Origin of the sequence: Mesorhizobium sp. M7A.F.Ce.TU.012.03.2.1 (genome assembly GCF_004006095.1) — a bacterium.
In the GTDB taxonomy this organism is placed as follows: domain Bacteria; phylum Pseudomonadota; class Alphaproteobacteria; order Rhizobiales; family Rhizobiaceae; genus Mesorhizobium.
Genome location: NZ_CP034779.1, coordinates 1,862,877 through 1,920,547 on the forward strand (window position 1 = coordinate 1,862,877; position 57,671 = coordinate 1,920,547).

General features: G+C 59.3%; 49 protein-coding genes and 4 pseudogenes (2 of these 53 cut by a window edge). 32 read left to right on the plus strand and 21 right to left on the minus strand.

What is annotated here, in order from left to right; all coding sequences use genetic code 11:
* From kduI to EJ079_RS09050, 3 genes are all read left to right on the plus strand, one after another.
* Positions 1–13, plus strand: partial view of a 5-dehydro-4-deoxy-D-glucuronate isomerase gene (gene kduI / locus EJ079_RS09040; RefSeq protein WP_127395856.1) — the end only. The gene continues 839 nt to the left of window position 1, outside the view; 13 of the gene's 852 nt are visible here — the last part of the coding sequence; the start codon falls outside the window, past its left edge; its stop codon occupies positions 11–13.
* A complete protein-coding gene (gene kduD, locus EJ079_RS09045; protein ID WP_127808814.1) occupies positions 10–768 on the plus strand; it encodes a 2-dehydro-3-deoxy-D-gluconate 5-dehydrogenase KduD in 759 nt (252 codons plus the stop codon). The genes kduI and kduD overlap by 4 nt, the downstream gene beginning before the upstream one ends.
* A gap of 67 nt (positions 769–835) precedes the next feature.
* Entirely contained in the window at positions 836–1,174 is a 339-nt protein-coding gene (locus EJ079_RS09050) for a cupin domain-containing protein (RefSeq protein ID WP_127808815.1), read from the plus strand.
* Positions 1,175–1,363: 189 nt separating this feature from the next.
* Here the strand turns inward: EJ079_RS09050 and EJ079_RS09055 are convergent, their stop codons facing one another.
* Both EJ079_RS09055 and EJ079_RS09060 read right to left on the minus strand, forming a co-directional pair.
* Positions 1,364–2,785: a coniferyl aldehyde dehydrogenase gene (locus EJ079_RS09055; RefSeq protein WP_127808816.1), complete on the minus strand. Its 1,422-nt coding sequence runs from the start codon at positions 2,783–2,785 to the stop codon at positions 1,364–1,366.
* Between the two features lie 88 nt (positions 2,786–2,873).
* A complete protein-coding gene (locus tag EJ079_RS09060) occupies positions 2,874–3,785 on the minus strand; it encodes a LysR family transcriptional regulator (RefSeq protein ID WP_127808817.1) in 912 nt (303 codons plus the stop codon).
* Positions 3,786–3,885: 100 nt separating this feature from the next.
* Between EJ079_RS09060 and EJ079_RS09065 the strand changes: the two genes are divergently transcribed.
* The 3 genes from EJ079_RS09065 (at position 3,886) to recQ (ending at position 7,448) form a co-directional block, all read left to right on the plus strand.
* Positions 3,886–4,623, plus strand: coding sequence for an SDR family oxidoreductase (locus EJ079_RS09065; protein ID WP_127808818.1), 738 nt, complete (start codon positions 3,886–3,888; stop codon positions 4,621–4,623).
* Between the two features lie 222 nt (positions 4,624–4,845).
* Positions 4,846–5,607: a sulfotransferase gene (locus EJ079_RS09070; protein WP_127808819.1), complete on the plus strand. Its 762-nt coding sequence runs from the start codon at positions 4,846–4,848 to the stop codon at positions 5,605–5,607.
* Complete coding sequence (gene recQ / locus EJ079_RS09075; protein WP_127808820.1) at positions 5,607–7,448, plus strand: DNA helicase RecQ; 1,842 nt, start codon at positions 5,607–5,609, stop codon at positions 7,446–7,448. Before EJ079_RS09070 ends, recQ begins: the two co-directional genes overlap by 1 nt.
* Before the next feature lie 263 nt (positions 7,449–7,711).
* Here the strand turns inward: recQ and EJ079_RS09080 are convergent, their stop codons facing one another.
* Positions 7,712–8,608, minus strand: a complete 897-nt coding sequence (locus EJ079_RS09080; protein ID WP_127808821.1) for a LysR family transcriptional regulator — start codon at positions 8,606–8,608, stop codon at positions 7,712–7,714.
* Positions 8,609–8,883: 275 nt separating this feature from the next.
* Here EJ079_RS09080 and EJ079_RS09085 point away from each other — a divergent pair, with 275 nt between their 5' ends.
* The 5 genes from EJ079_RS09085 to EJ079_RS09110 all read left to right on the plus strand — a co-directional run bounded on the left by EJ079_RS09085 (position 8,884) and on the right by EJ079_RS09110 (position 13,623).
* Entirely contained in the window at positions 8,884–9,618 is a 735-nt protein-coding gene (locus tag EJ079_RS09085) for an SDR family oxidoreductase (protein WP_127808822.1), read from the plus strand.
* Between the two features lie 74 nt (positions 9,619–9,692).
* Positions 9,693–10,292, plus strand: a complete 600-nt coding sequence (locus EJ079_RS09090) for an NADPH-dependent F420 reductase (RefSeq protein WP_127808823.1) — start codon at positions 9,693–9,695, stop codon at positions 10,290–10,292.
* Between the two features lie 259 nt (positions 10,293–10,551).
* Complete coding sequence (locus EJ079_RS09100) at positions 10,552–11,154, plus strand: hypothetical protein (RefSeq protein ID WP_127808824.1); 603 nt, start codon at positions 10,552–10,554, stop codon at positions 11,152–11,154.
* A gap of 745 nt (positions 11,155–11,899) precedes the next feature.
* The gene (locus tag EJ079_RS09105) at positions 11,900–12,922 is read left to right on the plus strand and encodes a DUF1403 family protein (RefSeq protein WP_127811304.1); all 1,023 of its coding nucleotides are present in this window, start codon (positions 11,900–11,902) and stop codon (positions 12,920–12,922) included.
* Between the two features lie 5 nt (positions 12,923–12,927).
* Positions 12,928–13,623 (plus strand): SMC-Scp complex subunit ScpB, encoded by a 696-nt coding sequence (locus EJ079_RS09110; protein WP_127808825.1) that lies wholly within the window; start codon positions 12,928–12,930, stop codon positions 13,621–13,623.
* A gap of 167 nt (positions 13,624–13,790) precedes the next feature.
* On the opposite strand, the gene EJ079_RS09115 is transcribed toward EJ079_RS09110, so the two are convergent.
* From EJ079_RS09115 to EJ079_RS09125, 3 genes are read right to left on the minus strand one after another with little or no spacing between them, the layout of a single operon-like run.
* A complete protein-coding gene (locus EJ079_RS09115; RefSeq protein WP_127808826.1) occupies positions 13,791–14,249 on the minus strand; it encodes a Mov34/MPN/PAD-1 family protein in 459 nt (152 codons plus the stop codon).
* Positions 14,224–15,954, minus strand: a complete 1,731-nt coding sequence (locus EJ079_RS09120) for a ThiF family adenylyltransferase (RefSeq protein WP_127808827.1) — start codon at positions 15,952–15,954, stop codon at positions 14,224–14,226. Before EJ079_RS09120 ends, EJ079_RS09115 begins: the two co-directional genes overlap by 26 nt.
* A complete protein-coding gene (locus tag EJ079_RS09125) occupies positions 15,951–17,171 on the minus strand; it encodes a nucleotidyltransferase (RefSeq protein ID WP_164873753.1) in 1,221 nt (406 codons plus the stop codon). Before EJ079_RS09125 ends, EJ079_RS09120 begins: the two co-directional genes overlap by 4 nt.
* Before the next feature lie 107 nt (positions 17,172–17,278).
* Here EJ079_RS09125 and EJ079_RS09130 point away from each other — a divergent pair, with 107 nt between their 5' ends.
* Complete coding sequence (locus EJ079_RS09130; RefSeq protein WP_127808828.1) at positions 17,279–18,412, plus strand: SAVED domain-containing protein; 1,134 nt, start codon at positions 17,279–17,281, stop codon at positions 18,410–18,412.
* A 163-nt stretch (positions 18,413–18,575) separates the two neighbouring features.
* Here EJ079_RS09130 and EJ079_RS09135 read toward each other — a convergent pair whose 3' ends face one another.
* The 5 genes from EJ079_RS09135 to EJ079_RS09155 all read right to left on the minus strand — a co-directional run bounded on the left by EJ079_RS09135 (position 18,576) and on the right by EJ079_RS09155 (position 22,485).
* Positions 18,576–19,484, minus strand: coding sequence for a restriction endonuclease (locus tag EJ079_RS09135; RefSeq protein ID WP_127808829.1), 909 nt, complete (start codon positions 19,482–19,484; stop codon positions 18,576–18,578).
* 89 nt (positions 19,485–19,573) lie between these two features.
* A complete protein-coding gene (locus EJ079_RS09140; RefSeq protein WP_245481837.1) occupies positions 19,574–19,885 on the minus strand; it encodes a hypothetical protein in 312 nt (103 codons plus the stop codon).
* A gap of 155 nt (positions 19,886–20,040) precedes the next feature.
* Entirely contained in the window at positions 20,041–21,243 is a 1,203-nt protein-coding gene (locus tag EJ079_RS09145; RefSeq protein ID WP_127808831.1) for a nucleotidyltransferase, read from the minus strand.
* Positions 21,240–22,256: a CBASS cGAMP-activated phospholipase gene (locus EJ079_RS09150; RefSeq protein WP_127808832.1), complete on the minus strand. Its 1,017-nt coding sequence runs from the start codon at positions 22,254–22,256 to the stop codon at positions 21,240–21,242. Before EJ079_RS09150 ends, EJ079_RS09145 begins: the two co-directional genes overlap by 4 nt.
* Positions 22,257–22,260: 4 nt before the next feature.
* Positions 22,261–22,485, minus strand: a complete 225-nt coding sequence (locus EJ079_RS09155; protein ID WP_127811306.1) for a DUF2188 domain-containing protein — start codon at positions 22,483–22,485, stop codon at positions 22,261–22,263.
* A gap of 129 nt (positions 22,486–22,614) precedes the next feature.
* Here EJ079_RS09155 and EJ079_RS09160 point away from each other — a divergent pair, with 129 nt between their 5' ends.
* Together EJ079_RS09160 and EJ079_RS09165 are read left to right on the plus strand one after the other, a co-directional pair.
* The gene (locus EJ079_RS09160) at positions 22,615–22,929 is read left to right on the plus strand and encodes a helix-turn-helix transcriptional regulator (RefSeq protein ID WP_127808833.1); all 315 of its coding nucleotides are present in this window, start codon (positions 22,615–22,617) and stop codon (positions 22,927–22,929) included.
* A gap of 8 nt (positions 22,930–22,937) precedes the next feature.
* Complete coding sequence (locus EJ079_RS09165) at positions 22,938–23,819, plus strand: ImmA/IrrE family metallo-endopeptidase (RefSeq protein ID WP_127808834.1); 882 nt, start codon at positions 22,938–22,940, stop codon at positions 23,817–23,819.
* Positions 23,820–23,870: 51 nt separating this feature from the next.
* On the opposite strand, the gene EJ079_RS09170 is transcribed toward EJ079_RS09165, so the two are convergent.
* Together EJ079_RS09170 and EJ079_RS09175 are read right to left on the minus strand one after the other, a co-directional pair.
* Positions 23,871–24,464: a caspase family protein gene (locus EJ079_RS09170; protein ID WP_127808835.1), complete on the minus strand. Its 594-nt coding sequence runs from the start codon at positions 24,462–24,464 to the stop codon at positions 23,871–23,873.
* Positions 24,465–24,516: 52 nt separating this feature from the next.
* Positions 24,517–27,900: a DEAD/DEAH box helicase family protein gene (locus EJ079_RS09175; RefSeq protein WP_127808836.1), complete on the minus strand. Its 3,384-nt coding sequence runs from the start codon at positions 27,898–27,900 to the stop codon at positions 24,517–24,519.
* A 689-nt stretch (positions 27,901–28,589) separates the two neighbouring features.
* Here EJ079_RS09175 and EJ079_RS09180 point away from each other — a divergent pair.
* Both EJ079_RS09180 and EJ079_RS09185 read left to right on the plus strand, forming a co-directional pair.
* Positions 28,590–30,329: a DNA methyltransferase gene (locus EJ079_RS09180; RefSeq protein ID WP_245481838.1), complete on the plus strand. Its 1,740-nt coding sequence runs from the start codon at positions 28,590–28,592 to the stop codon at positions 30,327–30,329.
* Between the two features lie 643 nt (positions 30,330–30,972).
* Positions 30,973–31,542, plus strand: a complete 570-nt coding sequence (locus EJ079_RS09185) for a hypothetical protein (protein WP_127808838.1) — start codon at positions 30,973–30,975, stop codon at positions 31,540–31,542.
* Positions 31,543–31,872: 330 nt separating this feature from the next.
* Here the strand turns inward: EJ079_RS09185 and EJ079_RS09190 are convergent, their stop codons facing one another.
* Positions 31,873–35,169, minus strand: coding sequence for a metallophosphoesterase (locus tag EJ079_RS09190; protein WP_127808839.1), 3,297 nt, complete (start codon positions 35,167–35,169; stop codon positions 31,873–31,875).
* A 1,445-nt stretch (positions 35,170–36,614) separates the two neighbouring features.
* Between EJ079_RS09190 and glyA the strand changes: the two genes are divergently transcribed.
* The 10 genes and pseudogenes from glyA to EJ079_RS09240 all read left to right on the plus strand — a co-directional run bounded on the left by glyA (position 36,615) and on the right by EJ079_RS09240 (position 46,528).
* A complete protein-coding gene (gene glyA, locus EJ079_RS09195) occupies positions 36,615–37,793 on the plus strand; it encodes a serine hydroxymethyltransferase (RefSeq protein WP_281040149.1) in 1,179 nt (392 codons plus the stop codon).
* Positions 37,794–37,902: 109 nt separating this feature from the next.
* Complete coding sequence (locus EJ079_RS09200) at positions 37,903–38,523, plus strand: response regulator transcription factor (protein WP_245481839.1); 621 nt, start codon at positions 37,903–37,905, stop codon at positions 38,521–38,523.
* 467 nt (positions 38,524–38,990) lie between these two features.
* The gene (locus EJ079_RS09205) at positions 38,991–40,181 is read left to right on the plus strand and encodes an aminotransferase class V-fold PLP-dependent enzyme (RefSeq protein WP_127808842.1); all 1,191 of its coding nucleotides are present in this window, start codon (positions 38,991–38,993) and stop codon (positions 40,179–40,181) included.
* Between the two features lie 23 nt (positions 40,182–40,204).
* Positions 40,205–41,170: a CoA ester lyase gene (locus EJ079_RS09210; RefSeq protein ID WP_127808843.1), complete on the plus strand. Its 966-nt coding sequence runs from the start codon at positions 40,205–40,207 to the stop codon at positions 41,168–41,170.
* A 13-nt stretch (positions 41,171–41,183) separates the two neighbouring features.
* The gene (locus EJ079_RS09215) at positions 41,184–42,368 is read left to right on the plus strand and encodes a malate--CoA ligase subunit beta (RefSeq protein WP_127808844.1); all 1,185 of its coding nucleotides are present in this window, start codon (positions 41,184–41,186) and stop codon (positions 42,366–42,368) included.
* A gap of 12 nt (positions 42,369–42,380) precedes the next feature.
* Positions 42,381–43,280: a succinate--CoA ligase subunit alpha gene (gene sucD / locus EJ079_RS09220; RefSeq protein ID WP_127808845.1), complete on the plus strand. Its 900-nt coding sequence runs from the start codon at positions 42,381–42,383 to the stop codon at positions 43,278–43,280.
* Positions 43,281–43,347: 67 nt separating this feature from the next.
* A pseudogene (locus tag EJ079_RS09225) lies at positions 43,348–43,972 on the plus strand (NAD(P)-dependent oxidoreductase); the annotation flags it as partial.
* Positions 43,973–44,021: 49 nt separating this feature from the next.
* A pseudogene (locus EJ079_RS09230) lies at positions 44,022–44,132 on the plus strand (IS481 family transposase); the annotation flags it as partial.
* A 447-nt stretch (positions 44,133–44,579) separates the two neighbouring features.
* Entirely contained in the window at positions 44,580–45,620 is a 1,041-nt protein-coding gene (locus EJ079_RS09235) for an L-histidine N(alpha)-methyltransferase (RefSeq protein WP_127808846.1), read from the plus strand.
* A 122-nt stretch (positions 45,621–45,742) separates the two neighbouring features.
* Complete coding sequence (locus EJ079_RS09240) at positions 45,743–46,528, plus strand: aspartate/glutamate racemase family protein (RefSeq protein ID WP_127808847.1); 786 nt, start codon at positions 45,743–45,745, stop codon at positions 46,526–46,528.
* Between the two features lie 87 nt (positions 46,529–46,615).
* Here EJ079_RS09240 and EJ079_RS09245 read toward each other — a convergent pair whose 3' ends face one another.
* Positions 46,616–47,845, minus strand: coding sequence for an acetyl-CoA carboxylase biotin carboxylase subunit family protein (locus tag EJ079_RS09245; RefSeq protein WP_127808848.1), 1,230 nt, complete (start codon positions 47,843–47,845; stop codon positions 46,616–46,618).
* 187 nt (positions 47,846–48,032) lie between these two features.
* On the opposite strand from EJ079_RS09245, the gene EJ079_RS33725 reads away from it, so the two are divergent.
* From EJ079_RS33725 to EJ079_RS09255, 3 genes and pseudogenes are all read left to right on the plus strand, one after another.
* Entirely contained in the window at positions 48,033–48,356 is a 324-nt protein-coding gene (locus EJ079_RS33725) for a hypothetical protein (protein ID WP_245481840.1), read from the plus strand.
* Entirely contained in the window at positions 48,335–49,075 is a 741-nt protein-coding gene (locus EJ079_RS09250) for a hypothetical protein (protein WP_245481841.1), read from the plus strand. Before EJ079_RS33725 ends, EJ079_RS09250 begins: the two co-directional genes overlap by 22 nt.
* Positions 49,076–49,163: 88 nt before the next feature.
* Positions 49,164–49,803: pseudogene (locus tag EJ079_RS09255) on the plus strand (arginine deiminase-related protein); the annotation flags it as partial.
* 359 nt (positions 49,804–50,162) lie between these two features.
* On the opposite strand, the gene EJ079_RS09260 reads toward EJ079_RS09255, so the two are convergent.
* From EJ079_RS09260 to EJ079_RS09280, 5 genes and pseudogenes are all read right to left on the minus strand, one after another.
* Positions 50,163–50,654 carry an Lrp/AsnC family transcriptional regulator gene (locus EJ079_RS09260; protein WP_127811307.1) on the minus strand — a complete coding sequence of 164 codons (492 nt, stop codon included), beginning with the start codon at positions 50,652–50,654 and terminating at the stop codon, positions 50,163–50,165.
* A 180-nt stretch (positions 50,655–50,834) separates the two neighbouring features.
* A complete protein-coding gene (locus EJ079_RS09265; RefSeq protein WP_127808849.1) occupies positions 50,835–51,893 on the minus strand; it encodes an ornithine cyclodeaminase in 1,059 nt (352 codons plus the stop codon).
* Positions 51,890–52,051 (minus strand): annotated as a pseudogene (locus EJ079_RS09270) (arginase); the annotation flags it as partial. The gene EJ079_RS09265 and the pseudogene EJ079_RS09270, both read right to left, overlap by 4 nt.
* Positions 52,052–52,081: 30 nt before the next feature.
* Positions 52,082–53,161, minus strand: a complete 1,080-nt coding sequence (locus EJ079_RS09275) for a GlxA family transcriptional regulator (RefSeq protein ID WP_245481842.1) — start codon at positions 53,159–53,161, stop codon at positions 52,082–52,084.
* Positions 53,162–53,193: 32 nt separating this feature from the next.
* Positions 53,194–54,507: a glutamine synthetase family protein gene (locus EJ079_RS09280; protein WP_127808850.1), complete on the minus strand. Its 1,314-nt coding sequence runs from the start codon at positions 54,505–54,507 to the stop codon at positions 53,194–53,196.
* A 351-nt stretch (positions 54,508–54,858) separates the two neighbouring features.
* On the opposite strand from EJ079_RS09280, the gene EJ079_RS09285 reads away from it, so the two are divergent.
* The 3 genes from EJ079_RS09285 (at position 54,859) to EJ079_RS09295 (ending at position 57,307) form a co-directional block, all read left to right on the plus strand.
* The gene (locus EJ079_RS09285; protein ID WP_127808851.1) at positions 54,859–55,629 is read left to right on the plus strand and encodes an N-formylglutamate amidohydrolase; all 771 of its coding nucleotides are present in this window, start codon (positions 54,859–54,861) and stop codon (positions 55,627–55,629) included.
* Positions 55,619–56,308 (plus strand): isochorismatase family cysteine hydrolase, encoded by a 690-nt coding sequence (locus tag EJ079_RS09290; RefSeq protein WP_245481843.1) that lies wholly within the window; start codon positions 55,619–55,621, stop codon positions 56,306–56,308. Before EJ079_RS09285 ends, EJ079_RS09290 begins: the two co-directional genes overlap by 11 nt.
* A gap of 111 nt (positions 56,309–56,419) precedes the next feature.
* Positions 56,420–57,307, plus strand: coding sequence for a MurR/RpiR family transcriptional regulator (locus tag EJ079_RS09295; protein ID WP_127808852.1), 888 nt, complete (start codon positions 56,420–56,422; stop codon positions 57,305–57,307).
* 25 nt (positions 57,308–57,332) lie between these two features.
* Here the strand turns inward: EJ079_RS09295 and EJ079_RS09300 are convergent, their stop codons facing one another.
* Positions 57,333–57,671 carry the end of a MurR/RpiR family transcriptional regulator gene (locus EJ079_RS09300; protein WP_127808853.1) on the minus strand. Its footprint extends 576 nt past the window's final position, so only the last 339 of its 915 coding nucleotides appear in the window; its start codon lies beyond the right edge, outside the window; the stop codon is at positions 57,333–57,335.

Below are 57,671 nucleotides of genomic sequence, written 5' to 3' on the forward strand. Positions count from 1 at the left end.
CGATCTGCGGTGAGCGACCCCTTCAGCCTTGCCGGAAAACGTATTCTGGTCACCGGCGCCAACACCGGCATCGGCCAGGGCATCGCCGTATCGATCGCACGCGCCAGGGGCGCGGTGGTCGGCGTCGGCCGCTCGTCGATGGACGATACGGCAGACAAGGTCGCCGCAGTCGGCGGGCAATTCGAGGCGGTGAGCGCCGACCTGGCCGACATTTCGGCCGCCGGCTCCTTGCTCGACCGCATCTGGGACGAAAGCGGCGTGCTCGACGGGCTGGTCAACAATGCCGGCATCATCCGCCGCGCCGATGCCGTCGATCTCAGCGAGGCCGATTGGGACGACGTCATGGATGTCAATCTGAAGACGGTTTTTTTGCTCTGCCAAAGCTTTGCCAGGCGTGTCTTGGCCGCTGAACGGAAAGGCAAGATCGTCAACATTGCCTCGGTGCTGAGTTTCCAAGGTGGCATTCGCGTCGCGTCCTACACCGCCTCGAAGCATGGCGTGCTCGGCATCACGCGTTTGCTCGCCTGCGAATGGGCGCAGAAAGGCATCAACGTCAACGCCATCGCGCCAGGCTATATCGAAACCAACAACACGCAGGCGTTGCGCGCCGATCTCGACCGCAGCGCCGCCATCTTGGCGCGTATCCCGGCCGGCCGCTGGGGCGAAGCGGGCGACATTGGCGACGCCGCCGTCTTCCTGCTGGCGCCGGCGTCCAACTACATGCATGGCGCGGTGGTGCCGGTGGATGGCGGCTGGCTGGCGCGCTAGGTTTTGACGCAATTCCGGACGGAAGACCGGTTCACACTTTTCCTGGAATTGCTCTGAGGAGACAACGATGACGAAGCCGAAGATTTTCGCGCATGCCGGCGAGGGCGCCTGGACGACGACGCCGGACGGCAACAGGCGCCGCATTCTCCTGCACACCGACGAGTTGATGCTGGTCGAATTCGGCTTCGACAAGGGTGGCGTCGGCGCCCTGCATTCGCACCCGCATGTCCAGGCAAGCTATGTCGCCGAAGGCCGCTTCGAGGTGACCATCGACGGTAGGACCGAAACCATCGAGACCGGCGGCAGCTTCATTGTGCCGTCCGGTCTGGTGCACGGCGTCAAGGCGCTGGAAGCAGGGCGGCTGGTCGACAGCTTCACGCCGCACCGGGCCGATTTCCTCGGCTAGCCAAGGGTAAGAGATCGAGCGGGAATGACCCGCACCCCGAAAGAGGCGCGGGTCTGTTGCCTGGGCGCTTGTGGCGCCGCGGTACTCAAGACATCACCGCAGGATGAGGACCCTGCCGCACCGTGGTGAAGATAGTCTTAATGCGCCGGCGCTGCATGGCACGACGAACCGGAGGCTGCGCTCGCTCGATCAGGTGATGTGACGCAGGAGGCTGAAGAGCCGCTCGAACGTCTTGCCGTAGGGCGGGCGCAACAAGGCTCCGGCGCTTAGCCGCGACTGTGTGAAAACCGGCTTCTCCTTGCTGAACGTCCGGAATCCCCACTCGCCGTGATAGGCGCCCATGCCGCTGGCGCCGACCCCGCCGAAAGGCTGGTTTTCCTGTACCAGATGCAGCATGCAGTCGTTGATGGTGACGCCGCCGGCAATAGTCTCGTGCAGGATGCGTTGACGATTGCCGCTGTCGCGGCCGAACCAGTAGAGCGCCAGCGGTCGGGCTGCCCCGTTCACATGCGCGATCGCTTCGTCGATCCCGGTGTATTCTACGATGGGCAGCACCGGCCCAAAAATCTCCTCGCGCATCAGCCGCAGGTTTGCGCCGGCGTTGCGGACCAGGGTCGGCAGCAGCTTCCGGCTTTTGCCACCCAGCTCTTCGCCGGCCGGGTTGATTTCGGTGACATCGGCGCCGGCGTCACGCGCTTCAGTGATCATGTCGCGCAGGCGCTGGTGGTGCCGGTCGCTGATGATGGCGGTATAATCGGGGTTGTCGCGCAAGGTCGGGTAGAGCTTCGCGATCGCCGTTGCGAGCTTGACAGCGACCGTGCCTGCCTGTCCCTTCGGCACCAGCAGATAATCCGGCGCGATGCAGGTCTGCCCGGCATTCAAGAGCTTGCCATAGGCAATGCTGGATACCGCCGCATCGAGATCGCAGGACGGATCGAAGATTGCCGGCGACTTGCCGCCGAGTTCGAGCGTGACCGGGGTCAGGTTGGCGGCCGCGGCGATGGCGACCTGGCGTCCGACCGCGGTCGAGCCGGTGAACAGCAAATGATCGAAAGGCATCGACACGAAGGCCTTTCCCATCTCGGCATCGCCGGTGATGACGCTGAGCTCATCGGGTGCGAAATGCTCGGCAACGAGTTTGGCCAGCAGCACTGAGAATGCCGGCGTCAATTCGGAAGGTTTTATAAGCACGCGATTGCCGGCCGCGAGTGCCGCCGTGACCGGCGCGACAGCGAGCTGGAAAGGATAATTCCAGGGCGACACGATGCCGACGACGCCGAGCGGCTGCGGGACGAGGCGATTTCGGCCGGGCAGGAACGGCATGGTGGTGACAACGCGGCGTTCGCGCATCCAGCCCCTGAGATGCGAAAGCGCGTGGCGGATGCCGGCACGCACCACGAACAGTTCCGCAAGACGCGTCTCGTGTGCCGAACGGCCACCGAAGTCGGTGTCGATGGCGGTGCAGATGTCGGCTTCATGCCGCTCGGTCAGCGCCAACAGGCGTTTCAGGCGATCCTTGCGGATGCCAAAGTTGGGGAAAGGCTGCGCCTCGAAGGCGGCGCGCTGCAGGTGGAACCGCTCGCCGAGAACATCCTGTCTGGTCTGCAGCATCGCATCCTCCCTGGCTAGCGGAGCCGAGCTTACATTGCTGGGTGAAGGAATCCAGCGAGGTAAAGGTGTCGTTAGGGAAGGATAGCCTCTACCTCTTGTCAGAGGCACGATGCCCTGTCCGGATGAAGGCCTCCAAGGCGGGACGATTGTTGCCCGTCCGCCAGGCCAGCGCGACCTCGTAGGGAATCGGCGAACCGGCTCCAGCCAAATCCCGAAACACCACGCCTTCGCGACCTGCCTCGCCGAACAGGCCCGGCACCAAGGCAACTCCAAGGCCCGCTGCCACAAGACCGACGATGGTCTCCATCTGAACCGCGCGCTGGGCAACCCGTGGCGTAAAGCCGGCTTGCGCACAGGATTGCAGGATCGTTGAATGAAGGCCGGGGCCTTCATTGGGCGGAAAGAGAATCCAGGGTTCATTTGCGAGTGCGGCAAAAGCGATCGGATCGTCCGGTGCCAGAGCCAGTTTGTGGCGCGCCGGAATGGCCGCGACCAGACGGTCCCTGACCACGGTTTGCACTGTGATGCGTTGCACGGCGCTGGGCGGGAGCGGGAGAGCGGCGATCCCGATGTCGATGCGGTCGTCGAGAAGTGCAGCAACCTGCCGGGCTGTCGGAGCTTCCTCGAGCTCCAGCACAACTCCCGGGTGACTTTCCCGGAATGCGGCGATCAGAGTCGGCAGCAGCTGCCGCACGGCACTGGCGACGAAGCCGATGCGCAGCGACCCAATCTCGCCGGCGCCCGCGCGTCGCGTCAGAGCCATGGCGCGTTCGGCCTGGATGATCGTCCTTTGCGCTTCTTCCCGCAGTACTTCACCGGCCACGGTCAGGCTGTCGATTCGATTGGTGCGCTCGAAAAGCTTAACACCAAGCTCTTCCTCCATCAGCCGGATCGCGGCAGTCAATGGCGGCTGCGCCATGTTCAGCCGCTCTGCGGCTCGCCGGAAGCTCATGGCTTCGGCAACGGCGAGGAATTGCTGGAATTGGCGCAAGCTCAACATGCGATATATCTATCATATCATAAGGGCACATAAACAGTATTCGACGTATCGCTTTCTCATAACCATCTGAAGGGCATCGTTCAACGCATGGGAGTTTCAGATGTCGAAGGATAAAAGAGTCGCAGTCGTAACCGGCGGAGCCAGCGGCATCGGGTTCGGCATAGCGCAAGCGATGCAGCAGGCGGGTTATGCTGCCGTTCTCATTGGCCGTGACGAGGATCGCCTCCGCAAGGCCGCGAAAAGGCTCGGTCCGCACGCCTCATGGCGGCGGGCGGATGTGGGAAAACGTCACGAGATTCAAGCGGCGCTGGCTCCCCTCGACCGGGTCGACGTCCTCGTGAACGCAGCCGGATTCACCCGAAGCATCAGCCTCTCGACTCCGATCGGGGACGCCGAGGCCGATTGGGATGCCCTCATCGAGGCCAACCTCAAAGGCAGCTTCCTGATGACTCACGCAGTGGCGCCCTTGCTCGCGAGCCCTGGGGGGCGCGTCATCAACATCGGTTCGATTGGCGCGCAGACCGGCGGCAGCCGGCCAGGCAGCCTTGCTTATGCAGCCGCGAAATCCGGCCTGCACGGCCTAACCTACGCGCTGGCACGCGAACTGGCACCGCGCGCCATTACGGCAAACGTCATTGCTCCGGGGTTCATCGCCGACACGGGATTCACCGGTGCCTGGCCGCAGGATCGCGTCGCGGCGATCGTCGCCGAGACGCCGATGGCGCGGCCGGGAACACCGGCCGATATCGCGGGAGCGGTGCTATGGCTCGCCTCGGAGGCAGGCTCCTTCGTCACCGGCGCGGTCATTCCAGTCAATGGCGGGTGGCGAATAGGCTGACCGTTGTTGGTGTCGTGCCGACGAGCGACCCTGTTGTGATCCGATGGCCGCTGGGCTAAGCCAAAGTACCCCTACGGAGAGTCGTCTTGACCGGTTTCCACATCCTCTCCAGTCCACGAAATTCCAGTCCGGTGTCTGCCTGATGCTGATATCGGCGACGAGTATCTTGTCCATGGACCCCAGGCGGCGCGTTTCGTGCCGGGCGGCCCAGCGGAATTGCGGATGAAGGGCGCCCACAGGCTTGAGGCTGCGTTTGGAGCGGCTGCGCGAAGGGTTGTGCGGGAGTTTCTGCGGTTCGTGCCGCTGTCTCTGAAACAGCGCATGCAAAAACGCACATACGCACGCGCGGCGCCCGCCAACAGAATTTTCATTTCGGGTTGCGCGCGCAGCGGCACGACGCTGACACAGCGGCTGATGAGGTGTTTCGAGGACATTTTCGTCCATCCGCCCGAAGCGCGATACACAATGCTGGACATGTTGGACCGGCCGGAATCGAACCTCGTCGTCAAGCGCGATGCGCGCGGTTTTGCGCATCTGGCGAAGCTCCCTCCCTCCATCGGCTTGATCTATTGCGTGCGCCATCCGTTCGACACGCTGACAAGTTCGCATCCGCAAACACGCAACGAGCGTCGGTTCCACGTCACGCCGCATCGCTGGCTGGCCGAATACGACGCGCTGACCCGGCTGAAGAATGCACAACCGCACCGGCAGATACTCTTTGTCCGCTACGAAGACATGATCGGCGTGCCCGATGCGCAGCAGGACAAAATCGCGCAGTCGTTCGGACTGACACCGCGCATTCGTTTCAGCGAGGATCCGGACAATCCGATCCGGTTGGCTTCGTTGAGAAAATGGGAAAGGAATGAAGAGTTCAGGACTTATCTCGGCGGCCTGCCCCCGGCATTTCTCGTCCGCGTCCAGCGTTTCTGCGCCGAGTTCGGCTATGACATGCCAATGAGCACGCCGACCGTGGACGCGCGGTGATGCAGGCAGCGGCGGCCCTCGCGACAGACGAGCGAGATCCCAAGCGGCGCGTGCTGAAGGACGTGTTCGGCTTCGATGATTTCCGCCCCGGCCAGGCCGATGTCATGGATGCGCTGCTGGCCGGGCGGCATGTCCTGGCCGTCATGCCGACGGGTGCGGGCAAATCGCTCTGCTACCAGGTCCCGGCACTTGTCCTGGGCGGGCTCACCATTGTCGTTTCGCCGTTGGTGGCGCTGATGCAGGATCAGGTCGCCGCCTTGCGGCTTGCCGGCGTGGCTGCCGATACGATCAATTCCTCGATCGACCGCGATGCCAATATCGCCGCATGGCGTCGCGTCGCCTCGGGCCAGACGCGCCTGCTCTATCTCGCGCCGGAGCGGCTGATGACCGAGCGGATGCTCGAGGCGCTGGCCAGGCTCGATGTCAGCCTGATCGCCGTCGACGAGGCGCATTGCATCTCGCAATGGGGGCCGGCGTTCCGGCGCGAATACGAGGACCTGTCGCGGCTGCGCGGCATCTTCCCCAACGTGCCGATCATCGCGCTGACGGCAACGGCGGACGAAGGCACGCGCACCGATATCGAAGCCCGGCTGTTTGCCGAGCGCGTCGAGACCCTGGTGCTGGGCTTCGACCGGCCGAACATCAAGCTTGCCATCGAGGCCAAGCAGGACAGCAAGCGGCAATTGCTGCGCTTCGTCGAGCGCCATCCCGGCCGTAGCGGCATCGTCTACTGCCTGTCGCGCAAGAAGACGGAGGAGATGGCGGCCTTCCTCGAGAAGAACGGCGTCACCGCGCTCGCCTATCATGCCGGCATGAGCAAGGAGGCGCGTGACGCCAACCAGAACAGCTTCATGACCCTTTCAGGCGTCGTCATGGTGGCGACCATCGCTTTCGGCATGGGCATCGACAAGCCTGACGTCGCCTATGTCTTCCACACCGACATGCCGGGCAGCCTGGAGGCCTATTACCAGGAGATCGGCCGCGCCGGCCGCGATGGGCGGGACGCCGAGGCGCATATGCTGTTCGGCCTTGGCGATATCCGCATGCGCCGGATGTTCATCGACGACGAGGATGCGCCGCCCGAGCACAAGAGGCGCTCGCATGGCCGGCTCGACACGCTAATCGGCTATTGCGAGACGGCGCAGTGCCGCCGCCAGGTGCTGCTCGGCTATTTCGGCGAGGACGCGCAGCCTTGCGGCAATTGCGACACCTGCCTCGACCAGGCGCCGCGCGCCGATGGCGGAGCGGAGGCGCGGATAATCCTGGCAGCCATCGCCCAGAGTGGCGAACGCTTCGGTGCCGGCCATGTCATCGACATCCTGCTCGGCCATGAAACCGAAAAAGTGCTGGCCAGGAACCACCAGAGGCTCACGAGTTTCGGCAGCGGTCTGGCGCACAAGAAGGATTTCTGGCTGTCGCTGATCCGGCAGCTCGTCGCAGGCGGGTTCCTGATGGCGGATCCGGCCGGTCATGGCGGCCTCGCCATCGCCGAAAAAGGCCATGCGCTTGGCCGTGGCGAGATGCCGTTCCATTATCGCGTCGAGGTGCGCAGCCGCGCCTTGCGCGGCAAGACGCGCTCCGGGCAGGATTTCGGGCAATCGGATTTGGACACCGGGCTGCTGGCCGCGCTGAAGACCTTGCGACTGCGGCTCGCCAAGGAGCGCCAGGTGCCGGCCTATGTGGTGTTTTCCGATCGCACCCTGATCGACATGGCCGAGCGCCGCCCGCACGACCTCGACGCCTTCGCTGAAGTGAATGGGGTTGGGGCGGCAAAGCTGAAGGAGTTCGGCCAGGTTTTTCTCGCCGCAATCGCCGCGCACCAATCCGGTGGCTCGGCCTGAGGTCAGATCAGCGACTGGTCACCTGCCCTGAAGCGGAGGGATCTTCGGAGGAGGCATCCGTTCCGAGCCCTCCTGTTCCGTCGCCGCCGCCCATTCCTCCGCCGCCCATGCCCCCGCCGAGACCGATCAGTTCAATGTTCTCTGGCCGGCCAGTCGACAGATCAGGTTTAGACCGAGGCGTTCATCGACTTCATGGCTGAGCATCTGCAACCGCAATAGGTGCCGCTGTCCGGTTATTCACCGCAGCGTCGACCCGCTGGGCGTCAGTCGCGCGATATGGATAGTCCCGTGAGAAGCGGAGCGTAGGCGGCGAGCCTGCGGGATACGAACTCCGTGAAGAGCCGCACCCGCTTCGTCTTGCGTGTTTCCCCCTGTGTGAGAAGCCAGAGCGTTCCGTACATGTGCAGGTCGGTGCCCGGTACCCTCACCAGCAGGGGGTCGGCATCTCCGACGAAGCACGGCAGTGTCGTGATCCCGAGACCTTGCCGTACGGCAACGATCTGCGCCTCGGCGTCCGTGGTCCTGAATGGAACCCCTGTGGTGCGAACTTCACCCGCGCCGGCCCACTCTGGAATTCCATGAACGCTTATGACGATCCACCGGATGGGATCAGGTGCGCCCGCACGCCACGCGGCCAGGCGATCGCGGGACATGTAGACGCCGCCGAACACCTCCGCTCCCTTCAGGCCGTGAAGATTGAGCGGCAGGGTTTTGCGGTCGTAGACGACGCGGATCGCCACGTCGGCCTCTCGGTTGGTCAGATTTGCCAGCTCGCCGGACGACAGGATTTCCATCTCGATGTCTGGATGCAGACGCGCGAAGTCGGCGAAGTCCGGCATGAGCAGGTGTGTCGCGAGGGGCGGTGCCAGGGTCACCCGCAGAAGCCCGCGCACGCTCTGATCGCGCCCGAAGACGCGCGTCTCCAATTGGTGAGACGACGCTTCCATCTGGTTCGCGAGCCCGAGGACCTCCTCGCCCGCAGCCGTCAGCCGGTAGCCCGAAGGCAGCTTTTCGAACATTTGCGCCCCGAGGCGTTCCTCAAGCTGTGCGATGCGTCGCAGCACGGTCGAGTGATTCACCCCGAGCTGCGCGCCGGCAGCCCGCACCGAGCCTCCGCGTGCGACGGCTAGAAAGTAGCGAATGTCATCCCAGTCGATCATGGTGCAATCCGGCACCGCGCGGTGCGCCTTCCAAAGCCCGTATCTAGCACATCCTACAGCAGTAGGAGCGGGACATCATGGCTTATGTCGACAGGGCGGCGCAATTCCGAATGGCGGACACGGATCGTCGCGGCTGGCGTCAGTCCTGAAAGCGGATCGATTTTGCACCACCGATGTGCGCGCTTCCGCACTCACCACCTGACCCCGACGGGCCCATCTAGAGGTCCTCGGGGCGTACCCGAACGATCAAAGACAGAACCTGGAAGGATTGAGTCATGGGAAAACTGGACGGTAAGGTTGCGGTTATTACGGGTGGCGCCACCGGCATCGGCCGCGCCGCAGCGAAGCGCTTCATCGAGGAGGGTGCCTTCGTCTTCATCTTCGGCCGCCGGCAGGAAGCGCTAGACGCCGCTGTGGCCGAGCTCGGGCCCAATGCCCGCGCGGTGAAGGGCTCGGTCTCGGATGAGGCCGACCTCGATCGGCTCTATGCGGCGGTGAAGGCCGAGCGCGGAACCCTCGACATCATCTTCGCCAACGCCGGGGTGGGAAGCCTGCTTCCGCTCGGCAAGCTCACCGCCGAGCACATTGACGAAACCTTCAACACCAATGTGAAGGGTACGATCTTCACGGTCCAGAAGGCGCTGCCGCTGATGGGCGAGGGCGGTTCGATTATCCTGACCGGATCGAGCGCCGGCACCACGGGCGCGCCCGCATTCAGCGTCTATAGCGCGAGCAAGGCGGCCGTGCGCAACCTCGCGCGGACTTGGGCGGAAGACTTGAAAGGCACCGGCATCCGGGTAAACGTGCTGTCGCCCGGGCCGACGGCGACCGAACTCGCGAAGGCAGCGATAGGCGAGGAGGGCTTGAAGGTCTTCGCCTCGATGAATCCGCTTCAGCGGATGGCCGATCCAGCGGAGATCGGGGCGGCGGCTGCGTTTCTCGCGTCGCCCGACAGCAGCTTCATGACCGCCAGCGAGGTCGCCGTCGACGGGGGCTTGGCGCAAATCTGACCCGCCACGCCCCGCCGTTCATTCCATTCGATATCCCGAGCCCGCAGGGCCTGGTAAACTGAAGGAGAATATACATGAGCTATGCAATTATTGGCTTCGGCAAGATCGGCCAAGCTCTTGCCAAGGCGTTTGCCCGCAACGGCATCGAAGTGTCCGTGGCAACCACGCGCGACCCGGAAAGCTTTGCATCAGCCGCGGCCGCAATCGGACCCACGATCATCCCGAAAACGCTGGCGGACGCGGTCAAGGCGGACATCATCTTTTTGGCTGTCCGCTTTGAATCGCACCCAGATGTCGCGAAGGCGCTGTCAAGCTGGGAAGGCAAGACGATCATCGACGCGACGAACGTGTTTCCAGTCCCCGAAGAGCTGGACGGTCTGCCGTCCACCGCCTTCGTCGCGAAGGCGTTCACCGGCGCCAAGCTCGTCAAAGGTTTCAATCACCTGATTGCGGCCACTTTGGCTGCCGATCCGATCGTCGAGGGCGGCCACCGGGTCGTCTTTCTGTCGAGCGACGACGAGGACGCGATCGCTCCCGTGGCGGCCTTGGCCAAACAACTCGGGTTCGCACCGGTCAAGCTGGGGAAACTCAACGAGGGCGGCGCACTGGTGCACGCACGCGGCCGCACTTGGGGCCAGCTGATCTTCCAGGATCTGTTCAAGAAGGAGCAATAACGGATTTACCGTGCGCTGTCAGAGTGGCCGGTGTTCGACGCCGGCCACATCGTCAGCATCGAGCCGAGCGCGCAAAGCGACGCGCTTGAAAGCGGCTTACATCTGCCTAGGATCCTTCGGCTGACATGTGCCTGCCACCCATGAATCGTAGTTGCAAAAGCTGATGTCCCAGCCGGCATCGCGTTTTTTGGAAGTTGCCTCACGACCGCTGTGCGGATACGGGGCTGGAGAAGAAATCAAAGTGGATGTGTTGACCTAAATGAGCGCTGAACAGGGGCTAGAGGTTCTCCGGCAATACTGTGTACGCCTTGAGGCCATTTTCATGCTCTATGTCGATGCGGTGCGAGGTTTCAAGAATACCGCAGAGGCATTGCAGGAAGCTGTCGCCAACCCGGCACTTGCCACAACGCTGGACAGTTGGAATTGGTACGGGCTGGACCCGCCGGGTGTAGGCGCACGTTACGTTGGGGTGATCAAAATCAGGGAAACATTGGCTCGTAATGCGGCCAACGGCCCTAACAAAATTGCCATGGCCCGTTCTTCGATTCTAACTGCTTACGCCGCCTGGGAACATGAGACTCGGCCCGCATTGGCTGCGGAACTAGGCATTGATACCAATCGGATAACAAGTCCCACCTTCGGTGATCTGAATAAATACCGCCAGGCCGTTGCTCACGTAAGCGGTCGGCTTGACCGCGCAACGGAAGTGCTCAACCTAGTCGCGGTCGGCGACAATGTGGATCTAGACGAGGTAGCCCTTACTACGCTGTTTGATGCCCTAGTCTTAGAAGTTAATAGGCTTGCGGAAGCGCATTGCGGGCTTCAGCTTGGCCACCTATTCGTTAAAAGAACAACGCATTAGCCTGGATATTGGAGCGTCGCCATTAGATCGCCAGATAAAATAGCTTATCTTTCGGCAGGTTAGAATGCGATCGTAAGAATGGCGGAGAGGGAGGGATTCCCTTTCACCTCTATGATACTGAAAATACTAGTCTTTTCGCGCTTTTTGTTACACAGTTTGTTACACAGCTACAACTACGATTTATAACCGCTCTAAGCTCGCAGCTTTTGGGCTCGCCTGCCCAATCCATCCGATCTGTCGAAACCGATGGCTTGTAGGACACTCCCGCGTGTGTACGTTGGGGCTTGGGTCAGAAGGTGACCCACAGCAAAGACGGGAGCGCCGCAGCGCAAAAGATCTCATCGGTCAAGGAACAGATAGTGAAGTAGCCTGTGACAATCGGCGCCAGCATCACCTCCAAAGCCGACCAGGAAAAACCCGCAAAAAACGTCGCCCTCAGATACCCCGTCGGCAATGAATATGGGACCGAAGTTGCGCGGCAGATCGGGCGTTAGATGCCTTCATGATATCTGAACCTGAGCAGGCTCCTACGCCGCGAGCCGGCACATTTCCGAACGGAGTTTCGTCCGGCTGCGCAAAAAGGTGCCCTGTCGAGACTTACTTGTTGGCCAAATGGCTTAGCAGGGACGAACTCGTGAAGAGATTGATAATGCAACATTATCGTTCATTTCAACTCAGCGACAGGCGCGGCGTTTTCTGCTCAATTCGGTTGCCAAAAGCGCCGTCATGATTCATCGTGTTTTCGATGATTCTGCGGCCCAAACCCTCTCCGCGCCACCACCCCACGCTTGCCGGCGCCCCGACAGCCGCGCCAATGGCAACGGTGCCGGCCTGGTTGCGCCGGGTCATCCCGGGCACGCAAAGCCTTGCGGGAAAAGATATTGACGATGTGGCGCTCACCGCCGGCGCCACCATCGGCGCGCTCGATGCGGTGGTGCGCCGGCAGGAGCAGTGGGCCGGCGCCTGGCGGCAGCGCCTGGCGCTTTCGGCGGCCGCTGTCACTGCAAAGCAGGCCGGCCGCGTCGAGGATGAAAGCGCGCTGCGCGACACCGTGCTGCTCGCACGACCGGGCGATTTTTTGTCCGTCGGCCCCGCCGGGTCGATGCTGCTTGCCTGGCGCCGGCTGGCCGGCACGCCTGCCGAGAAACTGCTGACCGAGGCGAGCATCGGCGCGGTGCTGGATGACCTCGGTCTCCGCCGCGACGACGACGCAGTCGGCGACCTGGCAGATGATCTTCGACAGCTTTCCGCGAGCATCGGAATAATCGGCATGCTGACCGGCGCGTTCACGGCCGCCGAAAGGTATGGCTTCGCTCGAGCCTTCGGATGTTGGCTCGCCGACGCCCTGCTGGCGCAGCGGCTGGGCTGGACTCATGCGGTGCCGCTGCTGGGCGGGGAAACGGCCTTGGGCACAAGCGTTCGCCCGCGTCGATCGGCAGTTAGCTCTGTGGCGACAAGCATTGAGACAAATCCTGAACGTGCCAAAAGCCTTCTGGCCGCGCAGGCGCGCGCCGCAGTGCGCGCCATCGATCTTTCCGCCGAGCTTGAGCGCCGCGCGGACAGGCTGCTTGCCGTTGCCCCGAAACTCAGGGCCAAGGCGGCGGATGCTGTTGTCGAAAAGCTCTTGTCGGACGACGCGATCGTTGCCTCGGAAAACATCGCTGGCATGAGCGACCGCGGATTGCGGCGCCTGTTCGACCGGCTGGTCGAGCTGGGCGCCGTCCGAGAGCTGTCCGGCCGCCCCTCTTTCCGCATCTACGGGCTGTGAAGACGATGGCGGAAGCGACGCGCAGACGAGGGAAGGGGCGGCTAGATGACGGTCGATTAGGCGACCGCCTGTTTGATCTGGAGCTTGATCATCTGCCACCGGAGGCGCGCTGGCGCGAATGGATGCATCGGGTTGAGGCAACCATTTTTGCCGCGAGCGAGCCGGTCGGCCGCGAGACGCTGGCGAAGATCGTCGGTAAGAGTTGCAGCATCGACCTCTTGATCGACGACATCCGCGAGGAGCTGCGCGGCCGGCCTTATGACCTGGTTGCCGTCGCTGGCGGCTGGAAGCATCTGACGCGGCCGGCCTATGCCGACGCCATCCGCGCCGCGGTCGGCGGTAATGAGGGCGCGGTTGACCTCACGCAGTCAGAGGTGCTGGTGCTGATGTGCATCGCCTACTTCCAGCCGATCACGCGGGGAGAATTGTCGTCGTTTTTCGGCAAGGAGATCAGTCGCGATCTCATGGGTCACCTGCGCGGCGCGAAGCTGATTGCGTCTGGTCCGCGCAGCCCGACGCCCGGCGCGCCCTACACCTACGTCACTACCAAAGAGTTCCTGCTGGAGTTCGGGCTGGACACGCTGCGCGACCTGCCGGATTTTGAGGCGCTTGAGGACGCCGGCCTGCTGTCTAAGGAAAAGCTACTGGCTGGAGATATTTCTGTTGCACAGAGAAGCGAAGACGACCCTGCGTCAGCGTGAGTCACGTTGCCGGTGACCGCTTTGTGCCACATGTCGGTCGCAGAGATTGCTTTGCAGCTACTTGAAAGCTGACATCACCGGTGAGCAGGCGCTGCAGGAAATGCTTGCACCGAGACCTCTCTTTTGTGCCCTGCACCGACGCTGCTTTGTGCCCGATATTTCCCCTTTCACATTGTAAGCGCAACGTGGACTGGAGCGCCCTGTCGGACAAACATGTAGGCTGCAACTTCGAGCAAGAGAAAACAACGCAGCCTGACGATGACCAGTGCGGAGAAGTCGATGTCCCGCTCGCCATCGACCAGACCCTGCATGGACGTTATGTCCTCCCGACTCGGCCGGACCGGAAAGCTCGGATGGGAGTGCCACTCGCCCAGATAGTTGAAACGTCTGAAGTCGGATCCCGTTCTTCGAAAGAACCTGTCGAGAGCCTCTGCATGATGATCGGGACTGCGGACGAAGTGAGCGGCGGTTCCGCTCGTCTCATCGACCGAGAAGTCGACAATCCGAAAGTGGTCAGGCGCGACTTGCTCGCCCATGAGGATGCCTCCGATCTCGCGCCTTCCGACCCGTCTTAGACATTTGCGAAAATGCGCCCGCTGGTCACTTCGGAGACTGATCGTGACCATCGAACACCGAAGGCAAGAGTTCGCGAAGCAATGCAAGGCTCTCCGCGACCGACGCTGAATCCTGATCAACCTTCCACGGTTCGGAGCTACTAAGTTGTATGGGCCATGTCTCGAACGGCTCGGAGAAGATCCAGGCCTTTCGCAGGCCGACCGCATAGGCCGGCGAGGGAAATGCGCTGTTGTCGGGCCGAATGAGTAGGTCCGTCGCCAAGCGCGCTAGATGTCCCGCGATGATGGCGACCTCGGCATCGTCCGCTACGAGAGCTGCTGCGCCGTCGCCGGCGGTCGTCGCGTAGGGCGCCGAGAAACCGGCTAGTGGCACAAGAATACCGTGGGCGTCGCACCATGCGTTGATCTGGTTGCGCGCCATCTGGGGTTCCGGCTCGTGACCCGATCGAACACGCGCCACCAGGCCGCCAATGCCGCCGGCGAACACTTCGCCCCAGACGAGTGGCTTCAGGCTTTCCCTCGCGACGGCAGCGCAGAAGTTGAAGCAGTGCGCGTCGGCGGTCGCGTCGATGATGACGTCACAGGCTTGCAGCGCCGACATCACCGAGTCCGTGGAATCTGCGCTCTCTTGGCCGCCCAGCGCAACGCGCCGCGTCGTGACTTCGATCGTTCCCGCGATCTCGATGAGGCGTGCGCGTAGCGCGTCGACCTTGTGAACGCCAATTCCTGGGACACTGAGCTCGTTGCGAACGAGGTTCGCCATGAACAGAACGTCGTCGTCGACGAGCGTAAACCGACACACACCCACGCGCGCCAGCATGGCGGCAATCTTGGATCCAAGGGAGCCGCATCCGACAATGCCAACGCTTTTTTCCGCGAGACCGGCATAGTCGTCCGGGAGCCTACTTCCAGCACCAACTTTCAGGATTCGCGAGCGACCGAAGTAGCGCTTCTGGTTGCTGTCATAGGCATAGAAGTGCGCGATCTCCGTCCCGGAAACCAGCACTAGGTCAATCTCGCCAGTGGCGGCGAGCACCTGCTCCTGGAGTGCCTCGAAGCCGAGATCACCGAGCAAGCTCGCGATGCTGTCTTGCGCCGCAGACGGCATCCCCCTCCCAGCCGGTAGGCGAATGGCGTGGCCTCGCTTCGTCGTCTCGCGAATCCCCGCGGGCCAGGCACGCACGTCAGCGGTCCCGCCGATCTCGGCAACCGTCACGGCGAAGGTTTCCGCGTGGTATTTCTCCGCGATGCCGATCTCGATGGATTGGGCTGGCTCGACCGCCTTCAGACGCTCTTCAAGCGGTGGCGTTATCAGAAATCGGAAATATGAGCCACGGACGCTTTGCCCGATGGAGACATAGTGTGCCGAAGGTAACTCAGGGCCATCGACGTCGCGTTCACCGGCGATAAGCCGATGCGCGCTCTCAATCATCATCGCGCCGGTGACTGCGGTCTCCCAATTGTCGGCGCGGTATTCTAGGCAGAGATTTCCACCGGCGCCGTACTGATGGCTCGACAACCGGCGATTACAACCGCGGGGGACGACGATGGGCGGAGCATTAGGGTGGAATTCCGCATAGGTCATCGTGAACGGAATGCTGTCTCCATCGTGCTCGATTTCAAAGTCGACGGCGAGTGCGGCGCCGTTCGAGAGGTGCCAGCGCACGCCTTGGAGCCAATTCACACGCTCGGTGAGATCAGCGACGCTCTGGCGCTCGGACCTTGCACGTACCGTGTTTTCGAGCCACCAGATCATTCTTCGCCGCCGAACCCTTGCGGCTTGGTCGGAACACGGCTCCTGTCAGGAAAGGAGAGACCTGGGCTCGCCGGGGCCACCGACGCGACGTTCAGCAGCGCGGGTCGGGCTGGCGGCTGGCGGCGGCGCGCCGCTCGATCGGCGAGCGAGCCACCGACGCCGCGACCGACGGTCTCGGTGACCACGCTCCTGTCGCTCGAACGGGCAGCCTCGTAAAATTCCCTCCTGGCCTTCTGAAGCCACTCGGAAAAAGCAGCCGCTCGCTCAGGATGCTCCGCCCATTTGTCGGCGAAATTTTCCAGGGGATCAGTCGGATTTGGAATCCAATGTTGGCCATTGTGCCAATGGATATGCTTGTCCATTCCGGTCAGAATCGCAGCCAGCGCTTGCCCGATTGTCTCTTCGCCGTTGTAGGAATGTGCGGCGAGCGTAGTGATGATCACAGAAATGGGCCGCTCGTCCTTGCGGCGTTCAAAGGTGTGGTCCCGATGCCGTTTGAGGATCATCACGGCTGCCTGTAAAGGCGTGCGCACCTTGTAGTCGGGAATGTCCTCGACACTCGCTCGCGTGCTCTCTGCCAGAATGCGTTTCCGACGTTCGAGAGCGGCTAGCATCCGGCTCTTGAACCATTCGCTATAGCCTTTCGGGTTCGAACGTGGCCACTCATCCGTGACGAGGGTATAGGTCGGGCCTTCGTTGTCGGTAATGACGATGGCCGTTGAGGTCCAGCGTGGGTCATAGCCGCGAGCTTCGAGGAGAATACGAGCGCTTTGCCCATTCGGAAGTGCGGGTACTACATCCATATGGAACTGGGCACCGTCAGCATAGTTTAGAACCCAGCAACGACGGCCCTCCCGCAATGGCTTGTTCATGCTCTGCGCTTTGCGATAAGCATCTATCTCTGCGCCGAGCAAGACCTTCAGTTGCTGTTGCGTCAGTGACGAGTTGGACAGCTTCTGAAATTCGCAAACGGAGTCGATGTCGTACTCCTCCGCATCGTTAGAGGGACGGATCGTGGTGCCGAGCCGAAAGGATCCCTGGACGTAGACCTTCGGACCATACTGCCGCACGCTAGAGGCATCACGAAGCAGCCATTCCCCAAGAGAATTGTAGCTTCGCTCCGCTTGCTCGTAGCGGCCGGGCGGCACGCTCAGCTCCTCGGCAAGATCTTCCAGAAACTCCTCGCTCTCACGGGTCAAGCTGTGCTGGTTCACCATGGGCCTCCAGGCGCCGCCCACAGGCGCGTGTAGATTGTCGAAGTGCGCTCGGTAGAACTTTTAGGATAAAACATGAACATTATAGCGAGTCGGGCTGGACCTCCACTATGGCAAAGACACAAATCCCAAGCAAAATTCAGGTCGCTCTCTGGGCCAGGGCCGGAGGGCGGTGCGAGTACCGTGGATGCAACGAGGACCTTATCGGCGATCTGATCGCCGGCCGCGAGGACGGAAAGTTCGGTTTCATCGCGCATGTTGTCGCCGACAGTGCAGACGGGCCGCGCGGCGATCCCGTTCGTTCCCCAACGCTCGCCAGAGACCTGAACAATCTGATGCTGCTCTGCGCAAAGCATCACAAGGGCGTGGATGTCGATTATCTGGCGGATCATTCGGAAAGCCTCCTTCTCGAGATGAAGGCGGAGCATGAGGATCGGATCGCGATTGTGACCGGAATGGCTCAGGAGCGCGCTGCGCACGTGCTCCGGTTTGCGGCCGATATCGGGCAGCGGGACGCCCTTGTCTCAACACGATCGATCTTCATGGCCATGCCGCCCGATCGTCATCCCGCCGATGGCCGCACGATCGATATCGAGCTGGCTGGATGCGATTATGCCGATCATGAAGAGACGTACTGGACGATCCAGCAGGACAATCTGAGGCGGGTTTTCACCCGCAAAGTGAAGGAACGGATCGAGCAGAAAGAGATTCGGCAACTCAGTGTCTTTGCGTTGGCGCCGCAGCCGCTGCTCATTGAGCTCGGCCATCTTCTTGGAGACATCGTTCCAGTCTCGGTTCATCAGAGATATCGCGAGCCGCCGACATGGCGCTGGCAGCCCGATCAGCCGGCAATCACATTCCGAGTCGGCGAGTATTCCGGGCCGGCAGACGTTTCAGTCGCGCTCAAGCTCGCGCTGAGCGCGACAGTTACGGACGATCGAATTGGCGCGGTGCTCGGCGGTGATGTCGCGATCTGGTCCCTGACCGCCGACAATCCGCACAATGACATCATGCGCCGTCCGGAGGACTTGGTGGAGTTCAAGCGCCATCTTCGACGCTTATTCGATCGGATCAAGGCCGTTCACGGAGAGAATGCAATCATCAATGTCTTTCCTGCCCTGCCGACTTCAGCAGCCGTGGAGGTTGGGCGTGTTCGAATGCCGAAGGCCGATCTGCCCTTGCACATCTACGATCAAAACCGATCGGTTGGTGGTTTCATCCCGACGTTGAAGATAACGAGCTAACCTGCGGTCGAAAGACCGGAGGCGCGGCTGCTACGCTGTCAATTGCCCGCGTCGCCCAAGAAGTCGAACCGGCTTTCGGGCGCGCCTAGATCGCCGGGCTTACACTGCTCAACCCAGCTTCGGTCGCTGATTGGCGACTGCCCCGTTGACAATGTGTCAGAAACTAGCCGAGGCGCCTTTCCGGCAGATCGCCAATCTTCACTCGATGGTCCATCCCTCCTGAGGATGCGACATAGCCCACCACGCCGTCCTTCGATTTCACGAATGCCAACGTAGATTGCCCACTGGAAAACGTGATTTGTCCAGTCGCGATCTCAAGCGTTTCGCTTTCTCCGGCATACCAGTGGAGCATGATTGGGCGTTCCATAGTCTCAATCTCCAGCACGTAACTGAAAGTGATATCCTCCACTTGGAAGTGCTGGCCCAAAGCGTCGATTACGTAGAATCCCACCATCGGTGCCACGAATTTACCGTTAAGGGTCCGGCGGATGGCCGGTTTGCGATCCTCCGGAGCCAGTTTATCCAGGATCAGGGATTGAATACCCTCTCCGGTGTAGATTGAGCCGTCAGACGTATAGACTGTGGGTGGGTTCGCGACCCTCAGCCCGTTTTGCACCACGCGAACGCAGGCCTCTATCGCGATGAAGTTGTGGAATTGGCCGACGATAGTGACGGTGCCAATCCACTCGAAGGATTCCGCCTCGGCCAAGTCCATGCATGTCAGGTTCAGTGCCTTTGCCTTGGTGCGAGCGGTGCTTGTAAAGCCGTTTGCAGCAACTACGATTCCGCGGTGGATTCCAGTCTTTTCGCACTTCTTGGCGAAGGCCTCGATCTGGGGAACTCCGACCTTTCGCCCCTGATCTCTGCACTCAATAGAGGTCAGGTTCGGCCCATGATGCGTGCGGCGGATAATCACAACGTCATGTTCGCGAAGCTGCCCGGTGTCCTTGTCGGGCAACCGCAAAGAGGAAGCCACAGTCACGTTGTCTTGATGCGCGAACATTCGCTCTAGGGTGGCGACGAGATTATGGAATCGCTGACCAGGTCGTTCAAGAGAGGCGGTTTCTTTCATGGCGCGGATCCTAGCCCCATGGTGTCAGCTTTGCATCCCGTCTAGGACTTGGGTTGACGCCTGCGACACCTTCGCGCGGCTATACTCAGTCATCGCACTGCCCGCCGCACGAAGCGATTATACCGCGCACTATCATTCGCGTTGGGATGCTGCCCCCCACCTTTCCATTCATCCGACACCAGCCACTCTTCGAAATAGAAGAGCCACGTCGCGGCCCAGGGAACGAACGTATGATCAATCCGCATCGTGCCGGTCCACTCCTGCGTTCCCGGCAGGATCAGGCACAGGCGCAAGGGGTTGTGGTAGACATGCGGCAGCGGTCGACCGCCAGCAAGTTGCAAAAGGTCAGGCTCAATGACGAACACGTCGGGGACCTCGCTGCGATCGAAGCTGATGCGCATCAGATATTCTCGGCTGAGCGGCGTCGGCCTCACATGATATTCCCACCTCAATCCTGTAGCGCGCAGACGCCCGGTCCCAGCACAAACGCGGTTTGCACGCAGGAATATGAACTGCTGCGCCGGTGTCAGATCAGGGCGGCTGCCGGGTCGCACGCCTAGTCTCCGAAAAACGTGTTCGGCCGCACCTGCGTTGCGTTCGCCGGCGTCGACAGCGTCAGCCCAACCGTCGGCGCCACATAGAGTTTGCTGCCGGCCCGTGCTTGAGACACCGCCTGCGTCCTTGAATCCATCACCTTTCCGACAACGGAATCACCCAGGCTCTTGCCGAGGCTCCTTGCAATGAGGTCGATGCCTTCCAGATCCCGCAGCCCCTCAAAGTCGGCCAGCGCCTTCCCGTGCCAGGCATAAAATGCCGTCACCCGTGCCGGCTCGGTATTCCAGCGCTCAGCGAAGTTCTCGCCAATCGTGGTCTCGTTGGCGACAACATAAAGCCGGCGGCCATTCACAAATGGCCGCTCAATGAAGTGCGGCATCATTCGGATGGTTTCGATTACGACATCCAGCTCGGACTCGAACGGGAAGTTCGTGACGCAATATTCGTACGCCTGCGCCGCCAAGGTCGTGATGACAATCGAGATCGGCGCGACTTCTTCTGTCACTTCAAGAAAATGGATGTCGCGGTGACGCTTCAAAAGCTGGACGATACGGCGAAGAATACCTTTGGCGATGCCATGGACGGGGAAAGGCTCGACGCCAGCCGCCCGGTCCTGAGCTGCGAGCGCCTTATTCACGCGCAGCACCGGGCGCAGGCTTGCCCGCCGCTCGAAAAGCGCCTTGTAGCCCTTCGGATTGGTCGGCTTGAATTCACGGAGCTGCTTGTCAGGCACGAGTTCACCGCCGTTCGTGCACGCGGCGTTGAGGATGGTCGGCGAGATATCCAGGTGATATTCGCGAGCGTAGTTGAGGCGCCAGCAGCGCTTCTTTTCCTCGAGCATCGAGGCGTACCGGACATTCTCCTTGAGCCGGTCGCCGACAATGCGCTTGAGCTCGGCTGGCGGGCGATTAGCGGTGAACCGCAATACCTTGCAGATCAGGTCGACATCGAAATCCTCGCGCGCGATCGGGCGGACGGTCGTACCAAGACCCGTCGATCCGTGCGCATACACTTCGATCAGCTGGAGAAGCGGGTTGTCCGATGCTGACAGCCATTCGGCAACAGCCTCATAGCTAGCCCGTGCCGCCTCGAACTGGGTGGCCGTCAATTCGAGCATCTGGCAAATTTCGTCGAGGAGCGAATAAATCTCTGTCTTACGCAGCGGAGAATATGCCGTAGACGACGCGAGGAGCATCTGGTTCATGGCGCGGTACCTTTCAGCTTGAAGATGGGTTCGAAGGATTCTGCCGGCTCCAAGAAAAACACGGGTTCAAGCCGCGAACGTTCCTTGCGTGCCGATGAGGCCCCCAACCCCTTCAGCTGTGTGATCTTCTGGGTATCGTCGAGCTTGAAAAAGCCCTTCGGCACATCCGGGCAGCAGCGAAAAATGGCCTCTCGCTCGTACTGATGCCCGGTAATCAGCTTGGCCATGCCAAGCGCGCCGTGTGACTGCCCGTCCATGAACAGCCGCGTGACGTCGAACGCCAGCCCACTCAAACCTGGAGCTTCGCCGAGCATGTAGACCTCGTTCACGCAGCCGAGGCTCAAGACGCGCAGGCTGTCAGCCGGCCAGCCAAGCAACGTCGTCGCCTCCACCACCGCCAGTGCGATCGGGTTATTCGCCCAAACGCCACCGTCGAGCAGACCGACATCATCAGCTGTTCGATGCCGGCGGTAGTAGGTAGGCGCGGCGGCTGTTGCCATGGCCGCATCAACGGCCTGCCGCTTGAAATCTGTCTTGAGACGCGGGTGGTGCGCTGTCTTATAGATGTAGACGCCACGATGGTCGGCATCCCACGCCGGAACAAGCAACCGCCTCTTGGCAGCACCGATCCGCCGGTCCCCGAGAACGGTGACCAATTCCTTCCGAAGCAGTTCGGCATCGTGCTTCGGTGCGACGGCATGCTTCAGTCGCCGCCACAGACCGCCCGTAAGATTCTCCAGCATGCCGCCGGACTGACCGAAAATATGCGGACCGCGCCGGGCATAGAGGTCGAGCAGCACCCGTGCAGGGATGCCCATCGCAAGTCCTATGGCGAGGATGCCGCCTGTCGACGTGCCGGCGATCAGGTCGAAATATTCGCCGATCGGGTGATCGAGGTCTTCCTCCAGCGCCGCAAGAAACGACGCCGGCTGCGTCCCCATGATTCCACCGCCGTCAATGGAGAGAATCCGACGGATAGGCGGAATTTCGGCGGGAGTGGCAGCCAGCGTCATGCGATCACCCTTCCGGCGGGAACGGGTCGTTCCCGTACGAATTCTTGTCCCGAATCCGCCCGTCCGGGCGATGGATGATAACCTCGCTGCGCTGGTTGATCGCGATGTCGCGCGCCGCGCGTTCTGCATCGGCCTGCGTCTGATGGATCGAGGTCACCTTTTCGTTTCCTGCGCCGCGCACGGCCCAATCGTCGCCGTGCGGAACGACATGCTGGTTTTTACCTGTCATAACCTGCTCCTGATTCTTGACCATTCCCGCGTATCGTCATACAGTTCTTGACGTTCTGTCATAGGCAGGCGCCAAAAAAAGGCCCCTCGGGGGCTGACGATTTAACAAAGGAGACTATACGCTTTCGTCATGATCCAGTCAAGCACGCCCACCAGTTTCGCCGACCGGCTCCGCGAGGTTCGAGACAACCGAAAAATGAGCCAATCCGAACTGGCGCGGGCCGCAGGAATGCAACCCAGTGCCATCGCCCACTTCGAGGCCGGACGACGCAAACCATCTTTCGACAACGTGCGCGCGCTCGCCAAAGCGCTCCATGTATCGGCTGACTACCTGCTCGGTACAACGACGGCAACCACCGCTTTCCGCGACGAACAAAAGCTCAGCTCAAGGGATCGAGACTTTATTCAGAATCTTATCGACACCATGATCAAGGATAAAAAGTAGGGGCGTCTATGGCCGGCTTCCAACTCAGGATGGCTACTCAGCGTGGCGAGAAAATTGCGGAGGAATCCGGATATACGCAGTTTCCGGTCAAGCCCCACGACATCGCCAAGGCAAGAGACATCGCCCTCGTCGCCAAGCCGGCCGATGTCAAAGGTGTCTCGGGCGCAATCATCTTTGCCGGTGGTAACGCCACGATCATCTACTCGACCGAATACGATAACGAGGGGTTCGAAAACTTCTCGATCTGCCATGAGCTCGGGCACTGGTTTTTACCGGGACACCCTGAGGAAATCATGGGTGCCGGCGGCACGCACTTCTCGCGCGCCAACTTCACGCAGAATACGTCAATTGAACTTGAGGCGGATCATTTTGCTAGCGGGCTGCTTTTGCCTTCGAAGCTGACGCGGCGCTTCCTGTCGGACAACCAGATCGGTCTCGACGGCATACTGAAACTCGCTGAAGAAGCCCACTGCTCGGTTACCGCATCCGCAATCCGCGCTGCGGAATGCGGCTCCTATCCCATGGCGGTCATCGTCAGCAAAGGCGACCAAATCGCCTATGCCTTCACATCCGATACGTTCAAGAATCTCGGCAAGCTTGCCTTCTTGCGCAAGGGTTCACCGCTGCCGATAAGCGCGACACGACGCTTCAATTCTGATCCCAGGAACGTCCTGCGCGCCGAGCGACTGGTCGACGAAACCGACCTCGCCACCTGGTTCGATGGGTCCGGCAGAATTGTCCTTGACGAAGAGATCATCGGTCTTGGCAGCTATGGCTACACGCTGACGGTGTTGACCGGCGAGCATCTTCCAGAAGATCCGCTTGAAGAAGAAGACGAGGAAGCCGAGCTGGAAAAAAGCTGGACGCCCCGTTTCGCCTACAACCGCTGAAGTGCGATTTCTACTGATGGGCGCGCGGCGGACCGATTAACGGGCCGCGCCTCATTGAATGTGCACCTCCGAGTAGCCCTTCTGCGATTTGCTGTCGTTTGTGAAAAACGCGAACTTGACGGAAAAAAGGGCGCACACCTTCTGCAGTATGTCCTGCAGAGGTTTGCGCTTCATGTGCTTGAGATTCTCGCGAAACAAAAGATGGTACATTGAGGACCATACGACCGCAGAATCGGTGAAGCGTATATTTTCGGTTGGACCCACAAGCGAATAGCAGCCGCTGCCCGGCATGATCTCGTCAGCGAGGTCCTTGTGGACCATCGAGCAGGCCGAGAGAAACAGGCGACGGTTGTTTAAATGAGGCTTCAGCAGTTCGGCAAGCTCGTCAAAATCGATCTCCTCGCCGTTGGTCGTACTCATGCCCTCGGCTTCGCCATGCGCGGAAATATGAAGGTAGCGGCAGTCCGAATTGCCAAACTCGGTGACCGCCTGTTCGAAATCATGTCTCGTTCTGACGTAGCGATAGGTAGGATGCTTTCCGTGGAGCCCCAGTATCCCGGATAGGTAGCTGCCCTCAAACCGGCCGTTGCCTTCGTCCTCGGGCTGGAGACTTTCGATGATGAAGACTTCTGGAAGGTGTCGCATGTCTGCTGCCTAAAGGAGCTGCACCGCATTCTGATTGAGCAGCACTCTAAATTTAGTGCGCGAAGATGCGAAGCCTGGCGTTCGCGCGGCTGCACACTGTCGTCAGGCTGTCGATATACATGATCAGCTGCCGGGTTCGGTTGGAGAGCGTACTCGCGAGTGCGAGCTTGCGGGCACGCTCTACATCCAGCAATCGCCCGGCGACCAGCCAGACCTCTTTGTTAATCCGCCGATCGCGAAGCGCCGAGCGGACTGTGGGTGCAATCTTATCCTCCGCGATGCCGTCTGCATTTTTGAAGATGCGAATATTGCCGCCTTTCGGCACCGGAATAGCCGTACTGTTCGCGGTATAGCCGCGTTGCCAGCGATCCTCCTCGATCTGCGGTGACGAGGTGATAAAGAAGCCAAGCGAGGCGGCTACCTGTCGACCAACCTCCTGGATCGCAGTGACAGAGGCTTTATTATCGCTTCCATCTTTGCCCAAGGCTTTGGCGTGAAGAAGCACTACCTTAGTCTTGGAAACAAGGATGAAATCGGCAAGCTCTTGTCCATCATCATCGAGCAGGATGAGCGGAAATTCGCGAAGCGCGTCAGCGTAAGCGTCAGGTCCAGGCCCAGCCAGGCCGATATAGCGGCTGGTAAGCCCGAATATGGATTCCTTTTCCCATTTCGCGGTGTCGCCCACCGCCCATGCTACCTCCCCTTTTTCGACAAAGGTCTTTTCAAGGGCGGGGATCGCCTCTGCGACATCAAGCGCTGGTACCCGATTGTCGATCACCAGATCGCGGGCTTTTACCCAGTTACCATGCATGTAGACCTTATCGGCCTCGGCGGTAAGAATGCGGAAGGCCTGGTCGGTGTTGATCCGCTCGGTGAGAGTCATCACGGTGCCCGATGCCGAAAGCCCTTGGCCGAATTCGGCATTTAGGGCGTCGCTGGCGAGCATGTAGCGATCGGACTTGCTGTTATAACTGATCGCGCAATCGAGTTTGCGGCCATCGATCATGGTCACTTGGAACTTGCCGTCGACGATGTCGGCACACAGGTCGAGCACGGCGGGTGTCCTCGGCGCTGACGGTTGTCCTTCCTTGTCGGCGATGAAAACGCCGAAATCGTCGAGTGGCTGAAGATCGAGCAGGATGTTCGTCGGCTCCTTGGCCTTATCCGGATCCGGAATGGCAAGCTGGGCAAATCGCTCGAAAACCCGATTGCTAGCGGTGGCAGTGGTGAGTTCGCTGTCGATGGCGGTCGCCCAGCGCACATAATCGTCGATGCTAACCCGCCGGGCGCTAGCATCGGTGAGCTTGGAGCGGCTGAGACCCAGATAGCGCGCGGTGTTGTTGACGTAGCCGGCGACATTGGTCGGTAGCAGAACGGCATCTAGTAAGTCGGTGAAGGTGTCTTCAAACGACGCTGTACTGGTCGTCATCGTTCGGATCGCGCGATCGGCCATTTCCAAGGACGCGGTCGCGAGCTTGGTGATCCGGACCTTTTGTGCCGTGCTGCTCGGACCGAACAGCCGGACCAGCTCTCCCCGGTCCAGCCGCGCAACGCCGATCTTACGGGCATCAAACGGCACGCCATCTGTGTCGAAGACGAACAGGCGATTATTCACCCGCACCAAGAGGGTCAATCCGAACTGCCATTCGGTAACGAAATGGCGGCTCAGATAAGGGCTTTCATCAACCGTGAAGAAGGTCCATCCCCAGACATTCTCGGGCAGACGCGCGATCGGGCGCACAACGAACCGATTGCGCGCGAGGATGCCTTCATAGGCTTCCGTTTCGACGAGCTTGTCGTGAAAACCGGCGCCAATTGAAAAGATAGCGGCGCGGCGCGGTACGAGGAGATCGTCGCGATCAAGCGATCCCAAAACCGGCAGTCGTTCGCGGAAACGCCCGTCGACATATTGCTGTTCGGGCATCTGCGGGACGATCTTCTCGGGCAGGTAGGCCTCACCCGGGATGATGCTGGCGAGGCTGGTTTCGCCAGCGGCTTCGAAGGCGAGATATTGGTCCCAGCTTGTCTTGAGCCGCGAAAGCTGATCCGAGTTGCGCGCGATTACCGTCGCGGTCTGTATCTCTCGGCGCTTAGCGTCGGTCGAGCGAAGCACGCGGCCGATTTGCTGGACGAGCTGTCGGTCATTGGTGAAATCATCGAGAAGGGCTACCGCCACGAAGGTTGCATCGTCGATGCCTTCGAGCAATTTTGTCTGGTGCAGCCAGAAGGTCGCACCGCCGGATGCGGCCTGAGCCTGCTTGACGGTCACGAAGCGTCCCGGATGAGCCTGGCGATTCTCGTCCTTGCGCACCTGATCGTGGATCAGCACGGCGTTGGACTGTTCGTCTCCAGCCAGCAGAGGCTGGAGCGCTGCGAGCGCGCTCCAGGATGCGGCCCGTACAATGATCTTGGATCCGGCGGGCTTTTCAGCGAGCAGCGATGGCATGATCGCAAGCAGCTGCTCGGCGAAAGTCCTGATCGCGGTCTTGTCCGCTGCGGTCAAGTCCTGGTCTGTATCGTAGAGGGCGGAATCGATTGCTGGCAAACTGCCATCGCGGGTTGCGAGATCGACAAATTGTACCTCGCGCACGATCCTAGCCTCGGCGGCCTTCGGAAAGGGGAAATTGTAGGCGTAGGCGCCCCGCACCGAAAAGAGCTTATAATCGTTGCGGAACGGCGTAGCACTCAACAGAAGTGTGGGACGCGAAAGCGAGCGTACACTTCGGCTCCAAGATGCTGCGGGCTCATAGTGCCCTTCGTCGACGACGACGAGATCGAAAGTTGTAAGCAGGGCGAGAATTTGGTCGAGCCGGAGGAGCTCGGACGACTGTTTCGTCTCCAGCGGGCCGATAGTCGCCTTTCGCGCAAGCCGATCCCGATCGATCCGTATCTTGTCGAGAGCCTGTAGGGTGCCGATCAGGATGACACGCTCACGTGTCTCGGCCTCGCGGCAGATCCGCTGGGTGTGGCCAGCATTGGGAAGGAGGATCCGGATCAATGCCGGATCGACGCCCGGTCCGGTCCAATCATCACCTGCTGCGTCGGCAACGCCCATATTGGCCCAAAAGCGCCGGCGGATATCACCATACATTTGCTGAACTAGGCCTTCACGCGGCGTCAGCACGAGCGCGCGGCGGAGATTGGGAAGACAGCGGGTCAGTACAGCGATGACGCCAGACTTGCCGCTACCCGTCGGCATCTTGATGAGCCCCGCTTCGGCGCGTCCATCCGGCTGACTTAGCCGGGCGTACGCTGCGCCAAATGCTATAGCCTGCTTCTGATTACCCCACAGGGAGAGGCCGGTCGGGCTTCCCGTCCAAACCGGCAGTGCCTCGAGCGCTGTGATATCGCTTCCGTAGCCTGCCTGGTCGAAACCGGCGCTAGGCGGGATTTCGAACGTCGTGTGCATGTCATGATAGGCAAGCTTAAGAAGCATCCAGTTTCCCCGTCTTGGCGACCTCGGAGATAGAGATGCAGACTACAGGGATTTGTCTACTCGTTTTCGCGGAATTGCTGCTAAAGCGCCTCGATTATCTTACCCGGTTGCTCACCGAGAAGTACGGCATTCGGCAATGCAGTGATCATGCACCTAATCCACTTCGATCCATATGAGCACGCCTTCTGGGTTGTGGCGAACGGCTTGATGTACGACCTCACGGCGCATTAGTTTCCGGGTCAGCGTCCCATTCATCGACGAGGAGCGGCACTGGCCTCTCTCCGCTGGACTGAAAACTGCCATTCCCCGAAATTGACGGCATGGCCGCTTGGGGTGGGACGGCGACGGGCGGCTTTCTCGGACCGGTCTGCAAGACACACCTGCGTTGATGTTGTCATGTGGCGTATTGGCTGCCGCAAGTTGTGGTGAACCCATGCACGCCATGTAACTGGGAATATGGCGCCGAGATTGCTAGAGTATCTCTGCTTGCCGAACCGGAACGGGCTCCAAAAACCGCTTCAATTCCTCATGTTGGTCAGCAAGGAACGGGGCGTCCTTGACGCGGTCATGCAGGGTCAAATCACAGGCCGAGGGCTCGCGCCCTCCGTCACGGGCTTCGCATCCCAAAGATAGGTTAACGGCTCATTGGGGAAATTCAGGCAAGATTTGTCAGAGTGGGGGCAAATGTTGTGATAAAAAACCATCTATGGTTCGGTGATAATCTGACCGTTTTGCGGGAGCAGATTCAATCTGAGAGTGTCGATCTTGTTTACCTGGATCCGCCATTCAATTCCAATGCGACATACAACATCCTCTATAAAACACCCGTTGGGGGGGACGCGCAGGTCAAAGCTTTCGAGGATACGTGGAGTTGGGAGGACGGAGCCTCGAAGGCGCTCGATGATTTGAGCCGCGAGGACATAACCACTTTCAACATGCTTCGCGCCCTCCAATCGTTTCTGGGCCGAAGTGATATGATGGCCTATCTTGCAATGATGGCGGTTCGGTTAGTCGAACTGCGACGCGTTTTGAAGTCCGGAGGCTCGATTTACCTCCACTGCGACCCCACCGCCTGCCACTATCTCAAAATCTTGATGGACGCCGTCTTCAAAGGCGAGGGCTTCATCAATCACATCTCGTGGAAGCGATCACATGCGCACAGTGACGGTCGCCAAGGTGCCAAGCATTTCGGACGCAACTCCGACACGCTGTTATTCTATTCTCGTTCTTCTGATCGTGTCTTTAACGTCCAATACACGCCATATTCGGAGGAGTACAAAGATCGAGACTACCGTCGCGTCGAGGAAGATGGGCGACGGTATCGGTTGGACAATATCCAAGGTCCCGGCGGAGCAGAAAAAGGCAACCCCTCGTATGAGTTGATGGGAGTGACCCGCTATTGGCGTTACTCCAAGGCAAAGATGGCCGCCCTCGTTGATGAAGGCCGGATCGTTCAGACGAGACCTGGTGCAGTTCCTCAGATCAAGCGGTACCTGGATGAGATGCCGGGCGTCCCGTTGCAGGAAATTTGGACGGACATACCGATTATCAGCAATCGATCAAAGGAAGCTCTTGGATATCCGACCCAGAAGCCGCTCGCTCTGCTTGAACGAATAATAGCCGCCTCCACCAACCAGGGAGACGTGATCTTGGATCCGTTTTGCGGCTGCGGTACGGCGATTCATGCAGCCGAGAAACTTAACCGCATCTGGATAGGGATCGATATAACCTACCTCGCGATTCAAGTGATCGAAGATCGATTCAAAACCTGGTTGCCTGCAGCATCCTACAAGCTGAATGGTATTCCTGCGGATGAGATGTCGGCGAGGAAACTCGCTGCTCACGACCCGTATACATTTCAGCAATGGGCCGTTGGAAAAGTGGGTGGTCAATCGCGAGGAAAAGGGGCGGACGGAGGCATCGACGGCGAGATTGTGTTCCAGACGGGTACCCAAACCTACGGCCGAGGTTTGGTCTCCGTAAAGGCTGGCCGTCACGTTGGGCCCGAAATGATCCGATCGCTCTGTGCCGTCGTTCAACGCGAGCAAGCAGATATCGGAATTTTCGTTTGCATGGACGAACCGACACGGGACATGAAGTCAGAAGCCCATGGCTTTGGACGCATTACGCTTCCTGGGGGTGATCGCCCGAGGGTTCAGATCGTAACGGCTGCCGACTTAATCAGCGGGCCGAACCTCGGAATCTTAACTGCACTCAACATCGTCGCGGCGGCACAGGCAGCGCGTTCAGTCGCTCGTAAGCAGCCCCAGCGACGGCCCTCTGCCGACGAGCTCCGTCGGCAGCCAGAGTTGCCTCCGATGCCGATCTCCGGAGGTAAAATCTCCAGAGGCCAGCCCTCTTTGCCTCTAGAAGATCCCCTTCTTTCGCATCCTCAGCCGGGACAAGGGCGCCGGCGGAAGCGCAACTGACACCCGGCTTAGCACAAAGTGTCTCGCACGCTACCGGAAGCTGCTGGGAGCGCATGATGAGCGGTGCGGCGGCAAATGAAACGCATGGCGCCGGTATGCTGACGGACGCCATGTGAACAAGGAAATCCGCTCCGGCGGATGAGAACCGATGCAGACCGGGAACGACGGAACGCAAATTATCCTGCCTGCGCCGCGCCGATCGACCGACAGCCGGACCGCGCTCGATTGCCTGTGACGACGCGCTGTCAGACCGATGGAAAAGTGCGCCACCACGGTTCGAGCGCTGCACTCGTGCAGCCAAAACACCCCGTCACAGAGCGCGGAAGTTTGCACGGCGCATCGGAACTCGACGCCCAAAAGCGGAATCGTAGCAAGGAGAATGGATTCATATATTATCGTATCCGAGAGGAGTAACGACGATTGGCACAAAGTATCTCGAAACACGACCGATTAAGATGGCAAGAGAAAAGGGCGCACATTGTGCTGGGGTCGGTTGGTTGTTTTTGCTAGGATTTTTTGCACCCTCGGCACTTTACCGCAGTGTGCGCTCCAATGCTAAACAATTGTATTTGCCAGCTCCGCCGAAGGCTGGATGCGCCCGAACCGCGAGTAATCTAGGGTAGACATCGGGCAGGAGGATATTATGCGTCGAACTTTAGAGGACGAATTCAATATCATCGAATACGTGCTGGGATCCGGCTTGGAGACTCGCGGTGTCGATGCGTTTTGCCTCGCGTGGATCAAATACGAGCGGCAACAACGGAAGATCTGCTCTTTTCTGGTATTCCAAGCCTCGGCGATCGGACCGGATCAGGCCTCGTCTGTGCGCCAAGCGCTAGCCAACAACAAGGGCATAGCCCACACAGGCTTTCGCGGTGGGATACAGCGGCTGACCGGGCTTCGCTTCAAGGACGAGTTCGGCGATCGCTATGGGCCACTCAACACCGCGCTCGATCACGCTTGGAAAGCCCGCGATAAGATTTTCCACGGCCAGCAAACCGGGCAAGGCTATTCGAGAGAGCAGCTACTCGCAAAGGTCGATAGCATCCGCGAGTGGTGCGGGCTACTCGCAGCGCTCGGGGCTGCCAAATTCGGCTATGATGGCTTTTCTGCCACAAATTCAATGTTCAAGGCAAAGAACGAGGAGCTGACGGCCGCCGTCGACAAGGCACTGGGGAAGCTCGGCTGGGATGGTTTCATTAACCAGCTTTAGTCGTGCACAGGATGAAGACGTTATGGTAGGGAGCAGCCTTTCCACGCTGCGATAATGATGCGTTCACGTAGCGCATTCGGGAAGTCCCTCGATGAGCAGATGTCCTACGTCGGGACGGTGAATGCTGGAAGCCTCCGGAAGTTTCCAAGGTAACAATTGGACAATCCCACGCTCGGCAATCTGAGGGTGGAGAATGTCCGTCTTCAGAACATCGTTTTTGCGGTGAACGGCCAGGTTAAGGCGGTTTGCGGCCCGCCGGAGACAGTGGACGGTTCGTCCAGATCGCCGCTGCAGCCTTTGGCATAGCCTGTCGCCGACCGCGACCGCCAGTCAGCCTTCAATCGCAAGTGGAGTCCTGGCAGTGGAATGTAAGCGCGCTTTGAAATAGCTTCCGTCACGATTTTCCGGAATTGCACTATCATCTCCCTTGGCTATCGACGCCAGCGAAGAGATGTACTGCTCCTCCTTTTCTCCCACGCCCCTAACCCTCCAGATGAATGAGCTGTTGCGGAACAACGCGAAGAGGTTGTTCATCTCGCGGCGTCTGGCAAAGCTCTTCCAGAGTGCCCGGTGGCACCTGTCGAAAAGCGAGGGTATCCGTTGGATGAACAGGTACTGGTAGGCCGCGATGAGCCGGGAATGGTCTGCATTCGAAAGCGCTTCGCCGCGCTCAAGGACTTGCTCGGCCAAACTGACCGCGGCCCTCGCCAGGTTGTATATGTCGTCCGAATCCTCTTTTGGGCTCAGCACCTCATTCAAATACCTGTCCGCAACCCCCTTGTCGTCGCTCTCGCTTGCCAACTGAAGTGCCAGATTGTTCGCGACGATATGCGATTTTTTCTTGCGCGCCTCCAGCTGCAGCCTCACGAGTTTGGTCGTGCGCTCCGGGCTTGCGGGCTCGCTCTGGATGATGATCGATCTCGCCTGCAGCTTGTAAGAGTTGTCCTTAGTGGCCTTGAGAAGCTTCTCGGCGTATTCCTTAGCCTTCGGATCTCCGCCGTGAGCCAATGCCAGCGAAAGCCAGAGGGATTCGCGATCTGATCTATCAAACTTTGAGGGGTCCAGCTCTTCCAATACATGGATCGCTCTGGACCGCTCTCCAGTCAGCCGCAGCGCCTGGCCATAGTTGAGCCGAACGCGAGCGACCATATCGTCGGCGACATCGGCCGGTGCCGTGTGCAAGAACGACGAGGAGAATTCGGAAGCACCGTAGTAGTGTGATCCTGAGTTGAGAGCGTCGGCAAAGGCTGCGCTCAGGTGCATCAGCGCGATAACCTCCTCCATGTCGCTGGCCCGCAACGCCGTTTTTAGTAGGCGCAGTAGAATAGCCGAAGCATTCGCGATCTCATGGTGCGAACACTTCGGACTGGAATACTTTCGGTCAGGGGGCCAACTGGTGGATCCGGCTCGCCAATTTGAGCCAAAATACAATTCCGCCGCGCGCCTGTTGTGCTGATTGAGAAGCTCTTCGGACATCTGCCCACGCACGACGTCGCGCACCGTGCGGGGAACGGTCAATATCCTGCGGATTTCAGCCTGGCTCTGCTGCTCCAGTCCCGGAAGAGTAGAAGTGACTATAAGCGCGCGATGGCGAAGCTCGGTTGCATTGGTGGGATAGAATCCGTTGACCCCGTTGAAACGTTTAATGTGCTCGAATTGAGCTCCATGAGGAAATGTTGCCAGCGCTTGCAACATCTGCAGAGCGCGCTGCAGCATTGGCTGAGTGGCGGCGCCCAGGTCCTCGATCGCTCGCCGGAGACCCTGGGAACCGCTTGAAGGTTCGTTCTCGCCAGTCTCCTGATGGCTCGCGACCAGCTCGGACAAAGTTACGACCTGTAGTGCCTTTAGCGCTTGGTCGACCTGATCAGGAACGCCCCCGGTGATGAGCAGCAATTTGGCAACCGCATCCTGAGCCGCCAGCTCGATGCCGCCTTCTGGACTATTGGCGATGTAGGCTTTGAGATCGGGCTCGTCTAGGGCTCCGATCTTGACCTTCCCGAACTGGCTATTCGCCGGATCAGAACTGGTGCGCAACAGGATTGCTATGCCGGGGCAATAGTCCAGGATAGCTTGGGAAAGGGCCTCTAGCTCTGCCTCTCTAGGTATCGTGCCCTGCACTCGTTCTCCCAGGACCAAATCGTCCAGGAGCAGGACGGCCGCGTCGCCAGTCGCAAGCTCGTCCGATATCTGCTGGATCTTGAAGCCTAGCCTGGCCTCGATTTCCTGGGCAAGATCGCTGCCGGCGGACATTTCGCTCAAGTCGAACCGGAACACAGGCCAGTCCGACATCTCATGCATTTGCAGGACGGAAGACACAAACTCGTCCGAACCCAGCCCCCAATCGGCAATGATCCACAATGCGCGCTTTGTCAGCGCGTTGGCAGCAATGTCTTGCTCCTCCTTCCTGACGAAGGCGTGGGGCCCGGGTGGCAGAAGGTGATGCCTGAATCTTGAAAGGAGGTTTGTCTTTTGTGTCCACGCCGTCGCGACGAATGCTTCCTCTCTTTCTGCCTGCGCGACAGGCGAGACGGGACCCACCACCCCAGCGGCTGCGGACTTGATCACTTGCTTGTCAGGCAGTTGCGTCACCGTGCTCTCATTATCGGGCAAGATGAACTCGAAATTGGGAGTGACCCGACTCTGGCCTGATCTCGTGGCTTGGTACGTCCGGGGCCAGATCCTGAGCTGCCGACCCTTCTCGTTTATGACAAGCGCGCCAGCACTATAGCCGTGGATGCGTTGGGTCCTGCCGTCGCCGAAATGTTCCAGGCCAAAAAGGGACGGGGACTGAAATATGGCTACCGGGGACGAGCCCATCTGCGACAGGCTGCTTGAGAGAGGCTCGTGCATGTGACCGAATAAATGGAGATCGAAACGGCCAGGCGGAGCGATCTCCTTCTTCCATGTGTCCAAGCTGCCTGGCGTCAACCACTCTGCCGGTTGATGGGTGACCAGAAGATTGAAGTCGTTTGCGCGGCACCAGCCTTCCGCATCCGGCAGTAACACTGAAAGCTGCTGATGGTCCACGTGCAGATCGCCGGCCTTGTTCTCCTTGCTCAGTTGAAGCCATGTGGAGTTTAGACCGATCAGGCCAAGCTGCCTGTCGTCCTTGGCGAACCTGACGACCTGATCGCCAGGCAGGAAGCCATGGGCCGCATCAACGACGGATATCCCGACCGCGCCAAGCGCTTCGTACCAGGCCTGGTAGTTAGCAAAGGCGCTCCGAATGGTTTCTCGATAGGGACCAGTAGGGTTGTTTAAGAAATCATCGCGGACATTGTGCTTCTTCGACCAGTCCTGCAGCAACATCGCGGACATATCGCTGGCGCTTGGGCGAACGAGGTCATGATTCCCTGGAACCGCCATGAACTTGGGCGAGCAATCCAAGTCCGTCAACTTTCCGTAGAGTTCCACAAGCGCAGCCGTTGCGCCCTTAAATTCTTCGGCGTCGCCCTTCTGCACTATGTCACCGGAGAAGATCAGGAGATCCCACGGCCCCGACTGACGATGCAACAGAGGAAGGTCATCGTAGAAATGATGCTTGAGGTTGGCCCAGAGCGGTGCTTGGCCTTTCATGCCGAAATGAAGATCTGACAAATGGAGCCAGCGGAAACTTACGTCAGACATCAATCAGCTATTCAGGTTTTCTCGTGATCCGACTCATCGGCCTAAGACAACAGTCTGTCATTAAGCTTCACGCTCCGAAAGTGTCCCGGCAAATAAGTGAGGGATTTGGCCAACGTTCATCCAATGGGGCAATAGGAGGAGCTGATTAACCACCCCTCGCCGGATTGGCAGCTTTTGTCGATCATCAGAGCGGGACGAGGCGCAAAACCGCCGCTCGCTCGCTACGGCGCTGTTTACGGCGCGCTCGCGAGCGCGCTACCCTCGCGCTACTAGGAATCAATCGTCCCGAAAAGGCTCGCCGGAGCCGCGGAAATGTGCAGGGCTATTGACGGCTAAAACACCCAACGCCCTCTCAATGTTCGTCTTTTGTGCTTCGAAAGTCGCATAAATGGCAGAGTGGTATGCCGTCCAGAATTATTTGTCGTTGGTGAGACTCCAAGACCAGAATTATCTGTCGTCGGCCTGACTGCTAAGTGGCTCATATTCCCACCCTTTCGCCAGAAGAGGTTACCAATGCCCGTCGGTCAACGGGTTACCAATGTGCCCCGACGACAATTAATTCCGAACTGGCGCTAAGGGGCTGGCTTCATTAAGCTTATTGCGGCCCTGATTGGTAACCTGAGGCCACCCAACACGCCGATTGGTAACCCACAGGAACAGGTTTGGTAACCCTTGTCGAATGAGTCGCGCTCGCACTTCTCGGCGTATTCGTCTCAGTTCTAAACCCCGCTTCATTCCGGACGACGACAGATAATTCTGGACGGCACAGTGGTGTGACGTCCGGAATTAATTGGCCTTTCACGGGGTTTACCAGTCCATAATTATGGGTCGCTTGTGGGTGGCCTATGTGATTGAAAACAGGAGTGTTTCTGGCTGAAAGTAGGAGTTTCCAATGCAAAGATGGAGTTTACCAATGGCCTCAATGACAGTTAATTCTGGATTGGCATTAAGTTATTGGATTTGCGTAGAATATAGCCGCCCTTATTGGTAAACCCGCTCACGGTCAACAACGGATTGGTCAACCTAGGACGACAGGATTGGTAAACCGAAGCAGCCCTTTCGACCAAGTCCAGCCGTGCGCCTCTAGGCGCGCCTTTTGCAGGCTGCGTGGCGATGCCAGGTGCGATTGTCACGACAGATATAACTCCAGCTGTTACTCGGTGGTTGCATGCGGGCGACCGGCAGCCGCAAGGCCGCCGGCGTAGACCCACGGTTTGCCATGGTGCGCACAATGCCGCGCACGACCTCCGAAGCCCGGCTTAATTCCGGACAACGACAGATAATTCCGGACGTCACACTGGAATTCACGCGATCGTTCACACAAGCCTTCTGCGCTCGTCAGGCGCGAGCTTCGACTGCATGACTACAAATAAGTCTGTGGATATTTGTGTTGTGACGGGCGGGCGTCGTATCGCTCCAGTGAAGGACGAGTATCGATAAGCAGCTTGGCGATCGCTTCGGAAAACATCGTCTCAAAGGCCGTGCTTGAGGCGCAAGGCTCGGTGCTGACGAACAAGTATGCCGAGGGCTATCCGGGCCGGCGCTACTACGGCGGCTGCCAGTATGTCGACGAGGTCGAAGACCTGGCACGCGATCGCGCCAAGGCGCTGTTCAACTGTTCTTATGCCAACGTCCAGCCCAATTCCGGCAGCCAGGCGAACCAGTCGGTGTTCATGGCACTGATGCAGCCGGGCGACACGTTTATGGGGCTCAATCTCGCCGCCGGCGGGCACCTGACCCATGGCTCTCCGGTCAACCAATCCGGCAAATGGTTCAATGTCGTCTCCTACGGCGTGAGGCCGCAGGACCAGCGGATCGACTATGACGAGGTCCGCGACCTTGCTCTCAAGAACCGCCCGAAAGTCATACTTGCCGGCGGCTCGGCCTATCCCCGCATCATCGACTTCCAGGTGTTTCGCGGCATCTGCGACGAGGTCGGCGCCAAGCTGTTCGTCGACATGGCGCATTTTGCCGGTCTCGTCGCAGGTGGCGTCCATCCCAATCCGCTCCAGCATGCGCATGTCGTGACCACCACCACGCACAAGACGCTGCGGGGGCCGCGCGGCGGCATGGTGCTGTCCAACGACGAGGAGATCGGTAAGAAGATCAACTCATCGGTGTTCCCCGGCCTGCAGGGCGGACCGCTGATGCATGTCATCGCCGCCAAGGCGGTTTCATTCGCCGAGGCGCTGACGCCTGCGTTCAAGAGCTATGCGGCAAACGTCGTCGCCAACGCCAAGACGCTGGCGGCAACCATCGCGGCGAGCGGCGTCGACATCGTCTCGGGTGGAACCGACACGCATCTGGTGCTTGTTGACCTGCGCCGCAAGCAGCTTACCGGAAAGGCCGTGGAGGCAGCGCTTGGTCGTGCCCACATCACCTGCAACAAGAACGGCATTCCCTTCGATCCACAAAGCCCCGCTATCACGTCAGGCGTCAGGCTCGGAACGCCCGCCTGCACGACACGCGGCTTTCTTGCCGAGGATTTCCGCCTGGTGGGGCAGCTGACGATGAAGGTCATCGACGAGCTGTTGGCCAATGGAGAAGATGGCAACGCTGCCGTCGAGCGCGAAGTTCGCGAGGAGGTCGGGGCGCTGGTGCGCAGATTCCCGATATACGACTGATTTGGGTCGCGTAGGAGCCGCAAGTGATTGCGTGGGCATGTAGTATGGTGAGCCTCGACGTGCCGGGATTGATGATACGACCATGGCTGAAGTGAACAGATTCAGAGTTATGACCGCGGAACGGAATCCGCTGGTCCTGGCTGCGCTTGGCGACATGATCAAAAGGGACGACCGTTTCGAACTCGTCATGGGCGTTCAGACCGGCGAGGCGTTCCTGGAGGCGGTATCTGCCGCCACACCCGCTTTCGATGTCGCTGTCATCGGCTGGAAACTGTCCGATATGAATGGCGGCGAGGTCCTGGCCGAGTTGCGGAAGCGTCAGCTCAATCCGCGCATCGTGATCTTTTCAAACGAGCACGACATTGCGATCCTGAAACAATGCGTGCGCCTCGGTGCGCAAGGCTTCTGCTACCAGTGCGAGGATCCCTGCATCCTGTTCGACACCCTGCTCGTCGTCGCGCATGGCCGCATCTGCATCCCCTACATCGACGTCTCGAAAATAAATGATACGCCGCTTTCGAAGCTTACCGCGCGGGAGCGAGAATTGCTTGCAGTCTTGGCCGATGGCTGGACCAACCTGCAGATTGCCACTCGCACCGGCATTTCCGAAAACACCGTCAAGTATCATCTGAAGAACCTCTACGACAAACTTGACGTGCGCAACCGCGCCATGGCCGTGGCGCTTCATGCCAGCGAGAAGAACCGCGGTGCGCAGGTGAATTCCCCATAGGCTGCTCGAGACGCCCTCCGCTCCGCTGCTTTGTTTTGCCAGATGCGCTCGCGCATGGGGCAGAAAACCTCTCACCTTGCGACAACTGGCGTTGATCTGGAAATTGCAGCGGATGCCGCTGCCATTGCGATGGGTCGGCTGTAGCCGGAATCCATCTGGGGCCACGCCATTGATGCGTTGCCCAGAACGCAATCCGGATTGCAGCAAATCTGCACAAATATCGGTTTGACCATCGCCATGGCCGGCGCCGGCGACGCTTGCACGCAAGCCTGGTCCGCCAGGTAGGTCCAGCCTATCCGTTCGATCTTTTTCGGCCTCCCTAAGCGGGTTTTTTTTCAATGCTGGGCGGTGACATTTTCTATCCGGGCAGGTGTTTTTCTGGCCGAGGAAAGAAAACATCATCCTCATAGGAAAGCAGGCGGTGCCTGAACAGGCTTTTTGCCAAGCCGAGTTGAGGAGAAGCAGTCATGGCCGGATACAATCAACTTTTCGTCCCAGGACCGACCAATGTTCCGGAATCGGTCCGGCAGGCAATGAACGTGTCCATGGAGGACATGCGTTCACCGACCTTCCCTTCATTCACCCTGCCGTTGTTCGAGGACATGAAGAAAGTCTTCAAGAACGAGACCGGCCGTGTCTTCATCTTCCCCGCGTCGGGAACCGGCGGCTGGGAATCGGCGATAACCAATGTGCTCAGCCCGGGCGACAAGGTGCTGATGTCGCGCTTCGGCCAGTTCTCGCATCTGTGGATCGACATGGCCGAACGCTTCGGCATGGACGTTGACGCCATCGACTGCGAATGGGGAACTGGCGTTCCCGTCGAGATATACTCGGAGCGGCTGCAGGCCGACAAGGCGCACCAGATCAAGGCGGTGTTCTGCACGCATAACGAGACCGCGACCGGCGTTACCAGCGACGTCGCCGCTGTCCGTGCGGCGCTCGACGCTGCCGGCCACCCCGCTATGCTGTTCGTCGACGGCGTGTCGTCGATTGGCTCGATCGATTTCCGTCAGGAAGAGTGGGGCGTCGACTGCGCCGTCAGCGGCTCGCAAAAGGGTTTCATGCTGCCCGCCGGACTAGGCTTCCTGTCAGTCAGCCAGAAGGCGCTTGCGGCAGCCAAGGCCGCAAAGCACCATCGCTGCTATTTCTCCTTCGACGACATGATCAAGGCCAACGACACCGGTTACTTCCCTTACACACCGGCAACCCAGTTGCTGCGCGGCCTGCGCGCCTCGCTCGACCTGATCGCCGAGGAAGGGCTCGAAAACATCTTTGCGCGCCATCACCGGCTTGCCGGCGGCGTGCGCAAGGCGATCGATGCCTGGGGGCTCCGCCTCTGCGCGAAGGAGCAGAAGTGGCAATCAGACACGGTCAGCGCTGTCCTGGTCCCTGACGGCATCGACAGCGCCGCGGTCGTTCGGCGGGCTCACCAGGCCTACAATACCTCACTTGGCGTCGGCCTCAGCAAGGTCGCCGGAAAGGTCTTCCGCATCGGCCATCTCGGCTGGCTGAACGACGTGATGGTGTGCGGGGCACTCTCAGCTGCCGAGATGGCGTTGCTCGACTGCGGCGTGAAGCTCGATGCCGGCTCAGGTGTCGGCGCGGCGATCGAGCATTTCCGTCTTTCGGAGAAAACCACGCTCGCCAAGGCGGCATGACCGGTCATCGGGAGAAAAAGACCATGAGTCACACCATCAACCATCTTCGCAAGCTGCGCCTGCAGCGCAGCGAACTCGCGGTTCCGGGATCGAGCCCCGAGATGATCGACAAGGCGGCCAACGGCGCCGCTGACTTCGTCTTCCTCGATATCGAGGACGCCGTCGCTCCACCCGACAAGGAGCGCGCGCGCAAAAACATCATCCAGGCGCTGAACGACATCGACTGGCGCGCCAAGGGCAAGACCGTTTCGGTGCGCATCAACGGCCTCGACACGCATTATATGTATCGCGACGTGGTCGACGTGATGGAACAGGCTGGCGACCGGCTGGATACGATCCTGGTGCCGAAAGTCGGCGTCCCGGCCGATCTGTACATGGTCGAGGCCATGGTCAATCAGATCGAGATGGCCAAAGGCTATCGGACGCGTGTCGGTCTTGAGGCATTGATCGAGACGGCGCTCGGCATGGCCAATGTGGAGGCGATCGCAGCCTTCCCGGGAAGGCTGGAGGCCATGCATTTCGGGGTTGCCGACTATGCAGCCAGCTGCAAGGCACGCACTGTCAACATCGGCGGCCTCAACCCGGATTATCCCGGCGACCAGTGGCACGCGGCCTTGTCGCGCATGACGGTTGCCTGCCGGGCCTATGGCCTGCGCGCCATCGACGGTCCGTTCGGTGATTTCTCCGATCCCCACGGCTATATGGCGGCCGCCCAGCGCGGTGCAGCCCTGGGCATCGAAGGCAAGTGGGCGATCCATCCCTCACAGATCGAACTTGCCAACACGGTGTTCTCGCCGCCCGAGAAAGAAGTCGCACGCGCCCGCCGGATCATCGAGGTGCTCAAGGAAGCCGAAGAGCAGGGCAAGGGCGCCGCTGCGCTGGACGGCAAGATGATCGACGCCGCATCGGAACGGATGGCGCGCAACGTCCTGGTGACGCACGAGGCCATCGAGCGGTCGGCGCAGCCGCGCCCTGTCGCACACGTCTGAAGAGGAGCTCGACATGGACATTCACGAATATCAGGCGAAGGAACTGCTCTCGCGCTATTCCGTCCACATTCCCCGCGGCGGTCTGGCCTATAGCCCGGAGCAGGCGACATACCGTGCCAGCGAGATCGGTGGCGGCAGATGGGTCGTCAAGGCGCAGATCCATTCCGGTGCCCGCGGCAAGGCGGGTGGTATCCGCATCTGTACGTCCGACCAGGAAGTGTGCGATGCCGCCGAGGCGATGCTGGGCAGAAAGCTGGTGACGCATCAGACCGGGCCGCGCGGCAAGCTGGTGTCGCGGCTCTATGTCGAAGAGACCGTCGACATCCGCCAGGAAATTTATCTCGCCTTTGTCCTCGATCGTAAGGCCGAGCGGGTGATGATCGTCGCCTCTGCGTCCGGCGGTATGGAGATCGAAGAGATCGCCGAAAAGCTGCCTGATTCAATCATTCGCGCGACCGTCGACCCTGGCGCGGGCATGCAGCAGTATCAGGCGCGCGAGATCGCCTTCGGCCTTGGTCTCGAGAACAACCTGATTGGCAAGGCGACCGAAACGCTGCTTGGCTGCTACCGCGTGTTTCGCGACTACGACGCCTCGATGCTCGAGATCAATCCACTGGTCGTCACGCGTGACGGTAATCTGATGGCGCTGGACGCCAAGATGTCGTTCGACGAGAACGCGCTGTTTCGTCGTCCCGAAATCTCCGAATTGCGCGACAAGTCGCAGGAGGATCCGCGCGAAACCTTCGCCAGCGACCGCGGCCTGTCCTATGTCGGACTCGACGGCAACATCGGCTGCATCATCAACGGCGCCGGGCTGGCTATGGCAACGATGGACATGATCAAGATTGCCGGCGGCGAACCAGCCAACTTCCTCGACATCGGTGGCGGCGCCTCGCCCGAGCGGGTTGCGAAATCGTTCCGCGCGGTTTTGGGCGACAAGAATGTCGAGACCATCCTCGTCAACATCTTCGCCGGCATCAACCGCTGTGACTGGGTGGCCGAAGGCGTCATCAAGGCGATCCGCGAGGTCGGCGTCAACGTTCCGCTCGTCGTGCGGCTGGCCGGCACCAATGTCGAAGAGGGCAAGCGCATCCTGGCCGATTCCGGTGAGGAGGTGATCGTCGCCGACACGCTGGCCGAGGCGGCCGAAAAGGCGGTTGCCGCGTGGCAAGCGGTCACAATGAAAAAAGCAGGCTGACGGGAGGAAAATATGGCAATTCTGCTCAATCGGAACACCCGCGTCCTCGTGCAGGGCTTTACCGGCAAGATCGGCAGTTTCCATGCCGAGGACATGAAACGCTACGGCACCAAGGTGGTCGGAGGCGTCACCCCGGGCAAGGGCGGACAGACCCATCTGGGCGTCCCGGTGTTCAACACCATGAAGGGCGCGGTGCGCGAAACCGGAGCCGATGCGAGCATCGTCTTCGTGCCGCCGCCCTTTGCCGCCGACTCGATCATGGAGGCGGCGGATGCCGGCATCAAGTTCTGCGTCTGCATCACCGACGGCATCCCATCGCAGGACATGATGCGGGTGAAGCGTTACATGCGGCGCTATCGCTACGAGGATCGCATGCGGCTGATCGGGCCGAACTGTGCGGGCATCATCACGCCCGGCCAGGCGCTGATGGGCATCATGCCGGGCTCGATTTACCTGCCCGGCCGGGTCGGCATCGTCGGACGTTCTGGCACGCTGGGCTACGAGGCGGCCTCGCAGATGAAAGCGCTCGGCATCGGCGTGTCGACCAGTGTTGGCATCGGCGGCGATCCGATCAACGGTTCGTCCTTCAAGGACATGCTGGAACTGTTCGAGCGGGACGAAGACACTGATGCGGTGGTGATGATCGGCGAAATCGGCGGACCGCAGGAAGCGGAAGCCGCCGAGTGGGCCAAGTGGAACATGAAGAAGCCGCTGATCGCCTACATTGCCGGTCTCTCCGCGCCGAAGGGCCGCCGCATGGGCCATGCCGGCGCGATCATCTCTGCCTTCGGCGAGTCGGCCCAGGAGAAGGTCGAGATCCTGCGCGACGCCGGCGTCACCATCGTGCCGACGCCGGCCGCATTCGGGCCGATGGTCGCCGGTGTGCTCGGCGAACAGAAGAAAGCGGCGTAAGCCCCGGCTTCCGCCCAATCAGGGTCAGCGCTGGCCGCTGACCCGCCTTCAATCAGCAGGGAATCTCATGAAGCCGGGCATAATTGTGACCCGGCGTTGGCCGGCCGTCGTCGAGCGGATCCTTGCGGAGCGGTTCGACACCACTTTGAACGGCGGCGACATCGGCGTTGACACCAACGCAGCTCAAGGCCGCGTTCCTGAATTTCGACGCCATCCTGCCGACTGTCAGCGACAAGCTTCCTGCCTCGGTCTTTCCCGATGAGGACGCGCGCGCCAGGCTGATTGCCAATTTCGGCGTTGGGTTCAGCCACATCGACCTGGAAGCCTCTCGGCAGCTTGGCATCGTTGTGACCAACACACCGGGCATACTGACCGACTGCACGGCCGATATCGCCATGACGCTGCTGCTTGCCGTTGCCCGGCGCACGGGTGAGGGCGAGCGGGTGTTGCGGGCGGGCGAATGGGCGGGATGGTGCCCGACCCACATGATTGGAACCAGGGTTTCGGGAAAGACGCTCGGCATCATCGGCATGGGCCGCATCGGCAAGGCAATGGCCAAACGCGCCTATTTCGGCTTCGACATGAAGATCGTCTTCTTCAACCGCTCACGGGTCGATGACGACGAGATCCGGGCAATGGGAGCAACCGAGTTGCCGACGATCGAGGGCGTTCTGGCGGAATCGGACTTCGTGCCAGGTTCTTCATGGGAGCGCCACGACGACAGAGGCGGTCCGTCGAGCGATACAGCATAGTCAAGAGAGCCTGAGGGCGCTGGCGAAGCGCTACGGGATCAACCAAAAGACTGTTGCCAAATGGCGGGAACGGACCTCGGTGGCAGATTTGCCGACCGGTCGTGGCGGACGAGAGTCATTGGCGGTTGCTCGCCCTCGGCTAAAAGTCGCCCAGTATATCGCATGACGCATAGCTGGAGTCACAGCCCGAGAGCCGAGCCAGTTGGGAACATCTGTCGGATTGATGAGATGTGGCGGGGGACCACGTTCCCTTTTTGAGCGAACAGATTTTGCGATTCCGCGGCCGTCGAACCTCGTTGCAACAGCCTTGCAGTCGGCGGACTTGGCGCGCACCTACCTGTCAGGTTTGTCGGATCCGAGACATGATCTAGTTCAGTGTTCCAGTGTGCTCTCATATAAGCCTTGAAACAGGCGGAAAATTCCTTTCAACGGGTTTGGCACGCGTTTTGATGCTCCCCAGTCGCAAAGCGGCAGTAGCTACGGATCGAGATTCAGTTGTGGGTGACAAGGTCATCTAGAATGTGGTCTCGTCTAATGGGAACATATCATGACCCGGCACAATCAAACAGAGAATCCGCCATCAGCGATGTATAATATTATAGGCGAGGATGTTCCTGAACATGTCTTATTCGATGGAGGCGCATTGGTGTCGTCCCTTTCAGAAAAGCCTCGCCTTATAAAAAGCATATATTACTATGACGACGCCGGTTCCAAGATGTTCGAGCGTCTCTGTTCTGAGGACAGTTACTACCTGTTCAGAACAGAAATGGATATAATTACACAGAACGCAAAGGCGGTTTCCGATTTAACTGGTTCGGTTTCTCTTATCGAATTGGGATCTGGAAACGCGGAAAAAACAACTCGTTTGGTCGGGGCTTATGTGGAGAGGTACGGGCCGACGTCTTACACTGCTATCGACATAAATCGCTCCATCTTAGAAAGAGCGGGGGAAAACATCGTTTCGTTAACATCGGATTTGAACTTCTTGGGGATCGTAGGGACCTACCAAACGGGACTCGCACGGACCAAAGAGCTGTCTGGCCGCAAGCTATTAATTTCATTGGGCAGCGCGATCGGGAACTTGTACGATGACGAACTATATTCTCTCCTTTTTTCGGCGCGGGCCGCCTTGTCTCCTGGGGATTATTTTCTGGTCGGGACAGATTTGAACAAAGAGACTGAGATCCTGGAAGCAGCCTACAATAATCAAATGGCCATCCTTGGCAATCTCTGCGTCTTACAACATCTGAATTGGCGATTCAGCGGTAACTTTGACATATTTCAGTTTCGACACGTGGCGTTTCACAATAAATCGCTCCAGCGCGTCGAAGCCCACCTGGAGGCGATGCAGGACCAATCAATCAATCTGCAAAAACTGAATTTTTGCTTTCAGCTAGAAAAAGGCGAGATGATCAGGACGGAAATCATGCGAAAAGTTGAGCTGCATACGTTTTATGACATGTTCATTGAGTATGGCTTCCACCCGGTGCAGCATTGGACCGATTCTCACAAGCGGTATGCGGTATGCCTCCTTCAACTGTCGGATGAGCCGAGGAAGTTCGACTCGGAAGCTCGCCTAGCGAGCTAGCCGTTCAGGAGTACGTGGATCGCCGCTCAAAGCTAGTGACGCTCCTCACCAGCAATGGCGACGAACGGTTCGCTAGTTCGACTCAGGATGGCCAGTACAGTCTCAGCGTGGAAGTTATCATAATGTTTGGAAATCGCGACTTTGGGATCGACATCATTCGTGCACGACCGGGTACATACGCTTGTGGCATGGGTCTTGGGATCATGCTTCTCGACGAGGTATACCCTGGCTTTCCTGGTGATGTACGGAACGCAAGTGCGTATCCATTCCCCATCCAATATGACGTAGTCGAAGGTATTGATATCGATCGACTTGTTTTTCAGGCAGATAAGTCCGCTTGCCTACAGCCCATACTGCAGGCCGCACGTCGGCTTGAACGTATGGGGTGCCGAGCCATCGCTGCTGAGTGCGGCAACTTCGCATTTTTCCAGAAAGAAGTGGCGGCCGAAGTATCGGTGCCTGTATTTATGTCGAGCCTTTTGCAGGTGCCTTTGGCGCAGCGGCTAATCGGAAGCACCAAGCGAGTTGGGATTGTTTGTGCCTTCGTTCGTCAACTGACGGAGCACCATCTCGTCAGTGTCGGTATCGATCCCGCGTCAAACCTTGCGTTCATGGGGGCATGCGAGGACTATTCGTGCTCGGAATTCGAGAATTTGTGGAGCGCAGGCCAGCGGCCGGCGATCCCGACCGCTGGTTTCGAACGCGCCGAAGCCGAGTTCGTTGGTGCCTGTAAGGACTATGTCTCTAAGAACCCCGACCTGGGCGCACTGGTTTTCAGTTGCACAGGTCTTCAGCCGTTCGCACGCTCTGTACAGCACGAAGTGAGGTTGCCTATTTTCTCTTGGAGTACCCTGCTCGACTACGCCTTTTCGGTCGTCGTTCATCGCGAGCACTACGGCCACGTTTGAACCACACCCGGTGCTGTGGCTGTGTGCCTCCGCGTTGATGAGACGGTGGGAGCCGCGATCGTGCGGTTGCTGCAGACAGTCGTCTTGTTATCCGACGATGGTCGGGAGTGGTGTGATCGACCAATCGATTAAGTCGACCGCACGCTGAAGTATCGCCTCGGTTTGAGCAAGTCCTTGTGAAGCGGCGATTACATGTGCAATCGTGTCTCGATAATCGCCTTTCCTGACAATCGCAGTCTTGGGCTCAACATACAATTTGACCTCGGCGACACCTGATAGGGCCGCCGCCCGACTGTGGCCGTCGATCCAATCGAGGATGCCATCGCGATCAGGAACCAGGAACCTGACGGCCGCAGTCTGCGACTGCTTTCTGCGCAGATTCCATTGGTCGCCTATGACAAGCTTGATGTGCTCGGTGACGAGATCGATACCGTAAGCCAGTTGGACCAACTGAGGATCCGGCACGCCAGCAAGACGCGGATTGACTTCAATAACGACCGGACCACGCTCCGTCCAACGGAGTTCAATGTTCGTTGGCCCCCAGCCAAGCCCGAGCGCTCGCAAACACCTCAGCGAAATGTCGGCGATGCGCTCATGCTCGTTGTCAGTCAGTAAGGCCGGAAAGGTGAACTCGCGATATACAAAATGCGGCGGCGGGCCGAAGTGAGCGGCGGTGCTTCCAATGACCTCATCTCCCATGATCTGAGCGGTATATTGGGGGCCAAGTGCGAACTCCTCGACGAGCATCCTCGGCGAGGACCGCCATACATGGTTGCCGCCCAACAAATAGGTCGCATGTTCAGCTAACTCATGGTCGTCACGGCACAATCGAACACCAATGCTGCAAGTGCCGACAGCCGGTTTAAGTATTACCGGGAGACCAATCTCTAGGGCAGCCCTTGCGACGTCCGTCGCATTCGCTGCCAAGCGATAGGCAGGCACAGGAATCCCAGCCTGCGCGAGAAGTTGACGTTGAGCGAACTTGTCGCAGCATTGTTCAATCGATGCGGGATGGGGTCCCGGAAAATCGAAATACCTGCAAAGCTTGCCAACTGTCGCATACAAGGACTCGTCGGCGCTCGTAATGCCGGCAATGTCATAAGTCGTACGTAGCCGGCGACATTCGCGGATCAGCGCCCCGAGATCTTCTGTATCGACGCGGATTGCCTCAAACCCTTCCGTCGCGAGATAATTGCACTGCGTTGACTCAGCCAATACAACAATTGGATGAAGGCCGAGACGCTGGGCCGCTTGGACGTAAAGCAGCCCGGTATCCATCGCATGGCCTTCAAACAGGATAAGCGCTCTTCTTGCCATCGGCTCTTGAAACCCCATGCTGCGTGCTGTGCGGCGGTCTGAGCGTAAATGGGCATCAGTTTTGGCCGCAATTAGCCCTCAGGCGTCGTGGCGAATGTACCATTGTCAGCGGTTTCCAACCGCAAACGTTCTGTAAAATAGTTTGAAGGTTTTGTAGCAAGATTAGAAGAAAGAGAGTGGCCCGATCGTGGACCGCAAGACCGGCGAGATCCGCGAGGCCGAGATCTTTCTCGGGGTGCTCGGCGCGTCGAGCTACACCTTTGCCGAGGCGACCTGGAGCCAGACCCTGCCGGACTGGATTGGCTCGCATGTGCGCATGTTCCGCTTCTTTGGCGGCGTCCCGCGCCTGATTGTTCCCGACAACCTGAAGTCCGGTGTGAACCGAGCAAGCTTTTACGATCCGGAGATCAACCGCAGCTTCGGCATGATGGCTTCCCACTACGGTGTCGGCGTTCTGCCGGCGCGACCGAAGCGACAAGTGGAGTCCGTTTGGCGCAGAGCTGCATTCTAGGCCGGCTGTGGAACCAGACCTTCTTTTCCCTGGACGAAGCCAATGCCGCTATCCGGGAGGCTGTCGAGCGGATCAACACCCACGTCATGCGCCGACTGGACCAGTGCCGTCGCGATCTGTTCGAGACGATGGAACGGCCAGCGCTCGCCGCACTACCAGCCGAGGAATACGAGTTCGCCGAGTGGCGGCTGGCGCGTGTCAACAGACTATCATGTCGAGTTCGACGCTATTTCTACTCCGTGCCGCACAACCTTATTCGAGAGCAGGTGGATCTCCGGGCAACGAGCCGAACGATCGAGGTCTTGTTCAAGGGCAAACGCGTCGCTGTCCATCAGCGGCGCTATGGCGGGGTGCGTTTTGGAACCGATCCGGACCACATGCCCAGTTCGCACCGCCGCTACGCGGAATGGTCGCCCGAGCGCTTCCGGCGCTGGGCTCATTCGATCGGTCCACAGACCGAGGCAATCGTCATCGCCATTCTTGCCAGCCGGCCGCATCCGGAACAGGGATTCAGAACATGCCTCGGCGTTATCGAGCTCTACCAGGCGATCAACACGGAGCAGGCCGAAGCCGTTTCGGCCCGTGCTCTCGAGATCGGCGGCCTGAACTGTAAAAGCATCAGCGCCCTCATCAAATTCCACAAAGCCTCCAGGCACACCGCCGAACCTGCCGCCGTCGGCGAGCACTGCAATGTTCGCCGCCCAGGCTACTTTCATTAAGGAGATAGTCAACAAATGCTGACCAATCCCACCATCGACATGCTGCGCGAACTCGGCCTTTCCGGCATGGCAAACGCGTTCCACGATAGCCTTGAGCCGCCTGCGTGAGCGACGGAGCGATATTATCGATATGCTGAAGCGACGATATAGAGTCCAGGAAGTCAGACTATTCTGGCCTTGAGCTGGACGGAGTCTTCTTGGAAGGTACCGGTACGATGGTGCTCGATCATATTGATCGGGTCGCCTATGCAGTAAGATCTGAGCGCACCGATCCAATCGCACTTGAAAGGTTCTGTACGAAGTTCAGCTTTGAGCCGATGGTGTTCTCGGCAAAGGACCCCAGCGGGTTTGACATCTATCATACGAACGTTCTGATGTGCGTCGCGACCGATTTTGCCATGATCGGGCTCGACATGATCACTGACTCAGTTAGGCGGCGCGAAATCGTCCACCGGCTCGAACGCAGCGGTCGCCGGATAATCGGGCTCACAGACGCACAGATTGAAAAGTTTGCAGGCAATGCGACCGAGCTCCTGGGCGGGAACGGGCGTCCCTTGGCACTGTCGACGACCGCACTCTTGGCTTTGACGACGGAACAGATCGACATCATCGGCGAGAGCGCGCGGCTGCTGCCGCTAAGCAATTCCTACGGTCGAGCTAGCAGGCGGTTCCGTTCGATGCACCATCGCGCCGGCGTGCACCTCACGCCTCGGGGCGATGCTCAGTAGAGCAGGGGGTTATGTTACCGCAACCGCCAGAGGTGAATCCCTAAGGGGGCCACGATGGCTCTCTCGAGTAGCCACCGCATCTTTCGTCTTGGAATAGACGATGTCGGCAGCCTCGCTTGCGTCAGTGCCCGTCGACATAGGTTCACGCAGCAGCCGGCGATCGGCGAGGCGGTCGAGCGCTTTATCGCTTCATGGCCATGCGAGCGGGCGAAATTCGGGGACATGGTCGAGGCCTCTTGGGCGGATTGGATATGGAAAGAGTATGCGCCATCGGCAAATAGAGAGGCTGTTTGAACGCCGCCCGTAGCGAAAGTCTCTCTATTGTGCGCCCCGGCCCGAAGGTCTCTCTGCGCGCACCGTTAAGAGTGCGGCGGCAACAGGTCTGCCGCCATCAGGACGATCTCCTCCTTCACCATCTTAACGACGATATAGGTGAAGTAGCGGTCGATGCCGATCTCGCGGTCAAGCAAGACATCAACCAGCCGCTGATAGGCGTCGATGTCGCGTGCCATCACCTTCAGCACATAGTCGACGCCGCCGCCCACCGACCAGCAGGCGACGATCTCGGATATGTCGCGGATGGCCCGCTCGAAGCGGTCGAAATCGGCTTGGCGGTGGCTCGCCAGGGTCACCTCCATCAGCACGGTGGCAACGGGGGCGATCAAACGCATGGCGATCCTGGCGTGATAGCCCGAAACGATGCCGGCCTTTTCCAGCTTGCGTAGCCGCATCCAGCAAGGGGTCGGCGACAGACCGACCTTGTCGGCCAGCGCCAGCTTGGTGATGCGCCCGTCGCGCTGAACGGCGTCCAGGATCTTAAGGTCGATCGCGTCGAGTTTCGCAGCAGTCATCATCATCCACTTTTCTTGCTACCGAGTTCGCTTCGTGAGACCAGCCTAGTTTCAGCAAGTTTGTACTTTGAGAGGAGCGATCCAAGTGCAGCTTGTCGGGTTGATTGATAGAGAATGCTTGATCGAAGGTGCACGTACGATCGGCCGGGACAGTGAGATCGGACGCTTTTGGCGAGTCCCTCACGCCGCCGGCTGCACCGCGGCCCTGAGCAGCATGCCGAACAGGTCGCGCGGTTCGTCGGGGTCAGCAAGTAGGTCGAGCTCCTCATAGAGGCCGGTGGCCTGGAGCTGGTCGCGGACATAACGCAGCGCGGAAAAATCCTCGGTGGCGAAGCCGACGGAATCGAACAACGTGATCTGCTCCGGTGCCTTGCGGCCCTCGGCCTGGCCGGTCATCACCTGCCACAATTCGGTCACCGGATGGTCGGCGTCGAGCTGCTGGATCTCGCCCTCGATGCGCGTCTGCGGCGGGAACTCGACGAAGATGTCGGAGCGCAACAGGATGTCTCGGTGCAGCTCGGTTTTGCCGGGGCAGTCGCCGCCGACGGCGTTGATGTGGACGCACGAGCCGACCATGTTGTCGGTCAGGATCGTGGCATATTGCTTGTCGGCGGTCACGGTGGTGATAATATTGACGCCTTCCACCGCATCCTGCCCGGTCGAGCAGATGGTGATGTCAAAACCTTTGCCGGCGAGGTTCTTCGCGCATTTCTCCGAGGCCGAGCGATCGATATCGTAAAGCCGCAGCCGATCGACGCCGAGCAGCGCCTTGAAGGCGATGGCCTGGAATTCGGACTGGGCGCCATTGCCGATAATGGCCATGGAGCGTGAACCCTTGGGCGCCAGGTATTTGGCGGCGATAGCGGAGGTGGCCGCGGTGCGCAGCGCCGTCAGGATGGTCATTTCGGTGAGCAGCATCGGATAGCCGGAGCCGACATCGGCGAGCACGCCGAAGGCGGTGACGGTCTGGCGGCCCTCGCGCATGTTCTTCGGATGGCCGTTGACGTATTTGAAGCCGTAGAGGCGGCCGTCGCTGGTCGGCATCAGCTCGATGACGCCGTCATGGCTGTGCGAGGCGATGCGCGGCGTCTTGTCGAACAGTTCCCAGCGACGGAAATCCTCCTCGATATAGGTGGCGAGTTCGGTCAGGAACCGCTCGACGCCGATGGTCAGCACCAGCTTCATCATGCGGTCGACGCTGACGAAGGGAACGATGGCAAGGCGGGAAGGTTGGGTCATGCAATGCTTCCGGAATGGCTGCGGGTGGGGCGGTCCATTATGCGCCGGCCCATCGGGCTGGCGGCGAGGTCGACCATGGGTCGCGGTGCGGCTGCGTTCGTCGAGGAACGGTCGATCAGGTCGAGACTGGAGACCAGGCCACTGTCGGACAGCATCTGCGGCCTCCGGGCGAGTTTCCGGAACGTGAATCACTTTGCATGCACCATTTCCCCGATTGATGACCTTGCCATTGGCAATGGTGTGGGAGCAGCCGCGGCGAACGTTCCGTGCCCGTTTCGTCGGCGTTCTACGGCTTCCGAGCGAGCCTCGCGTGGAGCCAGTCGATAATTCTCGCGATATGCCTTTGAAAAGTGCGAGGCCGAGATGAATCCACACGCCATTGCGATCTCGACGATTGGCAGTTGCGAGTTCAAGATAAGCAAATGAGCTCGCTCAAGTCTCATCTCAAGATAGTATTTCGCTGGCGAACGTCCTATTTGTTTCGAAAAGATGCGTTCAACCTGGCGCCGAGACAAACGGCTGGACGCAGCTATCTCTTCGAGCGCTAACGGCTCGTCGAGGGTCCTCTCCATCTGCTCGATCATCTTCAGCAGGCCGTCATGGTGGATGGCCGCGCCGGCATGCAGCGGTAATCTCTGACGATCTCCAGGTTGGCGGAGCCTCATAGCAGCGGCCTTCTCGCACACCCGGCTGGCTATAAAGGAATCATAGTCTTCTATGACAAACTGCACGAACATGTCGAAAGCAGCATCCCCACCCGAGCAGGAGTACGTATCTCCGTCGATCTCATAGGCAGATTGAACCGCAACGACGTTTGGAAATTGTTCGACGAATGAAGGGAACTGTTCCCAGTGCACCGCACATCTTCGGCCATCCGCCAGACCGGTCTGGGCTATGCTGAAGACCCCGCTGCCGATTCCAACCAGACCTAGTTTCCTAGCTCGGCTTTCCCGCAGCCAGCCATGCACGGCTCTATTTACGGGAAGGGGATAGCTACCCCCGCAAACAACGGCGGCTGAGGAGAACGAGCCCCTTTGCCCAAGAACGCCGCGTTCTTCTTTGAGTGACGTATCGACGGAGATCGTAACTCCACAACTCGATCTTACAGGGTGTCCGTCGTCAGATACGATTCGCCAAGCGTAACTTTCTGATTCAAGCACTTCGTTGGCGAGCCTTAAGGCCTCAACTGCGGAAGAGAAAGCCTGTAGGGAGAACCCGGGCACCAGATAGAGACTGAACAGACGCCTTGTTGCCTTCATATTCAGCATCTTTGCGCCTCCCGGGCAGTGTCTGCTTTTAATCAGTACACTTTTGAATAAGCGGAACAGCGCTCTTTGACGGCGCGATCACCCAGATGCGCGATTTCGGCACGCTTGTGCGCCGTATAAATCGAGGTAAAGCCGGCGGGAAACCAACGCGTTACAACATCGTTTTGCTCAAAACGCTGCAAAGCCTCTTCCAGGGATTGTGGCAGCCGCCTGTAGCCGCGGCCAGACAGCTGGGTCTCAGACAGCACGGACAAGTCCTCCTGAGTAACCTGAGGTGCGGGGAGCCTGTCTTCGATGCCCTGGGCACCTGCATGGAGAATCGATGCCAAGGCCAGATGTGGCGAGGCGGCGGCATCCGCCGCACGGTATTCAATGTTATATTGCCTGGCGACCTTCTCGGGATCTGCGGAGGTCGTGGGACAGATTCGGACTGAAGCCTCGCGATCGCGGAAGCCAAGGTTGTTATATGCCGCACTCCAGCGGTTTGGCGTCAATCGCAGATACGAAATGTCAGAAGGCGCGGTCAGCGCAACAATGGAGTCGAGATATTTGAGTACGCCGGCTATGAATGACGCCGTAATCTTGGACATGCCGAACGGGTCGTTCTCGTCGTACGTAGCCGGGGAGCCATTCTCATCCAGGAAGCTCATATGGATGTGAACGCCGTTGCCGACGCTGGCGGGGTCCAATATCGGTGCGAACGTCACATGCTCACCGCAGCGTTGCGCCGCCATGCGCGTCAGCTCCCGAAGAATTACCGCTTGGTCGGCAGAGTGATGACCTTGAGCAGGGCCATTGGTAACCTCGTACTGATTTGGCCCAAATTCCTTCATGAAGGTATCGGGCGTCAGCCCGGCCAGAGCGAGAGCCGACATTAAAGCCTCACCGAACTGTCGCCGGCGAGTAAACCCACGCAGACTATAGGCGTCGGGAAGGACCTCGCTTGTGTCGAGCATCTGGAATTCATGCTCGAAAGCGCTCACGAGCTGGATACCGCCGCAAGATCGGAGCCGCTCAAGTGCCGCTTTGAGAAGCGAGCGAGTACAATAATCCCATGGGCGGCCGTCGAGGTCGGTTATATCCCCCAACATGAAACGCTCAACCAGGCCGCCGTCTGTGAAGTCGACCTCAACGCGCGCCTTAGGATCAGGGATCAGAAGCAAATCGCCGAGTGAGCCAAAGGGGCTTGGAGCGATCGCATCGAAACAGGTAATCATCACATTCGTCGGCGTCCAGCCGATTCCACGCTTCATGCGCTTATCCAGTTCCGAAACTGGAAACGCTTTACCACGTGTTCTCCCAGCGATATCGGACGTAGCTGCGAAGATGAGCGGGTTCGAAATCATTGTTGTCCTTCAAAACGTTGGGCTCAGCAGGAATGCGATCGTGAGGCTCACATCGAGACTATCCATAACTTTCGCCAGTGCTCCGCGGCCTTATGCAACTTCACCACTGCAATCGCCTGTCTCGAAACGACCATGTCGTCTTCAGCGCAGAAAACCCGAATGAAATTTTTTTGTCAATCACAAACACTGAGTTGACATTGAAAATGAAATCTCGTCCTCTTTTACGGCGAACGGTGGGAGCGGGCGGCGGGGGATTCCTCGGAGAGTTGTCCCCAGGGTCATTAAAAATTTCAATGCCTGGTAGCTCAGGCGTCACCAAGCCCATCGCTCTCTCGAAGGACAAATAGTGGCATGAAGCAGGGTTACGATACGCTACGATTGCTGGGGCAGGGCGATCCGGCCCCGTTTGCGGTCATGAACCCCCGTGGTTCAAGTTCTGTGCTCCTGGTGTGTGAACATGCGGGTCAGGCGATCCCGGCTGCGCTCGGAAATCTGGGCGTTTCTCTCGAGGTGCTCGACGATCATGTGGGCTGGGATATCGGGGCAGCCGAAGTGGCGCTGCTTTTAGCGCGACGGCTAGATGCTGTTGCTGTCTTTCAGCCGTATAGCCGCCTAGTCATAGATTGCAACAGGCCGCCGGAGGCGTTCGATGCTATTCCTGCAGTAAGCGATGGGATCAGAATACCCGGTAATCAGGAAGTCGACATCGCCGATCGCCAAGCTCGCGTGGCCGAGATCTTCGAGCCTTTTCACGCAGAGATCAGTCGACGTCTGGATGAGGGTCGACACACAGTGGCGATATCGGTTCACAGTTTCACCCCTCGCATGAACAAGGTGTGGCGCCCGTGGGATATCGGTTTCCTGTTCCGTCTTGACACGGACACGTCAGCGCGCCTGAGAGACTCGATTGTACGCAGGTACCCGCATTTAAGCGTGGGGATGAATGAGCCCTATCAGGTCAACGACTCGACGGACTGGTTTGTGCCGCGGCATTGCGAGACACGTGGCTTGAACAACAGCCTGATTGAGATCCGAAATGATCATCTCCGGACGGCTGAAGGTCAGAAGCGCTGGGCCGATATCGTCGCATCATCTATCGAGGACTATTTGAATGGGAACTGAAATGAGACTTACTCGCAATGTGCCCTTGGTGCCGGAGCAATCGGCCTTGCTTTTTATCGACGTCCAAAATTTCAGTGCTCACCGTGACGGAGCCGAATTTTCCGGGCTTCCGAAAACCGATTTTGCAGCAAAGTACGGCTGGTTTTTCAGCGAGCTTGAGGCTCGGGTCATTCCCAACATGCAGGCTTTGCAAACCGCCTTCAGGAAGTCGCGTATTGAAGTAATGTACACAACGATCGAGAGCTTGACCGCCGATGGTCGAGACCGATCTCTCGACTACAAGATAACCGGGTTCCATGTCCCGAAGGGCTCGTGGGATGGAAAGGTAATCGAGCAGATAGCTGTGCAGGGTGATGAGATAGTTCTGCCCAAGACGTCATCTTCCGTCTTCATTTCCACAAATATCGATTACATACTGCGCAATCTCGGCGTTAAACAGCTCGTACTCGCGGGGTTGGTAACCGACCAGTGTGTAGAGGGCGCGATCAGGGACGCCTGTGACCTGGGCTATCTCGTCACACAGGTTACAGATGCATGCCTGACTTATACCCAGGAACGGCAGGATAGCTCGCTACGGGCGATCAAGGGCTATTGTCGTCAGATCACGACGCAAGAGCTCATTGCCGAAATACAAGGTGTGGAACACGCTCCCGGGGCGCTAACGCCCAGTGCTGGTTAGCAGCATCTCATTGTCGTGGCGGAGGGCTTGAGCTTGCTAGCAGAGTCTCACTCCCGCATACTAAAACAGCAGTGCTTAAGGGTTTGCGGGGTGGCCGGCTTTGGAGAGATCATGACCGATAGCGCAGTTCCCGGCGAAACCGTAAGGGAGCAGATAAGGAAAGCAGCAGGCTCTTTGACCGCCACGGAACGGCGCCTGTCTGCGCTAATTCTGTCAAATTATCCGTTTGCCGGGCTTGAGCCAATCCAGGTCATTGCCACCTCATCAAACGTCTCTGCCCCCTCTATCTCGCGCTTCGTGAGTAAACTCGGCTATCAGGGCCTGCAGGAGTTCCAACAACAACTTATCAAGGAGCTGAGACAAGGGCAGAAGTCTCCACTTGATTTGAGGCCAACCAAAAGTGGTATAACTGACGAATTTTTTGATAACTTCATCCAAAAATCTACCGAGTTGCTAAAGGCATCCGCCGGAGCGATCACGGCCGCCCAGTTTGAAAGGGTGGGCTCGCTTCTTTCTGATCCAAAATCGGACATATTCACATTGGGAGGTCGCATCAGCGATCTCGTCGCGCAGTATTTATCTAGGCATTTGAAACAGATCCGAGCCGGTGTTCACCAAGTATCGTCTGAGGACGACTGGTGGCCTGAGTATATACTGCGCATGCGGCAGAAGGACGTGTTAGTCCTTGTCGATTTTCGAAGGTACCAACGGTCTCTTGAAGAGTTCGCCGAAAGAGCTTCAAAGAACTGTGGGCTGAAGATCATCCTGATAACGGATCGATGGATGTCACCGATCTCGAAATATGCATCAGAAGTCATTGCGCTGCACATTGAGAACGAGACTGCATTTGACAGCAATGTTGCCGCGTTCGCGTTGATCGAGGCGCTGATAACCCGGGTCGCAGAGGCGAATTGGTCCCAGGCAAGCCAGCGGATAAAGAAATGGGACTCGTTGAGGACTTCAGTCTCGCATCAGAGAGAACCAGCGCGGGAGTCATAGCTAAGCGAAAGGGTCTTCGGGCCGGCTATTGGAGTTTTGGACGAGCAGCCCCGTTGCTCTGATTTTTGTGCACGCGGGCCTCGTTAAGTGCCACATTGCTCTCGTGACGGATTTGTTCGAGTTCCTCAATACGGCGGCGTGTCCGCTCACCCGTGGCTGCAAAGATCTGAGCGACGAGGGCTTCGATCTGCGCCACTGCCGGTGCCATCGTGTCGTAAGGCGACCTGACTTCGATCGGGCAGGAGAGGGTAACTTCTGCGAAATCGGAGATCGGCGACACCCATGGATCGGTAAACAGAAGAATGCGGACGTGGCGGGCGGCTGCTTGTTCGGCGAATGTGACTACGTCGCGTTGGTAGCGGCG

Bases quoted from the DNA above. Each gene is read 5' to 3' on its own strand.
- EJ079_RS09175 (WP_127808836.1), bottom strand. From the start codon at position 27,900: ATGCTTCTTAAGCTTGCCTATCATGACATGCACACGACGTTCGAAATC.
- EJ079_RS09155 (WP_127811306.1), bottom strand. From the start codon at position 22,485: ATGACAGGTAAAAACCAGCATGTCGTTCCGCACGGCGACGATTGGGCC.
- EJ079_RS09235 (WP_127808846.1), top strand. From the start codon at position 44,580: ATGACCCGGCACAATCAAACAGAGAATCCGCCATCAGCGATGTATAAT.
- EJ079_RS09245 (WP_127808848.1), bottom strand. From the start codon at position 47,845: ATGGCAAGAAGAGCGCTTATCCTGTTTGAAGGCCATGCGATGGATACC.
- recQ (WP_127808820.1), top strand. From the start codon at position 5,607: ATGCAGGCAGCGGCGGCCCTCGCGACAGACGAGCGAGATCCCAAGCGG.
- EJ079_RS09260 (WP_127811307.1), bottom strand. From the start codon at position 50,654: ATGACTGCTGCGAAACTCGACGCGATCGACCTTAAGATCCTGGACGCC.
- EJ079_RS09125 (WP_164873753.1), bottom strand. From the start codon at position 17,171: ATGGTGAACCAGCACAGCTTGACCCGTGAGAGCGAGGAGTTTCTGGAA.
- EJ079_RS09275 (WP_245481842.1), bottom strand. From the start codon at position 53,161: ATGCTGAATATGAAGGCAACAAGGCGTCTGTTCAGTCTCTATCTGGTG.
- EJ079_RS09190 (WP_127808839.1), bottom strand. From the start codon at position 35,169: ATGTCTGACGTAAGTTTCCGCTGGCTCCATTTGTCAGATCTTCATTTC.
- EJ079_RS09160 (WP_127808833.1), top strand. From the start codon at position 22,615: ATGATCCAGTCAAGCACGCCCACCAGTTTCGCCGACCGGCTCCGCGAG.
- EJ079_RS09285 (WP_127808851.1), top strand. From the start codon at position 54,859: ATGAAGCAGGGTTACGATACGCTACGATTGCTGGGGCAGGGCGATCCG.
- EJ079_RS09280 (WP_127808850.1), bottom strand. From the start codon at position 54,507: ATGATTTCGAACCCGCTCATCTTCGCAGCTACGTCCGATATCGCTGGG.
- EJ079_RS09065 (WP_127808818.1), top strand. From the start codon at position 3,886: ATGTCGAAGGATAAAAGAGTCGCAGTCGTAACCGGCGGAGCCAGCGGC.
- EJ079_RS09170 (WP_127808835.1), bottom strand. From the start codon at position 24,464: ATGCGACACCTTCCAGAAGTCTTCATCATCGAAAGTCTCCAGCCCGAG.
- EJ079_RS09100 (WP_127808824.1), top strand. From the start codon at position 10,552: ATGAGCGCTGAACAGGGGCTAGAGGTTCTCCGGCAATACTGTGTACGC.
- EJ079_RS09090 (WP_127808823.1), top strand. From the start codon at position 9,693: ATGAGCTATGCAATTATTGGCTTCGGCAAGATCGGCCAAGCTCTTGCC.
- EJ079_RS09165 (WP_127808834.1), top strand. From the start codon at position 22,938: ATGGCCGGCTTCCAACTCAGGATGGCTACTCAGCGTGGCGAGAAAATT.
- EJ079_RS09105 (WP_127811304.1), top strand. From the start codon at position 11,900: ATGATTCTGCGGCCCAAACCCTCTCCGCGCCACCACCCCACGCTTGCC.
- EJ079_RS09205 (WP_127808842.1), top strand. From the start codon at position 38,991: ATGGCCGGATACAATCAACTTTTCGTCCCAGGACCGACCAATGTTCCG.
- EJ079_RS09215 (WP_127808844.1), top strand. From the start codon at position 41,184: ATGGACATTCACGAATATCAGGCGAAGGAACTGCTCTCGCGCTATTCC.
- EJ079_RS09145 (WP_127808831.1), bottom strand. From the start codon at position 21,243: ATGAACCAGATGCTCCTCGCGTCGTCTACGGCATATTCTCCGCTGCGT.
- EJ079_RS09150 (WP_127808832.1), bottom strand. From the start codon at position 22,256: ATGACGCTGGCTGCCACTCCCGCCGAAATTCCGCCTATCCGTCGGATT.
- EJ079_RS09210 (WP_127808843.1), top strand. From the start codon at position 40,205: ATGAGTCACACCATCAACCATCTTCGCAAGCTGCGCCTGCAGCGCAGC.
- EJ079_RS09265 (WP_127808849.1), bottom strand. From the start codon at position 51,893: ATGACCCAACCTTCCCGCCTTGCCATCGTTCCCTTCGTCAGCGTCGAC.
- EJ079_RS09060 (WP_127808817.1), bottom strand. From the start codon at position 3,785: ATGTTGAGCTTGCGCCAATTCCAGCAATTCCTCGCCGTTGCCGAAGCC.
- EJ079_RS09120 (WP_127808827.1), bottom strand. From the start codon at position 15,954: ATGATCTGGTGGCTCGAAAACACGGTACGTGCAAGGTCCGAGCGCCAG.
- sucD (WP_127808845.1), top strand. From the start codon at position 42,381: ATGGCAATTCTGCTCAATCGGAACACCCGCGTCCTCGTGCAGGGCTTT.
- EJ079_RS09185 (WP_127808838.1), top strand. From the start codon at position 30,973: ATGCGTCGAACTTTAGAGGACGAATTCAATATCATCGAATACGTGCTG.
- EJ079_RS09140 (WP_245481837.1), bottom strand. From the start codon at position 19,885: ATGCGCATCAGCTTCGATCGCAGCGAGGTCCCCGACGTGTTCGTCATT.
- EJ079_RS09055 (WP_127808816.1), bottom strand. From the start codon at position 2,785: ATGCTGCAGACCAGACAGGATGTTCTCGGCGAGCGGTTCCACCTGCAG.
- EJ079_RS09085 (WP_127808822.1), top strand. From the start codon at position 8,884: ATGGGAAAACTGGACGGTAAGGTTGCGGTTATTACGGGTGGCGCCACC.
- EJ079_RS09110 (WP_127808825.1), top strand. From the start codon at position 12,928: ATGGCGGAAGCGACGCGCAGACGAGGGAAGGGGCGGCTAGATGACGGT.
- EJ079_RS09070 (WP_127808819.1), top strand. From the start codon at position 4,846: ATGAAGGGCGCCCACAGGCTTGAGGCTGCGTTTGGAGCGGCTGCGCGA.
- EJ079_RS09240 (WP_127808847.1), top strand. From the start codon at position 45,743: ATGTTTGGAAATCGCGACTTTGGGATCGACATCATTCGTGCACGACCG.
- EJ079_RS09080 (WP_127808821.1), bottom strand. From the start codon at position 8,608: ATGATCGACTGGGATGACATTCGCTACTTTCTAGCCGTCGCACGCGGA.
- EJ079_RS09290 (WP_245481843.1), top strand. From the start codon at position 55,619: ATGGGAACTGAAATGAGACTTACTCGCAATGTGCCCTTGGTGCCGGAG.
- EJ079_RS09295 (WP_127808852.1), top strand. From the start codon at position 56,420: ATGACCGATAGCGCAGTTCCCGGCGAAACCGTAAGGGAGCAGATAAGG.
- EJ079_RS09050 (WP_127808815.1), top strand. From the start codon at position 836: ATGACGAAGCCGAAGATTTTCGCGCATGCCGGCGAGGGCGCCTGGACG.
- EJ079_RS09130 (WP_127808828.1), top strand. From the start codon at position 17,279: ATGGCAAAGACACAAATCCCAAGCAAAATTCAGGTCGCTCTCTGGGCC.
- EJ079_RS09115 (WP_127808826.1), bottom strand. From the start codon at position 14,249: ATGGTCACGATCAGTCTCCGAAGTGACCAGCGGGCGCATTTTCGCAAA.
- EJ079_RS09200 (WP_245481839.1), top strand. From the start codon at position 37,903: ATGACCGCGGAACGGAATCCGCTGGTCCTGGCTGCGCTTGGCGACATG.
- EJ079_RS09135 (WP_127808829.1), bottom strand. From the start codon at position 19,484: ATGAAAGAAACCGCCTCTCTTGAACGACCTGGTCAGCGATTCCATAAT.